Origin of the sequence: Agrobacterium vitis (assembly GCF_013337045.2) — a bacterium.
In the GTDB taxonomy this organism is placed as follows: Bacteria; Pseudomonadota; Alphaproteobacteria; order Rhizobiales; family Rhizobiaceae; genus Allorhizobium; species Allorhizobium vitis_B.
Genome location: NZ_CP118259.1, coordinates 2108994 through 2166664 on the forward strand (window position 1 = coordinate 2108994; position 57671 = coordinate 2166664).

Sequence of the window (57671 nt, forward strand, 5' to 3'; positions counted from 1 at the left end):
CCAAGGCGCAGTTTCCCGAACGTGAAGTGATCTGCTTTGCCGGAGACGGCTGCTTCATGATGCACGGACAGGAATTCATCACTGCCGTGCGCTACAATCTGCCGATCATCGTTTTGCTGATCAACAACAGCACCTATGGCACGATCCGCATGCATCAGGAGCGCGAATACCCGGGCCGCATCAGCGCCACCGATCTGGTGAACCCGGATTTCAAGGCCTTTGCGCAGGCCTATGGCGGACATGGAGAGCTGGTGGAAAAGACTGAGGATTTCGCGGCGGCGTTTAAGCGGGCCCGCGCTTCTGGCAAACCGTCGATCATCGAAATCAAGCTGGATGCAGAAGCAATTACGCCGACCCGGACCTTGACTCAAATTCGCGAGAAAAGCTGATAACGCTTTGAAATGACAGCCCTCACCCCAAAAGCAAAGCTTGGCAACGGTCTCTCCGCATCATGCTGGAGAGGCCATTGCGGCAAGCCGCACCAGCCAGCTGCGAACAACGGCTTCATCATTCTGCGAAAGACCGGATACTAATTCATTTTCAAGCGCATAGACACGTTTCTTTGCCTCATTCAGACGATGATGCCCGGTTTCGGTTAAATCGAGTTGCTGAATGCGGCCATGAATGGGATGCGGTCGCCGCTCCACAAGCCCTGCCTTCATAAGATTGGCGACGATCACGGTCATGGTCTGCGGTGTCAGCAGCGATAAGCGCGCCATATCCGCGCTGGAATGTCCGGGATAGGCAGCCAGCATGGTCAGGACGGAAAACTGCGGCTGGGTTAGATGGAGGTCATCCAACTCCTGCTCGACGCGGTTTCGATAAGCATTTGCTCCTTGGCGCAGCAGGTAGCCCAAATATCCATCCTCACCCCGTTTCCCTTGGCCTGCCTCAGGCAGGGCGGAATCGTTTTGCGTCTTGCACATTGTAAGAGCCCTGATATGTTATTCGTACACTGATAATAGCATCCAAACCGGGCAAACCCAATATGACAAATCCAAATGCGCCAGATCCGCAGAGCATAACCTATGAGCACTTTCGCCAGACGTCGGCCGCCGCCCATGCAGCGCTTTTAGCGATGGGAAAAGCTGTCGATGACAGCGGCCTCGAAAAAGAACTGACGGAACTGGTAAAATTGCGGGTGTCCCAGATCAATGGATGCGCGTTTTGCACGCAACTGCATCTCAATATGGCGCGCCGGATTGGCGTGGAGACACAAAAACTTGATCTACTGGTCGCATGGCGAGACGCAGGCGTTTATTCGGCCAGGGAAAGAGCAGCACTTTTGTGGGCCGAACAGATCACAACCATGGCAACACACCGCACAACAAACGATGATTACATAGCGTTTTTCAGAGATTTCAGCGAGGAAGAAGCCATCAATCTCACGGTTGCCATTGCCAATATCAATGCATGGAACAGGATTGCAGGCGGACTGCATTTTCCGCCGCCAGCAGCCTAAATATAACGAACAAGAAGGCCGGCTTCCACCGGCCTTCAAGGTAAAATGCAGTGTCTTAAATCGCAGCCGTCACGATGAACTCGACCTTGTAATCCGGGGTTGCCAAAGCAGCTTCGCTGGTGGCGCGGGCTGGCGGGTTGGCGGGGTCGATCCAGGCTTCCCAGACAGCGTTCATTTCAGCGAAAGTCGACATGTCGGAGAGGTAGATGATGGTTTGCAGGATCTTCGACTTGTCGGAACCGGCAGCGGCCAGCAGGCGATCCACTTCGGCCAGCGCCGACTTGGACTGTTCGGTGACACCAGTGCCTTCGCCGACCTGGCCAGCCAGATAGACGGTATTGCCGTGGACGACAGCACCGCTCATACGCTTGCCGGGCTCGATACGCTTGATGGACATGGAATATCTCCTTGAGGTTGTGAAACACGAAAACGCTGCGGAACTTGCCGCAGCGTGGGTAAGTTTTTTTGACCGCTTAACGCTGGCGCAAGCTGTGTTCGTAGGTTGCCGTGGAGCGGGCACCGGAACGACAATAGCCGAGCATCGGGCGCTCCAAATCATCAAGCGCGTCGACCATGGCGGCGACGGCATCCGGCGTGACGCCCATCGGGCCAACCGGAATATGGCGGATAGCAAGCCCCAGTTCTTCGGCCCGGGCAGCAATGGCGGCAAAATCCGGCTGGCCGGGCTCTTCTCCATCCGGGCGATGGCAAACGATGGATTTGAAACCCAGCGCCTTGATATCATCCAGATCATCGAGACTGATCTGACCGCTGACGGAATATTCCTCGTTGATCGGCCTGATATTCATCGTCGCATCCTTTTCAAAACCGGCTTAATTGAAACCGGCCAAACATTTACGATGTGGATACCGGGGCGTCAACGCCGCAAGCGGATTCCAGACGCGCCAGTTCTTATACGAAGAAGAAATCCAGCCCGAAGTCCCGGCTCTCACCCGGCGCCAGCATGTCGAGTTCGCCGCCCTTGGCGAGATCCTCGCGCCCAACCCAGCGATGGGAGACCGGCTCGATGCCCACCACATTGGCGGGTGCCTGCTGGTTGCGCCAGATTTGCAGGAAGGGCAGGCTTGCCGTGTCAAAACGCACCACCAGCGTCAGCCCGCCAACCGAGGCGATTGGGCCGAGCCGAAATTCCGCCCAGCCATTCGCTCCCGCCGAGTCGCCGCTGGCGGCAACGCAGAACACCCCGCCCGGCTCCGCGCCGAAGCGCCAGCCGAAACCGCCTTCGTCCAGCATTGCGCCTTCCATCCGCACCGCATCGTCGAACAGTTTTGCAGCTACATTCATGTGATACATCAGCATGGCGGGAAACGGCCCATCACCGCTATTGGTGATCCGGTCGCGGAGCGCGACAGCACCGGTTTGCGCATCGATGCGCCAATGACGCTCCAGAAGCGACTGGCCGCCATCGGCATGACTTACCGGAATTTCAGCCCGGCACTCACTGTCGCTCTGATGAAGGATCGTCGCTGGATGCGATGAAAACGAACCATGCAACGGATAGCGCCGATCGCTGCCATCGCCAATCGGTTCCGGGTGACGAATATGGTCCGGGCCACAGGTAAAGAGAAAACCTTCAAGCGAATGGTCGATGCGCGGATCGCCATCATCAGGGATGGCCCGATGCGGCGACAGATCGACACCATCGATGGTCAAGGTGCGAATATCCAGAACCGAGGTCGGGTCCAGTTCAACGATTGGACCCTTGGCTGCCCGTAGCTTCATGATTCGTCTCCTCCTGCAATCCGCACAGCATTACCGCGTCGATAGCGACCTATGCCATGTCCCAGACCGTGTAAAATGCGGCAGACACCGTTTTTCCGCTTTAAACCCCTATTGATCATGGGGGTTTAACAGTTTCTTCACTTCGTTTTCATTTTTCCATATTAGCGTCAAAATTACAGTGTCTCAGCAGATTATCTGGAATTGTCCATGCTTTGGCGCGAACGCCTCAAATTCCCTGAACCGGATAGGGTTGAACCGGATAGGGTTTGGGACGTTATGCAAGAAACCAACCGGAAAGATCACCCGTGCAGCCGCTTTGGAAAACTGGTCTCATCGTCGTCGCGCTTCTCTCAACCGTGTCGCAGCCTGCGCTGGCGCGCAGCCCCTATACGGGGCAGAACGCGAATACCGTGCTGATTACACCCTCAGGAGAGGTTCTGGATTTCGTACCAGAACAAGGCTCGGTGATGATTAGCCGCGACCGCATGGGCCGCACGGTATTGATCGACCGCTCCGGCAATCTTATCGCCACGGAAATGCCTGCGGACATGGTCTATGGCCGCGCCGACCGCAATCGTTATCCCAATGATTATTATCCGCCTGCCCCTTCTGGCGGCGGCTATGACGATGAGGACATGGCGACCGGCGGCATTCCAGAGGATCAACCCGTCGAGCGTCAGCCCCTCGGCCAGGGCTATCCGCAAAATGTCAACCACGATCCGTCGGTGAGCGACGATGCCCTGGCACGGCCTGCGTCCCCCTCGACCGCAACGCCTTCAACGCTTGGCAGCACCGGCAAGGCCAAGCCGGAAATCACCGCACTTCAGGTGTTTCTTGCCCGCGAAGGGTTTTCGCCGGGCGCTATCGACGGCCATATGGGCATGAATGTGCAAAAGGCGCTGGAAGCCTGGCAGCAGAAGACCGGCGAGACGCTGAACCCTAATGACACCGACGCCATCATGGAGCGGCTGCGGATGAATGGCGGCCTGCCCTTCACCAGCTACACGCTGACCGCCGCCGATGCCGCTGGTCCGTATGTGGCGGAAATTCCTGAGGATTACAGCCAGAAGGCTGCGATGCCGTCGCTTGGCTATACATCCACCACGGAAATGCTGGCGGAGAAATTCCACATGGATGAGGGCTACTTGAAAGCGCTCAATCCCGGTGTCGATTTCACTGTTCCCGGCAGCACGGTCAAAGTGGTCAGCATCGGCCAGCCCCATAGTGGCAGAGTTGCTCGCATCGTTGCCGACAAGGGACGCAAACAGGTTCTGGCATATGGCGAGGATGGCCAGTTGATCACCGCCTATCCGGCCAGCATCGGCTCCAATGACACGCCGTCGCCATCCGGCACCGTGCAGGTACAGCGCGTCGCGTTCGATCCCGGCTATACCTATAATCCGAAGGTGAATTTCCAGCAGGGTGCCAATGACAAGGTGCTGAATATTCCGCCAGGCCCGAATGGCCCGGTCGGCACCGTCTGGATTGCCCTGTCCAAGCCCACCTACGGCATCCACGGCACGCCGGAGCCCTCGAAAATCGGTCGCACCCAGAGCCACGGCTGTATCCGCCTGACCAATTGGGATGCAACGGAACTGGCCAAGATGGTGCAGCCGGGTGTTACCGTGGAATTCGTTGACTGAGTGCGGTCATCTTAAGCACATAAAAATGCCCCGCCGACGGTTGTCGTAGCGGGGCATTTTTTTGGCTTATACCATTATACAAGTCTCAGGCGGCATCGCCGATCAGCCGCAAAAGGCGCGGGCGCAGGCTGCGCACCACTTTGACCGGCAGCAGATGCACGACTTCCGCAGCAAAGGCGCGTGAATTGTCCTGCGCCTTATCCAGATTGCTGACCTTGGCCGGGTCCATCGAATAGACCGTGCCGCCGGTTTCAAAAATGTCGCGGAAGGCGTTGCGCTCGGCAATCGGCGTGTTGATGACATTCACCCCCCGCGCCGCCAGCAGGCCCTTGATGGCAAGAAGCGCCCGCGTGGTAACCATCGACGCAACCCGCGTCAGAACCACTGAATGCGGGATGACCAGATTACCAGCAATCCGCATCTGTTCGATCAGGTCGAGGATCTGGGCGGCACCCTTGGCGTCCATGGCACAGCCCTGAACCGGGATCATCACATGGTCGGAAAGCCCGATGGCCATGGTGACGATGGCGTCACGCGCACCGGCCAGGTCGATGATAACGTAATCGGCGGTTTTGCGGCCTTCCCGGATATGGCCTTGCAACGACCCAACGCTGACTTCGGAAATGACTTCGATATTGTGCTGCAACCCGGCGGCTTCCGACCATTGGGTAATCCAGCGTTGCGGATCGGCATCGAGAATACAGATCCGGTAGCCCTGATGGGCAAGTTCTGTGGCAAGCAGCAGTGCTGCTGTGGTTTTACCCGCACCGCCCTTGGCATTGGCAAATGAGATGACTGGCATTGGTGTCCTCGATGCTATGATTGAGCCACTCATCGCTCTAACAGGCACCCGGCTATTCATGGCGCCCGGTTAATACATCCTTGCTAAAAATGGTTAATAAATAGCAAATGACGTATATAAGTTCTTGTGAATAAAATTCTGGGTTACGGTTCTTACTCTACAGCGCCGTTCGTTTTATAAAACGCACAAAGGACGCTGTAACACTTTAAATCTGCCGCATAATTTTCTCCTTAAATCGATTCCGATTTAAGGAATTATGCAGTAGGCTGGAGATGGATTTCTTAAAAACATTCAGCCAGCAACGCCCTGGTATTCTCCAAGGTCATTTTGACGGGATTGCTCGCTGCACTTGCATCCCGGATCGCCATGGCGGCCAGGTCGTCCAGCCGGTCGCCGGGCACGCCAAGCTCGCTCAGATTGCCCGGAATGGCGAGATCCTCACGAAACACCATCAGAAAATCATGGAAGCCATCGAAGCCGCCCTGGATTTCCAGATAGCCCGCCAATTTCTCGATCTTGCGCTCTATGGCCTTGCGGTTGAAATGCACCACCATCGGCATCAGCACGGCATTGGTTGTGCCATGATGGGTGTTATAGACTGCCCCGATCGGGTGCGACAGCGCGTGAATGGCCCCCAGCCCCTTTTGCAGGGCAATCGATCCCATGACCGCCGCCGACATCATGTTAAGCCGGGCTTCCAGATCCACCGGATCACGATAGGCCTTGGGCAGAAACTCCTTGACCAAACGCATCCCCTCGATGGCGATACCCTGGCCGAGTGGATGATAGACCGGTGAACAATAGGCCTCCAGGCAATGGGCGAAAGCATCCATGCCGGTGCCAGCCGTGATGGATTTTGGCATGCCAACCGTCAATTCCGGGTCGCAAATGACGATTGCCGGCAGCATTTTCGGATGAAAGATCGCGGTCTTGACATGGGTGACGGTATTGGTGATCACGCAGGTGCGCCCCACTTCGGCACCGGTTCCCGCAGTGGTTGGCACGGTCACGACCGGCAAAATCGTCGCCTCATTGGCATCACGCCAGCCCTCGGTGCCAGCGGCGAAATCCCAAACCGGTCGGGCCTGGCCTGCCATGAAAGCCAAGCATTTACCCAGATCAATCCCCGACCCGCCGCCAAAGGCGACAACACCATCGTGACCACCCTGTCGAAGGGCCACCAGCCCGGCTTCCAGATTAAGTTCTGTCGGGTTTGGGTCGACATCGGCAAACAGGGCATTGTCCAACCCAGCGTCACTCAACGTTTCCTTTGCCACCCTGGTAATCGCCAGCGATGCCAATCCGCGGTCGGTCACCAGCAGCGGATTGCGCATACCAAGGGATTTGCACGCATCGCCGAGTTCTTCTATTCGCCCGCGCCCGACCCTGATGTCGGTCGGATAACTCCAATTCGCAAAGATTTTCATGATCGCATCACTCCTTCCACCGGAGGATCGAAGAGGGATCGGAAAAGGCAAAAAGGACACAGCTAGGATCATGCCGCTGCTTGCGTCTGACCACAGTGCAAACCTCAGAAAACTTGAACCTCCCGAATGCGGGCTTTCCTCCTTGCCCACACCAGCCATGGTAGGGCATCTAATATAAATAACTACTAATCAAAAAGGGAAAATCACTGGCTTCGCCACAGCAATTTAAAATTTCAAAAGAAACAAGCCTCACGCTTCCATTGAGTCAAACTGAGGTCGCCGACCCGGGCGACCTCTCTTCGTATCAGGTCAGGCTATTCAGGCTTGGCCGACAGCCTTTTCCGCAGCGGCAATTTCCGCCTGCCGCTTTGCCACTTCATCGCCAATCGGCGGCCCCTTGAAGCGACGCTGCTCGAACAGAACCCAGATCAGCGCCGTCAGCGCCAGGAAACCGACAGTGATATACAGCGCCCACTGGTTGGGCGGCTGCACGCCGATGATGAAAATAGCCACCATGGCCAGAATGACCAGCAGCCCGACAAACCTGAAAGCGCCAATTCCCATGTTCCACGGCCCCATTTTCGGCCATTTCGCCGTACCGATCACCTTCATGCCGAGCACGATCGGAATGGCGAAGGACAGGAACAGGAAAATCACCGTGCAGGACACGACAATCGTATAGGCCGAGGCCCCGGCAATGGTGACAAGCGAGGCACCCCAAACAAACAGCACCGACAGCACAGCCCCGACCCAGATGGCCGTCGCCGGAGTGCGAAACCTTGGGCTGACGCTGGAAAGCGCCTTGGAGGCAGGCAGCCCGCCATCGCGCGAAAAGGCATAGATCATCCGTGATACCGAGGTGACGGTCGCCAGACCGCAGATGAACTGCGCAACGAAAATCGCCAGATACAGGATATTGGCGACAACCGGGTGGGTGACGCTGTTCAGCGTCCAGAAGAACACGTTCCAACCCTGGGCTGCGGCTTCATTCATATCGGGAATGGCCAGGAGGAAGGCCAGCAACATGATGTAGCCGAACAGCGACGCCCAGAAGACCGAGGAAATAATCCCCTTCGGCACCGATTCCGAAGCCTTGATGGTTTCCTCAGAGGTGTGGGCAGAGGCATCGTAACCGGTGATCGTATAGATCGGCAAAAGCAGGCTGAGAGCAAAAATATACCAGACACTGCCGGTTTGCGGCCAGACCGGCGCATCGCCAGCCGGCGTGCCGGAATAATTGGTAAAGGTCCAGATACGCGAGAAATCCCAGGTTTTCACGCCGATCAGGCAGACGATCGTCAAGGCGATGGCGGTGATGAAGATCAGATAGCCCGAGAGATCCGTCAGCTTGGCGGTAAGCTTGATGCCGAGATGGTTGATCAGCGCCTGAACCGCGGTAATCGCTGCCACGAACAGGATCTGATTGGCAAAGCCGCCCGCCGTCGTCGTATCGACATTGATGCCGAACCAGCCGGCAATCGATCCGGCGAAAAAGCCCCAGGTGCCGACATTGATGGCACCAAGCACCGTAACCAGACCGATCAGGTTAAACCAGGCCGTCACCCAGCCGGTGAACCGGTTGCCGAGGATCGAGCCCCAGTGGTAAAGCCCGCCTGCCGTGGGATAGGCCGAGGCGATCTGCGCCATGCCGAGCGCGAAAACGCCGGAAATGACGCAGCCCAACGGCCAGCCGATGCCGATGGCCGCCCCACCGGCCCCGGATGTCGCCTGGGCCAGCGAATTGATGCCGCCGGACAGAATACAAATGATCGAGAAGGAAATCGCAAAGTTCGAGAACGAACTCATGCGCCGCTCCAGCTCCTGCGCATAGCCCATGGAATGGAGGATATGCAGGTCTTCCTGCTTATCGACGTCGCTATAACCGGTCATGATGACCCCCAGTTAAGCCAAGGTAAAACACCTCGGCAGCCTCTGCCTTTCGGTTTGCCGGTTATTACCGTTACAAACCGCACGCAGTCTTCGCTGCTCCCTATGGATCTTGTTATCTTGAGCCGGACCGGCATGGCCGGATGGCTTGAAGACCCGTCACGATCCTGTGATACAGGCTCCTGTTTTCAGTCTTGTCTAAAATCAATTTCGGTCGAGAAAAAAATCAACCTCCAGTTTTCCAAATGCCCATGCAATTCACATGCCTGTTCGCGCCATTCCCCAGCCTGCAACCGCCGTGACAACCGGTAATGCTGGAAAAATGCCTCGTGAATCCCCGCCATTTGCACGGCCACCCAGACACGGATGACAAAGCGTACCCCACGGTCCAGCCTGCACGGGCAAAGCCCCAGAACTGATTTTTTGAGACAAAAAGCTTATTTTCTTTTTGAAATCAGAGAACTAAGCGCCAATTTCCGGAGACTGCCCTAGTCTGAACCGGGAAAAGTCATTTTTTCCGGTTGGGGCAGATTGACTCAATGACCCTCTGTCGTCTTATCTTTGCGCAATAAACCGGCAAAGACCGGAGGGGAACAATCGACGCTTGCAGATACCTGTCATCTCAGCAGCAACGCGCGCAAAATCCAGGGTCATGGCTTTTACCTGCTCTGCCGGTTCATCCGCGCTATCAGCGACACCGCAGATTGTCCCCAAGAATACCGTTGCAGAAATACTTGCAGATATGCCCGTTATAGCAGTGCTCACCCACCCTATCCGTCACATAACTATCATCTGCGCCCCCTATGCAGTCGCTCGGCTTACCGCAGACAATTTTGCAGATCAAAGATTTGCAGATCCACAAGGAGGACACACGTGAACATCCGTTTGCACCGCATTCTTTCCCTCTCGACCGCCATGGTCGTCGCATCGGCCGCCTATGCGAGCGCCGAGCCAAGCGCCGAATTGATCGCAGCTGCCAAAAAAGAAGGCATGCTCACCACCATCGCCCTGCCCCATGACTGGTGCGGCTATGGCGACGTGATCGCCGGTTTCAAGAAAAAATACCCTGAAATCAAGGTCAACGAGCTGAACCCGAATGCGGGCTCTGGCGACGAAATCGAAGCGATCAAGGCCAATAAGGGCAATACCGGCCCACAGGCTCCCGATGTTATCGATGTCGGCCTGTCCTTCGGTCCTGCGGCCAAGAAAGACGGTCTCGTTCAGCCTTACAAGGTCTCCACCTGGGATTCGATCCCGGCTTCGGCCAAGGATGCCGACGGCTATTGGTATGGCGATTATTACGGCGTTCTGGCCATCGGCGTGAACAAGGATATCGTCAAGGACGTTCCGAAGAGCTTTGCCGATCTGACCGCTTCCAAATATGCCAATTCCGTTGCCATGCCTGGCGATCCGCGCACCGGCAACAGCTCGATGATGACGGTTTATGCCGCTGGCGCCGCGCAGTCCGGCAAGGCTGGCGCTGACGCCGCCAAGGCAGGCATCGAGTTCATGAAATCGCTCAAGGAAAAGGGCAATCTCGTGCCGGTCAACGGTTCGGCCCAGAACATGGCGCAGGGTACCACGCCGATCCTGTTCGATTGGGACTATAACGTGCTCGCCATGCGCGACAAGCTGGCTGGCAACCCACCGATGGACGTTGTCGTTCCCTCGGATTCGGTCATCGCCGGCGTTTACGTTCAGGCGATTTCGGCCTTCGCACCGCATCCGAATGCTGCCAAGCTGTGGATGGAATACCTCTATTCCGACGAAGGTCAGCTCGGCTGGCTGGCTGGCTATTGCCATCCGATCCGCTTCAACGATCTGGCTGAAAAGAAGAAGATTCCGCAGGCCCTGCTCGACAAGATGCCGGATGCCGCAGGCTATGCCAAGGCGCTCTTCCCGACGCTGGACGAACAGTCTGCTGCCAAGGCCGTCGTTGCCGCCGATTGGGCAAAGCAGATGGGCGCACAATAAGTTAGCGCCAGTGCTGAAATTTCACTCCACCTTTGCGCAGGCCGGTTTTTACCGGCCTGCGTGCCTAATTTGAAGGGAAAAAGTGGCATGACCGTTGCGGAGACCGAGCTTCATTCGCCAGCCAGTGCATCCGTGCCAAACTCATCCAGGCCCAGTGCACCGACGCTCAACGCCCCCCTGCCCAGCCTACCCATAGTCGAAGACTCCAGACAGCAACCAGCGCCTCGCCCCAAAAGCCGGGTAAACTGGGATTGGCTGGGTGTGCTGCCGTTTTTTCTGTTTGCCATTCTGTTTCTGATCGGCCCGATCCTGTATCTGGTCAAAGGCTCTTTCCAGAATCCTGCCGGTGATTTCACGCTGGAGAATTTCATCAGCCTGGCCACACCCAATATCATGGCCGCCTATTCCCTGTCGCTGCGCCTGAGCCTGGCCGCCGCTTGTCTTGGCGCCATCGCCGGTCTTCTGGTTGGCTATGCCATTATTCTCGGCGGCTTGCCGCGCTGGGTGCGCACGGCCTTCATGACATTTTCGGGTGTCGCCTCGAATTTTGCCGGTATCCCGCTGGCCTTCGCCTTCATCGCCACCCTGGGCAGGCTCGGCCTGGTCACGGTTCTGTTGCGTGACATGTTCGGCTTCAACCTCTATGGCACGGGCTTCAGCCTGTTCTCCTTTTGGGGCCTGGCGATAACCTACCTTTACTTCCAGCTGCCGCTGATGGTTCTGATCATCACCCCCGCTCTCGACGGCTTGAAGGGCGAATGGCGCGAAGCGGCGGAAATCCTCGGTGCCACCCGCCGCCAATATTGGCAAATGGTCGCCCTGCCGGTGCTGACCCCCTCCATTCTCGGCTGTTTCCTGCTGCTGTTTGCCAATGCCTTCGGCACGCTGGTCACTGTCTATGCCCTGACCGGCTCCAGCTTCGGCGTTGTGCCAATCGTGCTTTACCAGCAGATTCAAGGCAATGTGCTGTACAATCCCAATCTTGGCTATGCGCTGGCGGTTGGCATGGTGGCGATCATGGCCGTCACCAACACGCTCTATCTTATCCTGCGCAGCCGCGCCGAACGGTGGCAAAAATGAAAAAGCCCTTTCCGCTGGTCTCGACGGTCATCGTCCTTATCGCTGCCGCCTATTTCCTTGTTCCGCTCTATGCGACCTTCCAGTTTTCCCTGCAAATGCTGCGGGGCCAATGGAGCTTTGCCGCTTACCGTTCGGTGTTTTCCAGCGACGAGTTTCTGTCTACCCTTGGCTACTCGGCCTTCGCCTCACTGATGGCGATCGTGGTCGGTGCCGTCATCGTCGTGCCAACAGCCTATTGGGTAAGGCTGCGGCTGCCGAAACTGCGGCCAATCGTCGAGTTCGTCAGCCTCCTGCCGCTGATCATTCCGCCCGTCGTGCTGGTGTTCGGTTATATCCGGTTGTTTGGTTCCAGTTCCTATCTGCCGCTCACCATGTCGGAAAACGGCACCAATATCCTGCTGGTGATTGGCTACGTCACATTGTCCTTGCCCTATATGTTCCGGGCCGTGGATAATGGCATGGCCGCCATCGACATCACCACCCTGACGGAAGCCGCCGAAAGCCTCGGCGCATCACGCCTTCGCACCATTGCCGAGGTCATTTTCCCCAATGTGCGCGCGGCCATCGTCTCGGGCGCGTTTTTGACCTTTTCCATCTCGCTTGGCGAATTCGTCTTCGCTAGCCTGCTCAATCGCCCGGCCTTCGGCCCCTATATGGTCAAGATCGGCCAGGACCGCGCCTATGAACCGGCAGCGCTTGCCATTCTGTCCTTTGCGCTGACCTGGGGCTGCATGGTCCTCATGCAATTATTCGCCAATAAAAAACCCGGACAGCGCTGGTTGCCACGCCGCATCGCACGCCAGGCCCCGCTGTCCTCTTCCATGCCCCAAGGAGTGCAACCCGATGAGTTTCCTCAGGATCGAAGCGGTCAGCAAGAGTTTCGCTGCCAATACCGTCGTCAAGGAATTCGATCTCCCGGTGAATAAAGGCGAGTTCATCTCCTTCCTGGGGCCGTCCGGCTGCGGCAAGACAACCGTTCTGCGCATGGTGGCCGGGTTTGAAACGCCCTCCTCCGGCTCGATTGTCATCGATGGGCAGGACGTGACGAAACTGCCGCCCAATCGCCGCCGGATCGGTATGGTCTTCCAGGCCTATGCGCTGTTTCCAAACATGAATGTGTTCGACAACGTCGCCTTCGGCCTGAAGATCGCCAAGAAGCCCAAGGCGGAAATTCACAGCCGGGTGATGGAAATGCTGAAGCTGATCCATCTCGATCATCTGGCCGAGCGCTATCCCTACCAGATGTCCGGTGGCCAGCAGCAGCGCGTGGCGCTGGCCCGGGCGCTGGCCCCAAAGCCGCAGGTTTTGCTGCTGGATGAGCCGCTGTCGGCGCTGGATGCGAAGATCCGCGTGTCGCTGCGCGAGGAAATCCGCCAGATCCAGCGCCAGCTTGGCATCACCACCGTGTTCGTGACCCATGACCAGGAGGAGGCCCTGTCGATATCCGACCGGATCGTGGTGATGAACGGCGGGCGCGCCGACCAGATCGGCACGCCTTCAGAAATCTACAACCATCCCCAGACCCGTTTCGTCGCCTCCTTCGTCGGCACGCTCAACCTGATCGACGCCAAGGTGACGGATACATCCACCAATACGATCCTGATCGGCGACCAGCAGGTGAGCCTGAAAAAGCCACTGGGCAAAGCCAATGGCGAAACCGTTACTGTGGCGTTGCGCCCGGAAGCGGGATCGCCTGCCGAAGGTGCAAAGGGTGATGTGCGGATCAGCGGCAAAGTCACCTCAAGCCATTTTCTCGGCTCGGTCATCCGCACACGGCTGGATGTCGGCGGCGCCACGCTGTCCTTCGACATGTTCAACGATCCGGGCGTAAGCCCTGCGGCGATTGGTGAAACCGTCACCCTAAAATTTGCTGGGGATGATTTGTTAGTGGTCGCCGATTGATTTCCGATCAAGGCCGCACCAGGCAGCGGCAAAAGATATACAAATTCTAAGCTTTTGGAATTTTTGTATATTTTTAAATATTAACTTATTCTAAATAAAGATCAAATAGCGTATTTTCTTCAGCAAGAGGCAGCGCTATGGGATTGATGTCACTTAGCTTCGGAAACGATGCAAAAGCACTGTTAGAGGCTTTCAATCGTTCTCAAGCAATCATCGAATTTGACCTTAAAGGCAATATTCTCGATGCAAACGAGAATTTCTGCAAAGCGGTTGGCTACGCAAGGTCTGAAATTATCGGCAAACATCACCGGATCTTTGTCGATCCTGAAGAAGTGAAAACCCAAGCCTATGCCGCTTTCTGGGCAAAACTCGCCTCCGGCCAGTTCGATCAGCGCCAGTATAAGCGCTTCACCAAGACTGGTGACCCAATCTGGATCGAAGCCTCCTATAACCCGGTTTTTCGCGGCAAAACACCTTATAAGGTTGTGAAAATTGCCACGGACATCACATCCGCCAAGAACAAGGCAATAGATAGCGACGGCAAAATCGACGCTCTCTTACGTTCGCAGGCCGTCATCGAGTTTACGCCGACGGGCCAAATCGCGACCGCCAACGAGAATTTCTGCAAAACGCTTGGCTATGACTTGAGCGAAATCGTCGGCAAGCATCATTCGATGTTTTGCGATCAAACCTATGTATCGTCGCCCGCCTACAAGGAATTCTGGCGCAAGCTGGGTGCTGGCGAATTCCAGAGCGATGAATTCCTGCGCATCGGCAAGGGCGGCAAGAAGGTCTATATCCAGGCAACCTATAATCCCATTCTCGATGAAAAGGGAAAAGTCATCAAGGTTGTGAAATTCGCAACCGACGTGACCGGTCGCGTCAATGCCATTGCCGCCATTGGTGCCGGACTGGAGCGCCTGTCGAACTGCAATATCCGCATGACGATCGATGAGCCCTTCATGCCGGAATTCGAGCATTTGCGCAACGACTTCAATATGTCCATCGGCAAGTTCCAGGAGACCCTTGCCCAGGTTCTGTCTGAAACCGCCTCCGTCTCCAGCAATAGCAGCGAGATGCTGACAGCGTCCGGCAGTCTTGCCCAACGCTCTGAACAACAGGCAGCAGCGCTCGAGCAGACCTCCGCAGCGCTGGAAGAAATCACCGCGACGGTAAAGGAATCCAGCATTCGCACCAAGGATACCCGAAATCTCGTTCGCGACGCCCGCCAGGCCGCGACCGAATCCGTCAAGGTCGTCAATTTCACCGTGGACGCCATGAGCAGGATCGAGGGCGCCTCAAAGGAAATCAGCAATATCATCAGTGTCATCGATGAAATTGCCTTTCAGACCAACCTTCTTGCCCTGAATGCTGGCGTGGAAGCGGCGCGCGCCGGGGAAAGTGGCAAGGGTTTTGCTGTCGTTGCCCAGGAAGTGCGCGAACTGGCCCAGCGTTCTGCCAAGGCCGCCAAGGAAATTTCTGAACTGATTGCCAAATCCAGCAACGAGGTGAAAGACGGGGTCCGTCTGGTCGGGGAAACCGGCAGTGCGCTGACGCGGATCGAGTCTTTCGTGCACTCCATCGACGTGAATATCGAGGCCATCGCCACGGCATCATCCGAACAGTCCACCAGCCTTAGCGAAATCAGCACCGCGGTCAATGCGCTTGACCAGATGACGCAAAAGAACGCTGGCATGGTCGGCAGCATGAATGCCATCAGCGAAGCGCTTTCCAGCGGCGCTGCCAAGCTGACAGAACTGGCCAACCGGTTCCAACTGAACAGGCGATCCGCGATCCGCGAGCCGGGAAGCTCCGCATCGATGCGCGGTAGCGACAGACGGCAAAGCAACCGCACGGCAGCCTGACCGAATGACCATTGAGGCACCCCACCACCTTTAAGCAACACATTGGCGAAAACATCGGCGGTGTGTTTCCTTTTCAGCATTTTTATTTTGCGGTCCGTGAGGCGATAGGCCAATTTTCGCGCATCTTCCAAGCTGCGGCTGAACGAAAGAGTGCCTATGTCTGCCAAGCCAGCCTTGACCACCCCTGCCCTGGCCATCATCGACACAATCAGCGATCCGGGCAAAAGCGACCGTAGCAACGAGGACAGACTGGGATATAATGAGCACGCCGCTTTCGTGCTCGACGGCGCAACCGGGCTGGGCGACGTCCAGTTCATGGAGGGTTACGGTTCCGATGCCGCCTGGATTGCCCAGTTTGCGGCAAAACGACTGACCACGGAACTGACCTGTGACACCAATGTCACCGAGGTGATCCGCGCCATCGCTTTCGACGCCCATGAGCTTTTTACCGCAGCGGCAGGCAATCAGCCCCGCTATGCCTGGCCGCTGGCGGCCCTGGCCGCCCTGCGGGTCACGCCGGATGGCGCAGAGTTCATTGGCCTTGGCGATAGCGTGCTTTACCTTCTGCATGACAATGGCCGGGTGGAAACCCATATGGCCCTGCCGGATGCATTTGAGCGTGAACAGCAGGCCGCCCGCGCCCATGTGGAGCGCGCGGGCGGCATCGGTGCAAGCGGCATGGCCCACACAAGCGACACCGAAACATTGGAAAATTTACGCAGCAAACGCGAACAGCAAAACACACCCGGCGGCAGTGTCTGGTCTCTGGGACTCATACCCGATACCGCTGATCATCTGGTTCGCACAGCCCTGACCGTCGAGACGGGCGCCACGGCGCTGATCTGCTCGGATGGGCTGGCCGATCTCGTCAGCCTCTACCAGGCCTATGATCCTGCCGGCCTGGTCAAACGCGCTGCGACCGCCGGATTGAAAGCCCTGGTCGCCGAATTACGGCATCTGGAACGCGAGGTCGATCCCGACGGGCTACAATTTCCGCGCTTCAAGCAAAGCGACGACACGACGGCGATCCTCTGCCGGATCGACCGTTAACTCCTACCTCATATCTCGCTCAGAGCCCCCAGCAGCCGGTCGCATTCGGCATCGGTGCCAATGCTGATGCGCAAAAAGTCACCGATCCGAGGCTTTTGAAAATTGCGCACCAGGACAGATTTTTGCCGCAGCGCCAAGGCGAGATCGGCACCGGACCGGTCCGAATGTCGCGCAAAGACAAAATTGGCAGAGGATGGCAGGACCTCGAAACCCAACTCCTGAAGGCCAAGGGAAAGACGCTCCCGGCTGGCGACAACCAGATCACGGTGATGCTCGAACCACGCCCGGTCCTCCCAGGAGGCAACGGCACCAGCGAGCGCCAGCCGGTCGAGCGGGTAGGAATTGAAACTGTCCTTGACCCGCTCCAGGGCCTCGATCAATTCCCGTTGCCCGACAGCAAAACCAACCCGCAATCCGGCAAGGCCCCGCGATTTCGAAAAGGTCTGAACCACCAGCAGGTTCGGATAGGTTTTGACCAGCGGAATGGCACTGTCCGCACCGAAATCCACATAGGCCTCATCAATCACCACGACCTGATCGGGATGGTCGCGCACGAGAGTTTCAATCTCCGTCAAAGGCAAGGCAATACCCGTCGGTGCATTGGGATTGGGCAGGATGATCGCACCACACGGCTGCCGGTAATCCTCTATCCGCACCCGCATGGCATCATCCAAGGGAACCTCCTGGAAGGAGATGCCAAAGAGCCGGCAATAGGTTGGGTAAAAAATATAGCTGACATCCGGAAACAGCAGCGGCTTATCGTGATTCAGTAGAGCCTGAAACGTATGCGCCAAGACCTCATCGGAGCCATTGCCGACAAACACCTCGCCCGGGTCGAGATTGTGGCTCTTGGCAATCGCATGGCGCAGCGGCAGACCGGTCGGGTCTGGGTAAAGCCGAAGCGTGTCATCCACCGCGTCTCGCATCGCGGCAATCGCGTGCGGCGAAGGACCATAAGGGCTTTCATTGGTGTTCAGCTTGACCAGATCACTGATAGCGGGTTGTTCGCCCGCCACATAAGGCATCAGCGATCGAACGATCGGGCTCCAGAAGCGGCTCATGAAAACTCTCCACGGATGGGAGGAGGAATAGAGGGTGGCAGCAATCAATTTTCATTTTTGATATCTCACACGGAGATCGATGCCAAGGCACAGGAGATGCTCATGCATCACGCCCCTTTCGGCATTGCCGCCGGTTCGAATGCCGCAAGAGAGCCGAAAGGAGAACACTATTCACTATTTTTAATGACGATTGGAATCGTAAGCAAAAAATTCAAGTCACGATGATCCTCTCTCGCGTGATTTGAATTTTTTTGATAGTATGTCTTATATAATATTCATATCAAATAAGTAATAAAAAACCCATTAAAAAATAGGGGTGGCCATGACCGTAGACATGATATCGCCGAATCTTGATGAAACCCTATCATTTCTATCTAAAATAAAGCAAACAGATACACTCGAACATCTTATAGATTTAACAAAGCATGCGACATCTCGTTACGGTGTTAAAAATATCGTTCTAGGATTTCCACCTAAAATTGGAATGCTACCCAACCAGCAAATGCAGGGTATTTTACTTGCCGACTGGCCTGACGAATGGTCGCATCTCTATTTTCGCGACAACCTGGCATTTCAAGATCCGGCCATACGACACATTGTCAGATCGGAACCCTCCTTCGTCTGGTCGGATTTTTCCAAAACATTGCCCATAAGCCGCGACGAAAAATGGCTGATGGATCAGGCCAAGGAATTTTTCGTCAGCAATGGCTTCACCCTACCCATCGTATCCTTGGACGGACGCTGCGCTGGCGTCACATTCGCCGGCAGCGACATCGATGATTCTCCGCAGGCAAGAACCGGCATGGCGCTGATCGCAAGCCTGATCTTCGCACGTACGATGGAACTATATGGCGCAAACCAGAAACAGACCACTCGACTGACCCCAAGAGAAAGGGAAGTCATCGGCTGGATTGCCAACGGCAAAACGGATTGGGAAATCAGCGTGATTTTCGGGGTCTCCGAAAAAGCAGTTAGCAAGCATGTGGGTAATATCATGATGAAACTCGGCGCCGTCAGCAGATCACACGCCATTGCAGAAGCCTTCCGGCAAAAATTGATATGCTGAAATCTGTCAAGGTGGCTTTTCCTCTACTACGCGAATTTAAAGTTTTTTGTAACATTTAAAATTTTCAACAATTAAGCCAAAATCTACCGTTCAAATAACTAACGCAATGATTAAAAGGAGATTTACTTAAGCTATTAAAAAAATAAAGTCCCGATAACTGATTATAAAACTCCAAAAATAAACATAATTTACAGTATTATGTCTTAAGATCGAGCAGATAGATGACGATATTTTCTCATTTTTTGATCATTTATCATATTCTAAAACACAAAACGAAACATGAGCTAATTTCCGCTGTAGTGTATTGAGATAGCCAATGACATTACTCAAAAAAACTCCTGACGTGCATGATTATAACATCCTGGCGGGTGAACGCTTGAAAAGCGCCCGAAAGAATAAGGGGATGAGCCAATCCGACGTTGCAAGAGAACTGGGCGTGACATTCCAACAGCTGCATAAATATGAAAAAGGCATCAACGGCATGAGCGCCAGCAGACTTGCCGCTGCCGCCACTCTCTTGGGAATGGACCCCGATTTTTCCTACATCGCCGATAATGCCGTTGCAGCGCCCGTGGATACCTCAGGCGAGTTGACAGATCTGGTTAAAGCGACATCACGTTCAGACGCGCTTGAACTCAACACATGCTTCGCCAGCATCAAAAACCCCAATACGCGCAAAATCATTATTTCCATTATCGAGCAGATTGCATCTGCCCGTTAGAGCTCGTCCGGCACAGCATCAAAGCCCGCACACCTCCAAGCTCCTTAAGCCGGTAGAATACCGGGCCTCAGCTCTCCATAACCCCAATCACCTATGACCACGGGCCCGCATTGTGATGGCAGTGCCTTGGCCTGAGCATCGCCCATGTCCTGGTCCATTTCCTGGGTGAAGCAGGCCTCTCTCCGACAAAAGTGTAGTATCAAAAATTTCAACCAAAATATATCGATCTAAATTTGAACAGTATTTTCCTGAATAAGGAAATCAACTGAGCAAACTACGAATTAGTTCATATCAGTTTTATAATATAACTAATTCTAGTCTATTATAATCGAGGTATTTTAGATGAAGTCGATTGGTTCTGTCTTGAATGAACATCGAGGCATCGGTCCGGGATTTGATTTTCTCAGAATTTTCCTGGCAATCATGGTTTTACTCGACCATTCATTCCTGATTGCCGAAGGTGAAAAATACCAATTTTCGCAGCCCGGAATCACGGTCCTGCAGGCTGCTATCCTGCCGATGTTTTTTGCGCTCAGTGGTTTTCTAATTACCGGCAGCGCCATCCGCCTTCGCCTGAAGGACTTCCTGCTCAATCGAGGCATCAGGATCGTGCCGGCGCTTGCGGTCGACATTGTGTTTGCGGCCCTGATCCTCGGTCCGCTGTTTACCACGAGCAGCTTGCCGACCTATTTTCAGTCCTATGAATTCTGGGCCTATTTCGCCAATATATTTGGCGTTATCCATTATGTCCTACCGGGCGTGTTCGAGCACAATCCCTTTCCAGCTACCGTTAACGGCTCGCTCTGGACCGTTCCCTATGAGATCGGTTGCTATGCCATCATGTCAGCGCTGATCATTTTTGGATTTCTGAAGCGCCCGCGAGCAGCGCTGGTGGCGACGGCAGGTGTCGCCGTGATCATCATCGCCCTGAAGGTCGAAAACATCAGTCCGTCGAGCATGGGCGGGCTCTTTCCGCCTGAAAGCTCCGGCTACACCCTGCTTAACCACTTCATCGGCCTGCGCGGCCTGATGCTCTATGTCAACTTCATGCTGGGGTCGGTGCTCTTCCTGTTCCGCCGCTTCATTCCGAAACATTGGACGCTGGCGGTTATGTCCTGCATCGTTCCGATTGCCGCCTCTTTCGCGCTTCCTGACGTCAGCGGCAGCACGCTCTGCACGATTTTTGCGCCGATGCTGGTCTATCTCACCGTCTATGTCGGAATGCTGCACATTCCACCCATTCCGCTTTACCATCGGGGAGACTATTCCTACGGGATCTATCTCTATGGATATCCCTTTCAGCAGGCTCTCGTCAGCCTGTTTCCTAAACTGACCTTACCCTGGCTGCACTTTGCCATATCCCTTCCCATCGCAACCGTAATTGCCATGGGCTCCTGGCATTTCATCGAAAAGCCGATTCTGCGCCTGAGGAAGAAGTTTAGCTTCACAGCCCAGAAGGGTAACACCAGCGAAGCACTGCCACACGCCGAGGCGGTGATGAAATAAGTGTTCGTATCCCTTGTCGATTATAGGTCTGAGGGTATGCGGTGTCGTGCCGCCTTTCAAACTCAATCCCTTGATGGCGACACGCAATAATTGCACCTCTACATCATGCGGATTCTCGTTATCCAACAAGCCTTATACCAAGTCTCGAAGATGCTGACGCATCATCGACTTGAAGAAAATGAAAATATATCAAATACATCAGACGCTTGATATATTCCCAAAGAAATACCAAGGGCCATTTTCAAAGACCCTTGGTATCGGTGGAGCATGTCAAGTTTTACGCTGTGGTTGTTTGCATACCTTTATCAATGTAGCACAATCAGAACTCTTCCCAGGATGCATTGGCCGTTGCTGCCTGAGCAGCGCCCCCCTTGCTTGAAAAGGCGCTGGCAATTTTGCGGCCAAGTGCACGCACCGGCGAGGTCGCGGGCATGTCTGTCGAGCGAGCCGGACGGACCGCATTCGGCTGCGAGCCACCGGACAGCTGGAATTGCGACAGAAGCTGGTTCATAGAGGCCACTTCCCGAGCCAAACTGTGGCTGGCGGCGGTGGATTCTTCCACCATGGCTGCATTTTTCTGGGTGTCCTGATCCATCTGGTTTACGGCTGTATTGATTTGCTGCAAGCTAGTAGATTGTTCCTGAGCAGCCTCAACTATCGCGCTGACATGCCGGTTGATTTCCTGCACTTCCGAAACGATGGTCTCCAACGCCCTGCCCGTTTCTCCAACAAGCTCCACACCGGATTGGACCTGTGCGTTGGAGGTATTGATCAGCGCCTTGATGTCCTTGGCGGCATTGGCCGAGCGCTGGGCAAGTTCGCGCACTTCCTGTGCGACGACGGCAAAGCCCTTGCCGGCTTCGCCAGCCCTTGCAGCCTCAACGCCCGCGTTGAGCGCCAGCAGGTTGGTCTGGAAGGCGATTTCGTCAATCACGGTGATGATATTGGAAATCTCGGAGGACGACTTTTCGATCTGCTCCATGGCGACGACAGCGCGGCGGACCACTTGACCGGATTGCTCCGCTCCGCTCTTGGTTTTCGACACCAGTACACCGGCTTCCTGGGCGCGGCGCGTGCTGTCCTTGACCGTTGTGGTGATCTCTTCCAGTGCCGCAGCGGTTTCCTCCACAGAGGCTGCCTGTTGCTCCGTCCGCTTGGCAAGGTCGTTGGCAGCCGCTTTGATTTCGTTGGCACCCGCGTCAATGGCACGCGCATTCTGCGTTACGCCCGACAGCGCCTGTTCCAGCTTTTCCACCGCAGTGTTGAAATTTGAACGCACGGCATCAAGACTGTCGATGAACGGCTGAGCGATGCGGAAGGACACATTGCCCTCAGCCAGATGCGAAAGCCCGGTTGCCAGATTATCGACGGCAAACTGAATGTCTGCGGCATCCCTCGCCTTTTGAGCTTCGCGCTCCAGACGTTCGTTTTCGGCCAAATTCCGGTTGGCCTCCGTTTCCTGGGTCAGTCGATTGGCCTCGATGGCATTGTCACGGAAAACCGCTACGGCCCGCGCCATCTGCCCGACTTCATCCTGGCGACCGATGCCGCTGACAGCTTCCGTAACGTCTCCGTCCGCCAATGTTGTCATCCGAGCGCAAAGCTGACGGATCGGCCATGTGATGCCAGGAAGAGCAACATAGAGCGATGCAAAAATGCCGAGAAGAAACAATATTCCCAAACTGACGAGAGCCGTGATGATCGTGCTGTTTGTTTGATCCGAAAGGCCGTCGCTATCCTTGATAATCTTTAGAATATTGGCATCGTTCCAGGTGCGAAGTTCTACGCGCCAGGCGTCAATCATTGGATTGGCCGTGGTCATGATCGCCTTGCTTTGTTCATCATTTCCGACAAGGGCGGCTTCAAGTGCCTTGTCCATCACGGCAATAACATCATTGGCGCGAGACGTGAATTGATTGATGATCTGCGTGTTTTCAGGCGTCAGCGATTTCGCCTTCTCAAAGCGGGCCATGAGCGTCTGCTGGCTACCCTTGTAGGCCTTGGCAATTTTCTGAGATTCTGGAGAATTCGTCTCTTGGGCTGCGGCCTGATAGACGGCATAGGCCATCGACATCAGTGAAGTGGTCGAGCGCGACATCTCGTTAGCGGCGAGATTATCCTCGGAAATGAATTCGGAATATAAGTTGTCCGAATTTTTATACTGCAATGACATATGAGAAATACCGCTAATGCCAAGCAGACATATCGATATTATGATCGTCATAATTTTGGTTGAAATTCCTAGATTCGATAAAAACGCCATGGCAAAATGCTCCTCCGGACTTTTAATTGGTGAGAATATCCCGATCCCGGCAGGATCAAATAGAGAGGTTCAACCGGAAGATTTTGCCTGTCATAGGCACTAATGCAGGATTGCGTTATTTGTAATGTGCCATAACTAAAAAAATATTAAATATCGACGTTGTTTTCGGAAACCAATATATTGTGTTTTATCAATAATTTAGTTGCCTCACGATTTTATTTATTTATATGTTTGGAAGTACATTAGCAATTTCAAATTGTAAAAAGGATAAGCACAATTAAATTTACCCCTCTCGGCCACAGGGGCATTTGACCGAGGTTAGGTGATTACAAGTTTGCGCTTTGAAACGGTGCTTCGCTGCTTTTCTTAATTGCCGCCAAAACGCGGCGTCTGATAAGGGCGCTCGCGGGGTAGATCAAATACCAATATGGTGCAAATTTCAGCCAAGTCGCGCGATCAGGGCAGAAAATACGGGTTTCCGTGACAAGGCGAGTCGTACCATTCTCTTGCCGTTCAGCCGAGAAACCCAAAGCGAGCTTTGCTACGCCCGGCGCATCAAAACGAAGAAACGCACTTCCATCCACGATGGGAACGAGACCAAAATCAAACCGCCAGAACCGGCCAACCAAACCATAGGCCAGTTCGGAGCCATCGCGCCTCTCAAGCAACTCAAAATTGTGCATACCGAAGGATTGCGGCAATTGGGCCTGCGTCCCCTTCAGGAAACCGGCCAGCCGCATTGGGACTTCGCGAAGTCCGATCATCGTTCGAAATATCGGATCAGCCTCCGGTGTATAGTCAGCCGCAGCGCTAATCACGGTATCGGTCGATGCCGCAATGGTACAGGAATGTACTTCCCTGAAGCTGTAGTCTGGAAGATACGTGGCAAGCAGCGTCATCGCGGTTTCCGAGACAAAAAGTTGCAATCCGCGAACCCTCTGATCCTTCACCCAACGTGAAAGACCCTGTTTGCCAGATCACATCATAATGCTTTGACGCAACACAACAACCAATAACGGCACCTGATGCGCCTTGACGACGTTACGCCGCAGCATCCTCATCCACAGCAACCTTCGGCACGTAATTCAGCACTGGCCCCAGCCAACGCTCAATCTCGCGCACCTCCATGCCTTTACGGGCCGCATAATCTTCCACCTGATCACGCTCCACTTTGGCCACGCCAAAATAATAGCTATCCGGGTGGCCGATGTAGAGGCCGGAGACGGAGGAGCCGGGCCACATGGCGTAGCTTTCCGTCAATGTCACCCCAGTGGTGGCGGTGGCGTCCAGCAGGTTGAACAGCGTGACCTTTTCGGTGTGGTCGGGCTGGGCTGGATAGCCGGGAGCTGGGCGGATACCGGCGTAGGATTCCGAGATCAGCTCTTCTGGCGTATAGGTCTCATCCGCACCGTAGCCCCAGAATTCCCTGCGCACGCGCTCGTGCATGCGCTCGGCAAAGGCTTCGGCGAAGCGGTCAGCCAATGCCTTGACCATGATGGAGGAGTAATCGTCGTTGGCCCGCTCGAAACGCTCGGCAATCGCCACTTCTTCGATACCTGCCGTGACCACAAAGCCGCCGACGTAATCTTCCACACCGCTATCAACCGGGGCAACGAAATCGCTCAAGGCGACATTTGGGCGGCCGTCGCGCTTGGAGAGCTGCTGGCGCAGCGTGAAGAAGGTGGCCAGTTCCTGGCTACGCTCTTCATCGGCAAACAGCCTGATATCATCCCCAACGCTGTTGGCAGGCCAGAAGCCAATGACGGCACGCGGACGGAACCATGTCTCGTCGATGATTTTTTCCAGCATGGCTTGCGCGTCAGCATAGAGTGCGCGTGCGGCTTCGCCTTGCTTTTCATCCTCCAGAATGGCGGGATAACGGCCTTTCAACTCCCATGTCTGGAAGAAAGGTGTCCAGTCGATGTACTTGGCCAATTCCTTGAGGTCGTAATCGTCAAACACCTTGATGCCGGTGAAGCTTGGCTTTTTCGGCTTGTAGCTGGTCCAATCCACCTTGGCGGCATTGGCACGGGCACGGGCAATTGGCAGGCGTTGCTTTTCCAGCTCGGCGCGGGCGTGGGCATCGGCCACCTTGGCATACTCAGCCCGTAGGGTTTCAATGGTGGTGTCGCGGGTATCAGGCGACAGCAAGGACGAGACAACGCCCACGGCGCGGCTGGCGTCCAGCACATAAACCGCTTGGCCCTTCTGATATTGCGGATGGATTTTCACCGCCGTATGCACGCGGCTGGTGGTGGCTCCACCAATCAGCAGCGGCACGTTAAAGCCTTGGCGCTGCATTTCAGCGGCCACATGCACCATTTCATCCAGCGATGGAGTGATCAGGCCGGAAAGGCCGATGATATCGACATTTTCCTTGATCGCCACTTCCAGAATTTTGGCCGCAGGCACCATCACGCCAAGGTCGATGATCTCGTAATTGTTGCAGGCCAAGACCACGCCGACAATGTTTTTGCCAATGTCATGCACATCGCCCTTCACAGTGGCCATCAGGATTTTGCCTGCGGCTTCGCGCTCGCCTGTGCCGCCATTGGCGCGCTTTTCTTCTTCCATGTAAGGCAGCAGCACGGCCACTGCCTGCTTCATCACGCGGGCGGATTTTACCACCTGCGGCAGGAACATTTTACCCGCGCCAAACAGATCGCCCACCACATTCATGCCCGCCATCAGCGGGCCTTCAATGACGTGCAAAGGCCGCGCCGCATTCTGCCGGGCTTCTTCGGTATCGCCATCGATAAATTCGGTAATGCCGTTGACCAGCGCATGCTCCAGCCGCTTTTCCACCGGCAGTTCGCGCCAGGACATATCCTGCACACGCGCTTTCGCCTCGCCCGTGCCGCGATAGCGCTCGGCAATTTCCAGCAGGCGTTCGGTGCCATCGTCGCGGCGGTTCAGCACCACGTCTTCGCAGGCTTCGCGCAGCTCTGCATCAATGCTTTCATACACCGCCAGCTGACCGGCGTTGACAATGCCCATATCCATCCCCGCCTGAATGGCGTGGTAGAGGAACACGGCGTGCATGGCCTCGCGCACCGGCTCATTGCCACGGAACGAGAAGGACAGGTTGGAAACACCGCCGGAAATATGCACCAGTGGCATGCGCTGGCGGATGGTGCGGGTGGCCTCAATGAAATCAACGCCGTAATTGTTGTGCTCTTCAATGCCCGTGGCAACCGCGAACACATTGGGGTCGAAGATAATGTCTTCCGGTGAGAAGCCCGCTTCTTCGGTGAGGATTTTATAAGCGCGGGAACAGATTTCCACCTTGCGCTCATAGGTATCCGCTTGCCCCTGCTCGTCAAAGGCCATGACGACAACAGCGGCACCGTAATTGCGGACCAATTTAGCATGGGCGACAAAACTCTCCTCGCCTTCCTTCAGCGAGATGGAGTTGACGATGGCCTTGCCCTGCACGCATTTCAGGCCGGATTCGATGATCTGGAACTTGGACGAGTCAATCATGACAGGAACGCGGGCAATATCGGGTTCTGCGGCAATCAGGTTGAGGAATTCAACCATGGCCTTTTCCGAATCGATCAGGCCTTCATCCATATTGATGTCGATGATCTGCGCGCCGTTTTCCACCTGATCGCGGGCCACCACGAGGGCGGCATTGTAATCACCAGCGGTGATCAGCTTGCGGAACTTTGCAGAACCCGTAACGTTGGTGCGCTCACCCACGTTGACGAAGGGAATTTCCTTGGTCAGCTCAAAAGGCTCAAGGCCCGAGAGCGACATGAACGGGCGATGCTCTGCTGGCTGGCGTGGTGCCTTGCCCTTCACCGCATCGGCAATGGCCGCAATATGGGCTGGCGTGGAGCCGCAGCAGCCGCCAACCACGTTGACGATGCCTTCCTCGGCAAAGCCTTCCACCAATTTCGCCATGTATTCCGGGCTTTGGTCATACTGACCAAATTCATTGGGCAGACCAGCATTGGGGTAAGCCGAGACGAACGTATCGGCAATGCCCGAAAGCTCCTGCAAATGCGGGCGCATGGCATCGGCACCCAAGGCGCAGTTGAGACCCACGGTAAAGGGACGTGCATGGCGCACAGAGTTCCAGAAAGCCGATGGGGTCTGGCCAGACAGCGTGCGGCCGGAAAGGTCAGTGATCGTGCCGGAAATCATCACCGGCAGGCGAATGCCCTTGGCAATGAAGCGCTCCTCGCAGGCGAAAATCGCCGCCTTGGCGTTCAGCGTATCAAAGATGGTTTCGATCAGGATGAGATCGGCACCGCCATCAATCAAACCATCGATCTGCTCGCCATAGGCGCGGCGAAGATCATCAAAGGAGACGGCACGGTAACCGGGGTTGTTCACATCAGGCGAAATCGAGGCTGTGCGGTTGGTTGGGCCAATCGCGCCCGCCACAAAACGGCGCTTGCCGTCTTCACGCTCGGCCCGCAGAATGGCGCGGCGCACCACTTGCGCGCCATATTTGTTGAGATCGTAGACAGCACCTTCCATCTCATAATCGGCCTGGGCGATGCGGGTGGAGGAGAAGGTGTTGGTTTCAACAATATCCGCACCCGCCATGGCGTAGCGAAAATGGATGTCTTCAATGGCATCCGGCTGGGTCAGAATCAAAAGGTCGTTATTGCCCTTCTGGTGGCAGGCGCAACCAATGAAGCGCTCGCCGCGAAAATCATCTTCATCAAGGCCAAGGCCCTGAATTTCGGTGCCCATGGCCCCGTCGAGGATCAGAATACGCTCACGCGCTGCCTGTTGCAGGGCTTTGAGAATCTCTGCGCCGTCGCGGTTCGCCCCTTCACGTCCAAACAATTGATCGAGCATGAGCGACTTCCTTCCGTTCCCAGGGTTACGTACCCAATCACATAAAGATATGTTTATGTCAATATACGCGGCGTCATTAGATCGCGTCGTTCATCTGCCACCGCAGCTTCCAAACGCATTGCGGCACAGTCTATCATAAAGGGTGAACGGAGCGGTAACACTCTATGGCTGCTGGATAATTTTCTCCTTAAATCGATTTCGATTTCGTCGATTATGCAGTATAGACACGGGCGATTTTGTACCGCGTGGAGGATGATATGTCGAACGTCAATCAAGGAAAACCGCTGGCTGACCAATGGAGCGGACGGCCTTACCATCGCAAATGGCTGCTGGATCAGGCCGATGGCCTGTTTGATTTCTTCCAGACCGCAGCGATCAACCCCAAGGGCGGCTTCTACGATCTTGCCCGCGATGGCAAACCGTTGACGACAGACAATCCGGTGCGTGGCATCCATGCCAGCGCCCGCATGGTGCATTGCTATGCCATCGGCGATCTGCTGGGCCGTCCCGGCGCTGCCGATGTGGTAGACCACGGCATGCGTTATCTGTGGCGCAAACATCGTGACGAAAAGAACGGCGGCTATGTCTGGCAGTTGAACGACGATGGCGTCGCCGATGGCTCCAAGCAGGGCTATGGCCATGCTTTCGTGCTGCTGGCCGCCTCGTCGGCCAAAACCGTCGGCCATCCGCTGGCCGACCGGATGCTGGAAGACATTACTGAGGTGCTGGAGACCAAATTCTGGGAGGAGCGCCACGGCGCCATTGCCGAGGAATTTTCGCAGGACTGGCAACCCGTGCCCGGCTATCGCGGCCAGAATTCCAACATGCATCTCACCGAAGCGCTGATGGCAGCGTTCGAGGCGACCGGCGAGCAGCATTATCTCGACAAGGCCACCCGGATCGCCGATCTGATCATCAACCGCCGCGCCCGCGAAGAAGCCTTCCGCGTTGCCGAACATTTCGATGAGGAATGGGTGGTGGACCGCAATTACTATCACCCCAATGAAATGTTCCGCCCCGCCGGCACCACGCCCGGCCATTGGCTGGAATGGGCGCGTCTGGTGTTGCAACTCTGGGTACTGACCGGCAAGCAGCATGACTGGATGCCGGAAGCGGCAAGCGGCCTGTTCTATCAATCGATGCTGCTGGGCTGGGACCGTAAGAAGGGCGGCTTTTACTACACGCTGGATTGGGACAACGTGCCTGCCAAGACCTTCAAGCTGTGGTGGCCGCTTTGTGAGGCCGCAGGCGCTGCCCATTACCTCAACCAGCACCAGGGCCGCGACCTGAACGAGGAAAACTACCGCAAGATCTGGAATTTCATCGCCAACAACACCATCGACAAGCAATTCGGCGGCTGGCACGAAGAAATGACCGAAGACCTCGCGCCATCAAACAGCCTGTTCCCTGGCAAGGGTGACATCTATCACGCTCTTCAAGCCTGCCTCATCCCGCTGTTTCCAGCCGAAGGCAGCCTGACCAAGGTTATCCAGGACTATCCGCTGGACGTGTAATCCGAGAGCACAATCACCTATTGTAAGCCCGCCTTCTGTCCGAAGGCGGGTTAACGGGTGCATTTGCGCAGTTCCGGACGGAAAACCGCTTCACACTTTTCCTGGAAATGCTCAAAGTCTTTGCTCTCGCATTTCCGGACGGAAAACCGCTTCACACTTTTCCTGGAAATGCTCTATTTCAACGATTTGTCGATTTCGAAACTGGCCGAGAATTTCGTGCCTTTTTGCAGCGTGCCAGTGCAAGCCACCAGAAACCGGTCGTTATTGATCTGGCTGGTATTGCAGGCGCCATTGGCAGCGATCCGTTGCAAGCCGCTCTTGGTGTTTCCGTCATTGAGGATGACTTCGTCCAGCTTGAGCGTCTCAACCTGGCTCTTGTCGCGCGACTTTTCCTTGGAGGGGATGCCCGTAAAGGTAATGATATGCGTGGCACCCATGAAGAAATAAAGGCCGGAGCGGCCATCGCTATGCAGGCTACGGCCAATTTCAGAAGAACAGGCCTTGGTCAGATCCTGATCACCGATGGAAACCCTAAGGCATCGCCCCTTGACCGAAGCAAACTGCGGATCGGTCGCTTCCTTGGCACCTGCGGCATAGACAACTGTCGCAGAACCAATGGCAGCCACGGACAGCGCAAAAAACAACCGAGCCATCTTCATTGCCAACCCTTACGCTCGCTTAAACTTCAGACCGTGAGTCTTGGTAGAAAACGAAACTGCCGCGAACCTTGCGTGGTCATCGCGGCAGAATAAGAGCGGCCATTGGAAACGGCGCTGCTGGCACAGTTTAAAGTCAAACGTTACAGGCAGTCGGCAGGCGCCTGCACATGAGAAAGACTGTCGATCACATGGGCTGCGGGAACGCCTGCTTTGCGGCAACGCAAGGCCAGATTACGCTGGCGGGCCGCATCATCCAGCAGGACGGCAAAAGCGCTGAGAGATACTCCGTCTGCCCGCAAGAGCTGACGGATCATTGGGTCCTTGAGAACTTCGGACATGGTCAGGTCAGTCATATCGTAGGTCACTGGTCTTTTCTCCCTTTGTCCGTGTTATGCGTGCCGCGCAATCTTTGCCTTAGGCTTCTTTGAAGTCAGCAAACAATTAGGAACGCCGCAAACCGGATTTTGCTCCATGAGTTCCAAAAGTTTTTTATTCTCTGCTTATGGAGGAAAGCATAAAGCCAAGGTGTTACGATCTGATGTCGTGCAGATGGCGTAAAAGTGGCAAGACTGGCAAATTTTGGAGGCGTGCGTCACGAAACGGTACAACATAGACGTGTATCACTCAGAACAGCACAGAAAAAACAGTCAGACTGTGTCAGGTTCAGATTGAACCAAACAAACTCTGGCTTCTTTCGTTTTTCTTTTCGGGAAAACCGAGCTCCACTTTTCCTAGGGCAAACTCTCTCAGCACCAGGGCTGGCGATGGCCGGTCCAGGGCCTGACCAATCCCTCATCGACCATCATCGCGCCGAGTGAACGACCATTTCGGCTCACCACGCGCAATTTTCGTCCATATTGGTCTTCATCCCGCATTCCAAAGGGAGAAAGATCGAAACTGCCGGCGCTGAGCAGATCACGCAATCGTACCTTGGCGGCAAAGCCCCGGTCGCGCTCGGATTTGCATTTTGCCTGTTCGGTTTCGGGCGCATCGATATCGGCAACCCGGATCTTGGTCTTGTTGACCCAGAAGGTGTCGCCATCGACAACGCAATTGTCGAGCCCGCTCGTGCCGCAATAATAGAATTTGCCGGAAACCCGCTGCTTATCGACCCCGCGCGGCTGAAGGGAGGCAACGACCTGTCCCGGTACCAGCGTGGTGGCGGGCGGCAAGGGGCTGTCATCTCTCGAACGCGGCATCATCGATGCGGTCGGTATCATCGTCGTGGCCGGTGGCAGTGGCGTCGGATCGAGCCTGCGCGCCATCGGTGTTGGAACGCTTGCGGGCGGAACCGGGCCAGTCTCGCTGCGGCTACTGGTTTCGCGGGGCGCATGGCCCTGCAATTGCGCAGTATATTTGCCACCTGTTCCGAACGTCTTGTCGATCAGCCCAGGCAATTCCTTGCGGTGGTCATAGGCCGAAACGCCAGCCACCACCACGACAAGCGCCCCAAACCAAGGCCAAAGGCTGCCGCCAGACCCTGCCCGTTTTGCTCTTGACCCACCGGATGCCCGGCGTTTGTTTGCGCCCCCGCGCCTTGCCCCTCCCGCTGCTTTTCTAGCCGCCATGTTTTACTCCTTATCGAATGGCGGCATTATCGTCGTTAAGAGTTTCTAAAAGGTTGGCGCCTTCAGGAGAAAACAGTTATCCAAAATGAAACAGCATGTCTCTGCATCAGCCCGCGAGATAGGCATGAAAAAGCCCGCATCGCTGCGGGCTTATCATAAGAGGTAAAGAGATCACCGGCTGCCGATCAGGGCGTAACGGTCAATGTGCCCTGCATACCGGCCTCGTAGTGACCCTTGATATTGCAGAACACCAGATAGCTGCCCGGCTTCAGCGTCACCTTAAGCTTGCCATCGGCGCCGGGCTTCAGATCCGACACTTCGCCAAGGCTTTTCAGCTTCTTTTCGTCAACCCGATGCTTGGCTGTATCAAGCGGGATCTTGGCATCCGGCGTCGCCAGTTTTACCACGATCATCTCATGGTCTTCCGACATGGCATCGTTATGAACGTGGAACACCGCCGGACCGGCGGCAACCGTTGCAGGCTCCATCTTCAGCCCCATGGCGCCACCACCCTCACCCGTTTCAGTAACCTTGATCTGGGTTTCAGCCGCAAAAGCTACCGATGCGGTAAGGCTCGTGGCAATAAGGGCTGCGTAAAGACCGGTCTTGAACATCATGGTGTAAACTCCTGATTGGGTTTCTTCTGGCACCACCTATGATGATCATTGCTGACAGCGCTCTGAACGCGCCGCACCCTTCACCGCAATTGCTGCAAACCCGCCTTCAATGAGCTCAGCACTCTTGCATCCATGGTCTGTGCCACATTAAACCGCATGAACCGGCCCGCATTCTGCGACAGGCTGAAGACATTGCCGGGTGCCAGAATGACGCCATCGTCAAGGCAATGCCGCGCCAGAGCGCCCGATTCGATCCCATCAGGCATTTTACACCATAGAAAAAGTCCCGCCTTCGGCTGGAGCCAGGGCGTGAAGCCAAGCGACGACAACTCCGCCGCCACAGTGCTGCGCGCTGCGGCCAGCCGGGTTTTCAGCCCTTCAAGATGTTTACGATAGCCACCATCCGTCAGCACGGCCAACACCAGCTCGGCGGAAAGCCGCCCGCCACCAAAACTCGTGGCAATCTTCAAGTCGGTCAGACCCTCAATCCAATCACGCCGGGCGGCGATATAACCGCAGCGCACCGAGGCCGACAATGTCTTGGAAAAACTGCCGATCTGCACCACTCGGTTCAATCCATCGAAGGCCGACAGCCGCGCAGACGCGACATCTTCGAAATCGGCAAAAATATCATCTTCGACGATGGTCAGGTCGGCCCGGTCGGCAAGGGTCAGCAGCCGATGAGCATTCACCGCCGAAAGGCTTGCGCCGGTGGGATTATGCACGCCAGAATTGGTAATATAGAGCCGCGGCTTATGCGCCTCGACAATAGCTGCGAACGCCTCCAGATCCGGGCCATCCGCCAGATAAGGCACACTGACGATGGTGGCGCGGTGCGCCCGCAGCAGGGCGTGAAAGTTGAAATAGCAGGGGTCATCGACCAGAACGCAATCGCCCGGCTCCAGAAAAAACCGGCAGACCAGATCAATGGCATGGGTGCCGGATTCCGCCAGCATGATCGCGTCCGCTGCGACCGTCAGCCCATGATCGGCCATCCGCCGCGACAGCAATTGCCGAAGCCCCGGCAGACCCAACGGAGAACCATAATCCGTTAGCACAGCACCATCGGCGCGGCCAAGCATGCGCAGCGCGCGCCGAATTGCCGCCTCCGGCAACCAATCAGGCGGCAGCCAGCCGCATCCCGGTTTCAGCATATCGCCACGGGTTTCCAGCGATTGGCGAGAGACCCAGAAAGGATCGATCTCCCGCTCCAGCCGAGGCCCGAGATTGGTCAAGGACAGCGGTGCCAAGGGCGCCGCCACGAAAAACCCGGAGCCCGGCCGCGAGCGGATCAGCCCTTCCGCCGCTAACCGTTCGTAAGCCTCCACCACCGTGGAAACCGAAACCTGCATAGTCTTGGCAAAGCCGCGCACAGAAGGCAGACGCGCGCCCGTCGCCAGACTTCGGGAGGAAATACGCGTCCGAATAGCCGCCATTACCGTCTCTATCCGGCTTGCTCCCTGCGCGTCCAAATCGCTCACCATCGCCTCTGTATTGCTCAAACACCCATAACAGTTTGGCAAAATTGTATTGCACCGTCTCTGGCATAACCATCACCTCGGCGCAAGAACACCAAAAACAGGAGCATCACATGAACAAGACGACGAGCGGGCTGATCAATGGTTTTCTGGGCATGCTGATCTTCAGCGGTTCGCTTCCCGCCACAAGGGCTGCGATCGGCAGTTTCGATCCGGTTTTTCTGACCGTCGCCCGCGCCAGCATAGCCGGCTTGCTCGGCTGCGGCCTGCTGCTTGTCTTTCGTCCAGCAAAACCCAACCTCGCTGAGATCGCGGCGCTCGCCATGGTCTCGCTCTGCGTGGTGATTGGCTTTCCCTTACTGACGGCCTACGCCTTGCAACATATACCCTCGGCCCGTTCGCTGGTTTTCATCGCGTTATTACCACTTTCAACCGCACTGTTTGCCGTTCTGCGGGGCGGTGAGCGTCCGCGGCCGATCTTCTGGCTGTTTTCCGGCCTCGGTAGCGCGCTGGTGATCGGCTTTGCACTGTCTCAAGGGGCCGCCACCGCATCCTATGGCGATCTACTGATGGTCCTCGCCATCCTGATTTGCGGCCTTGGCTACGCCGAAGGCGCAAGACTGTCGCGCCGCTTGGGCGGTTGGCAGGTGATCTGCTGGGCGCTGACGTTGGCTTTGCCCATCAGTGTCGTGGCCGCCGCCCTCACCTTGCCACCAACGCTGAGTGGTGTCACCGCCGGTGCCTGGCTCGGACTCGGTTATGTCTCGCTGTTCAGCATGTTGATCGGCTTCATCTTCTGGTATCGCGGCCTTGCCCAGGGGGGCATAGCCGCCATCGGTCAATTGCAATTGCTGCAACCGTTTTTCGGCCTGGCGCTCGCCGCCGCCCTTCTCCACGAAACCGTCAGCGCCTCCATGCTGGTCACCACCCTTGCCGTTGTTGCCTGCGTGACTGGCGCCAGAAGGGCGACACTGTAGCCTTCACCAAAAACCCGCCAAAAGAACACCAAGGCGCTCAGCGCCCTGGGCATTCCCTCACCCCAATAACTAAAAATTCATCACAAAAACAGAATGCACAGGTTTTTCCCTGCCCTATCGGAGGGAAAGAAACAGCAAAAACCCGGGAAATCTGACAGAAAAACACTCGAATAAGGTGTGTATTGGCCTTCTTTGCGGAATTTAAAGCTCATAATTGCATATATTGTGATATTTTTGCTACATACACGCAAATGAATAGATTATATCCCACTCACCTATTAAACGAGTGGAGACGACTATGAATAGAATGACCCTCCTTGCAACTGCTGCAACCCTCTTTGTATCGACCGGCATTGCCATGGCCGCCGATGCGGTCGACCAGGTTCCGACAGCTCCTGCTGCTGTTGAAACTCCCGCAGCGTTTTCATGGGCAGGCGGCTATGTCGGTGTTTACGGCGGCTACGGCTGGCTGGATGCCACACTTTCGCAGGGCGGCGCATCGCTCTCGGATAATTTCGATGGCGGCCGCATTGGCGGGTTTGGTGGCTGGAACTTCGATGTCGGCCACAACGTGATTCTCGGCGTAGAAGCCGACGTGAACTACGACTGGAACGAAAACAACTATTCCGGCGTCAAGGTGGGCATGGATGTCTCCGGCTCTGCCCGCGCCCGCGCCGGTTACGCCATTGACCGCACCCTGCTATTTGTGGCTGGCGGCTGGACGGCAGACAGAACCTATATCAAGTCTTCATCCGGCGATTTCGACAAGACCCTGAACGGCTGGACCATCGGCGCTGGTGTCGATTATGCGATTACCAATCGCATCTTTACCCGCCTCGAATATCGCTACAACGATTTCGGCACCAAGAATATTAGCGGCATCGATTTCGACAGCAAGCAGAATGTCGTCAATCTCGGCATCGGTGTCAAATTCTGATAGACTCCCTTAGAAATCAGCCCCGGTTTAACGACCGGGGCTTTTTTATTTGGCCAAAAGCATAGCATCATGCCGGAAATTGAAATCGTCACGAGGCTGTCGTGGGCTATTGCTCCAATGCAAAGCTGACATTCACGGTCACACGATAGGTATTCTCGCCTGCTGCCATCGGCGTTGGCGCGGGCGCCATATCCCGGGCCATGCTGGCTTTCATCATCATGCCCTGCTCAAAGGGCCGCGCTGCGTTTTCATTGATGGAAATGATTCGGCCAAGCTTGACACCCGCCGCTTCCGTCAGCACTTTCGCCTTGGCCAAGGCATCCGCCATGGCGGATTTGCGGGCCGCATCGATGGCCGTTTCCGGCTTGTCATTGGTGAAGCGGATCTCTCCACCCTGGTTGGCGCCAAGCCCGACGGACGTATCGATTACCCCTCCCAGCTTGGACAGATCACGCACCCGGATCGTCAGCCCATTGCTGACGGAATAGCCCTCAATAACCGGCGGGCGGCTATCGGCCTTGTCTTCCGGCTCCTGCCGATAGCGCGGCGTAATCTGAAAGCCGGATGTTTGCAGATCGCGATCCGCCAATCCCTTGTCCTTAAGAGATTTCAAAACCTTGGCCAAAGCCTCGTTATTGTCCTTCAACGCCTGCGCAGCCTCGGCAGCCTCAGTCACGACACCCAATTGCATCAAAGCCATATCCGGCGCCAGACTGACCTCCCCTTCGCCCGATACATTAATGACCGCCTCCTGCCGTGAGGCCTCCTGCGCCATAGCCGGAGAAACAAAAGCCAGAGATGCCAACACAAAGCCAAGCCGCCCAAGGCCAAAAACCGCACCCAAATTCACCATCTCGTCTCCCAAGCTCCGCTTTCTGATTGCTCAACCTCACTCTAAACAACCTATTGCAAAACCATTGCGGCAAACACTTGTCGCACCCCACGTTTTCCGCTAGAGCGTCACCATGGACGTTGGAACCATTGCCAACCCCACCGCCGGCCACGCGCCAGGCCGGGCCTGTAGCTCAATGGTTAGAGCTGGCGGCTCATAACCGCTTGGTTGGGAGTTCGAGTCTCTCCAGGCCCACCACTATCCTTGCTGTTTGTAGCTGTAGCTCGCCGCGGACTTCCGGAATTTTGACACGCAGATCCGGAAAAATAAAAATCGCAATCCTACCGTCGAATTTTAGCGCCTAGCCGCACGAACGCTTTAGATTTGAGATCGGTGTAGCTCGCCGCGCACTTCCGGAATTTTGACACGAAGAACTGGAAAAATGAAATTTGCTAGAAGCGATGTAAATGCGTCGATTTTCATAAGCTCCGGTGCCACGAACATGGAATTTGCCATTTCGATTTAATCAGATGAGGTGCCCTTAGAATGGCTTTGACATCCGATCGGGGTCACATTCGGATGAACCAACATTGGGGACGTATAGCGATAAGCGAAAATGCTATCGACGGAAGCCCGAGGGGCGGAAGTGACCCAGAGTGGTTTCTCCCGTAGGACTCGGCATCAGAAAGCAGAAACGCCGCCGCGGTCACCATGTCACGCTGAGGTCATCATCGTAGCGGAGCCCCGGTATCAGAGCTATCACCTCATGGTTCGGGAGGATCTTTGTGACTCTCTTCTTGCGGAGTTCGTAGCCTGGAAAGGGGTCATTTATCACCTGCTCAAAGAACCACTTGTTTCTAGGCGAAAGGTGATCGACAAGAACCACGAGAAAGAGGTGCACCGCCTCATAGTCAGCGATGACTTCCTTTGGTGCATTTATCTGATCGAGATGCTCGAAGAACTTGACGAGATTGTCGCCGCTTTCATTGAAAAGAGGGCGCTTTCCCTCGAAAAAAACTGTCTCTATCTGCTCGCGCACGGGTTCCACATTGCCATGAATTGCGAAATTGCGCTTGTCCATCACCCGCTTAAATCCGCCATATTCGGCAGAGGTTTGGTCAATCGGCCTGGAGAAGCCATCGCAGTTTTCGCTGAGTAGAGCAAGACGTTCGGGAATTGTGGCTCGGATGAATGCAGCGTATCGCACTGGATCATTGCGCACCCCATCCTTGCAGAACACCAGAATGACCATATTGATAAACGCCTCTGCCATAACTGGTGTCAGCATACGCAACTTGAGGCAATCGCCGTACAGATCGGTCGCACGCTTAGACATTTGTTTGAGTGCGTTAGAGTAACGTTGTACCCCACGTTTTGTGTCGGTTCGGGGAAGCGAAAGCGGAATAGAACGCGCGTCACTTATAGCCTCATGCATTTCTGCGCAGAGTTCCGCAAGAGTTAGGAATTTGTTCTGGAAAACGACGAACTTCTCAAATGACTTCGTCATCTCGGACTTGGCCTTGGCTGTCCGCGCGAACTCAGCCTTCAATCCGACAATAAGTGCTTTCCATTCGTCGTCGCTCAGCGGTTCAGAGATCAAAAAATGAACTTCCCGCGAGGTCCCTGTGATGGAAACGCGAACTTCATCAGCCCTAAGGTCGAAATCCCAATGTATCCAGTTGTCGCTATCGTCGCGGCGATTAAAATTCTGTAACCCATTGGGTTCACCGAACCGAGCGCGAAGATAGGCGTAGATGTCGACTGGCTTTATTCGCGTTCTAACGACAAGCGCGGCAGATGACTTGCGCCGCCGTTTCGGCGACGTAGGGCGATCATTCAAAAACTCAGACATTTCCGCAGGCGTGGCTAGACGCCACGCTTCGAAGTTGAGCGACTTTGCCACCAGCAGATCCCCCTTATGTAACTTTGAGTTTAATTTCTTCTAACGGAAACTTTAGTTATCGCAAGCAACACAAAACACTCAGCATGTTATGGAAAGAGAAGTTCTCAAGGAGGCATTAGCCTCTAAAACATTGTCCTCACGATATAAAATTTATGTTTCTCGGAACCCGCACCCATCACCCCAATAAATCAACTCCCGCGCTTCCGTCCCTTTGCCGCCGGACACCGAATAGGACAACTGCGCCCCCTCAACCGAAAACCCCGCGAAGATCTCACGAACCTCCGGCCGGTCATTTATGGACAGTATGAAGCCCCCTTGAAGGCTCTTCAAACGGTCTGCAAGAACCTCGAACTGATCCCGGCCAAACAGCGCTTTTCCGTAATCATCCTCGCAACCGAAGTACGGCGGATCGAGATAGAAGAGCACACCCGGCCGGTCATAGCGGTTGATGAAGGCCAACCAGTCCAGGTTCTCGATGACAACGCCAGATAGGCGCTCGTGGACATCTTCCAGGAGTGGAGCGAGGCGGGTCAAGTTGAACCGGGCGCTGCCATTGTGCTGGACGCCGAAGGTCTGACCTGCGACCTTACCACCAAAGGCGAGCTTCTGGAGATAGATGAACCGGGCGGCCCGCTCCAGATCGGTGAGCGTTGCCGGATCACAGGCCTTCAGCCGCTCGAACTCGCGGCGACTGGTGATCTGGAATTTGAGCGTATCCATGAACTGCGGATAGTGGCGCTGGAGGATGCGGAACAGGTTCACGACATCGCCGCTGCGGTCGTTGATCACCTCAGTCCTGGGCGCTTGCCGACGCCGGAAGAACACACCGCCCATCCCGACAAACGGCTCCGCATAGGTCTGGTGCTGCATCGCCTCGATCATCTTGACCAAACGCGGTGCCAGGCTACGCTTGCCACCGATCCAAGCGGCTGGCGGCTGAGTATTGGGGACCGGCCGGAAGGCTTCACGATTCACCATTTCAAATATCTCACGACTCAGTCACACAGATCCGGCCCTGCAGGGTACGGGTGCGACGGTTATCGTTTTTCACTGTCGGACGGGTTTGGACGCCAATCTTTGGCCCGTCGTTGGGGTGCTTCAACACCCCGGCCACCCGGTCAATATTCCGGTACGCCGCTAATTAATTCATCGTATTTCGAAGGTGCTCGTTGGACACGCCGCCGAAAAAATCACCTCCCGCGCCTCTGTGTCATTTCCGCCTAACGCACCCATCTAATTCCAGCGGTGGAATCTTGACCTTGCGCTTTATGATTGACGGAAAAAAGCGATCACATTAGCGTCCGCTACCTATGGAACGTATTATCTACTCCTCATCAACCTATGTGGCGCGGCAGTGCATCAACAGTGATGCCGCCTTGACCGTGATAACATTTGATCCTCGCCGCGATCCGGCCCCATGGGGAGAAGGTCTCTTTTTCGGGCAACGCTTTTTCCAACAACTGAGTATGAATGTCATCGGGGTGACACCGGCAGGAAACGATTGGTATCAATCCGATGACATGCCTTCTGTGGTCGAAGCTATATGCAACGCGACTAAAGGGCATAATCTGGTCGGATATGGCGGCAGCATGGGGGCTTATGGGCTGCTTAATTTCTATCACGATTTGGGTCTTTCTACCGTCGTTGCAGTCTCTCCACAGTACTCGCCAGACGTCGCTAAAACTGATTTTGACGACAGGTGGCTGCTTGATCGGCAGGTGATAAAGCCTCGACATGATAAGATTGGCTCCATTTCACCCATTAGAAACGGGTATATAATTTATGACAGGGCATACAGTTTGGACCGCCAACATGTTGAGATGATCCAAGCTAGGCACGAGTTGAAGGAAGTTATCGTTCCTATGTCTGGGCACCTTCCGATCTATTTTATGAACGAGGCGGAGCTAACGGATAAGGTAATTCCTTCAATGCTTACGGGAGGGTTCAGTCAGCGCTGGTTCCGTGATCTTCACCGTCAGCAACGCCGAATGAGCGCGCCCTACCTATCCGCTATTGGTGAGTACGCCACACTTCGCCTCCAGCGCCTCAATGCGCGTGAGGGCTGCTTGCAGAGCCCGCCAGAGGATCGGGGTGAATTGAGCATCGCGTAGACCGTAAATACCGGTTTCCTCATCGATGATGAGGCCTGCAAACTCCTGGCTGGTCAAGCCAACTGCCCCTATGGCAGCCTCTACCTGTTGTGCGGAATGTTGATTTCCAGTGAGAACTGACCCGGTAGCACAGGATATTTCCATCGAGAATTGACCCATGTTTGAACCTTGCCCTGCGTGTTTTCAGCGGGGGCTACGGAGTGATCGACATGGCGTTACTGAGCGTGATCCGACGCTGGCATTTTCGAGACCACATATCGATCCGGGAGATTTGCCGCCGGACCGGCCTATCCCGGAACACCATCCGCAAGTATCTCCGTCTTGATGGCGTGGAACCAGTGTTCAAGGTGCCGGAGCGGCCGAGCAAGCTTGATCCTTTTGCCGACCGGCTGTCAGCGTGGCTGCGGACGGAAGCCAAGAAGAACCGGAAGCAGCGGCGCAACCTGAAGCAATTACATGCCGATCTGATGAGCCTTGGCTACGATGGATCGTATGGTCGGGTTGCTGCTTTTGCTCGGGAATGGAAAGCTGATCTGCAAAGAGAGCTGCAGACCACGGGGCGTGGGACGTTCGTTCCGCTGGCCTTTGATCCGGGTGAGGCCTTCCAGTTCGACTGGTCGGAAGACTGGGCAATCATCGGCAATGAGCGCACCAAACTGCAGGTGGCCCATACAAAGCTTAGCTATTCCAGGGCGTTCATCGTCCGGGCGTATCTTTTGCAGACGCACGAGATGCTGTTCGATGCCCATAACCACGCGTTCCGTGTCTTCGGCGGGGTGCCACGGCGCGGCATCTACGACAACATGCGCACGGCAATCGATAAGATTGGACGCGGCAAGGAGCGCGACGTCAACATCCGCTTCATGGCAATGGCCAGCCACTACCTCTATGAGCCGGAGTTCTGCAATCCGGCGTCTGGTTGGGGTGAGGAGGAAAAGAAAACAGTCCAGTGAACTGTTTTCCCGACGAACGCCCGGAGCCCAAGCGCAGGGCCGGGTGGCCAGGTCGAGAAGAATGTTCAGGATTCGCGCCATCGGTTCTTTCAACCGACACCACGCTTTCCATCGTTGGAAGCCCTGAACGACTGGCTGGAGCTTCGATGCAAGGAGGTTTGGCAGCAGACCCCGCACGGAAAGATGCGTGGCACGATCGCTGACCTCCTGGCCGAGGAAACAAAAGCTCTGATGCCAACGACGCGTGTCTTCGATGGTTTTGTCGAGCATACCAAACGGGTGTCCCCGACTTGCCTGGTTCACTTCGATCGCAATCGCTACAGCGTTCCGGCATCCTTCGCCAATCGACCCGTCAGCATTCGAGTTTATCCAGACCGTATCGTTGTTGCAGCGGAGGGTCTGATCATATGCGAGCACCCTCGCATCATCAGCCGTTCGTATGACGGGCCTGGGCAGACGGTTTACGATTGGCGGCACTATCTTTCGGTCGTGCAGCGCAAACCCGGCGCTCTTCGCAATGGTGCGCCGTTCGTCGATCTTCCCGAAGCCTTCAGAACGCTGCAGCAGCACCTGCTCAAAAAGCCGGGCGGCGATCGAGAGATGGTCGATATCCTGGCGCTCGTTCTTCAGCACGACGAACAGGCAGTGCTATCGGCAGTCGATATGGCTTTGACGTCCGGTGTTCCGACCAAAACCCATGTGCTGAACCTGTTGCATCGCCTCGTCGATGGCAAATCCTCGACACCACCGACGATCGACGCGCCGCAAGCTCTTACACTTGCCAACGAGCCCAAGGCCAATGTCGAACGCTACGATACCCTGAGGAAGACTGCGGAGGTCCGCCATGCGTCATAACCCAGCCAGCGGCGCGATCGTTATCATGCTGCGCCAACTCAAGATGCACGGCATGGCTCAGGCAATCGGTGAGCTCACCGAACAGGGATCACCAGCTTTTGAGGCTACCATTCCTATTCTGTCGCAACTGCTCAAAGCGGAAACGGCAGAGCGGGAGGTCAGATCAACCGCCTATCAGCTCAAGATTGCCCGCTTCCCGGCCTATCGCGATCTCAACGGCTTCGACTTCTCGAGCAGCGAGATCAACGAGGCGCTCGTGCGCCAGCTCCATCGCTGCGACTTCCTCGATGATGCCAATAACATTGTCCTGGTCGGCGGCCCTGGCACAGGCAAAACCCACATTGCGACCGCCTTGGGTATCCAGGCGATCGAGCATCATCATAAGCGCGTCCGGTTCTTCTCGACAGTCGAATTGGTCAACGCGCTTGAACAGGAGAAGACGCAAGGTCGCTCAGGGCAGATCGCCAATCGGCTTGTCCATTCCGATCTCGTCATCCTCGACGAGCTGGGCTACCTGCCGTTCAGTGCGTCAGGTGGCGCGTTGCTATTCCATCTCCTGAGCAGGCTCTACGAACGTACCAGTGTCGTCATCACCACCAACCTGAGCTTCAGCGAATGGGCCTGTGTCTTTGGCGATGCCAAGATGACCACGGCGCTGCTCGACCGCCTGACCCACCACTGCCACATCCTCGAAACCGGAAACGACAGCTTCCGCTTCAAGAATAGCTCAGCTCATGAACCGAAAAACACGAAGGAGAAAAACAGGAGCTTGACCACTACACCAGACCCGAAACATATCTAAAAGGAGGGTCAAATCTCGGTGGAAATAACGGGTCAGTTCTCAGTGGAAATCAACAACGTGGTGCATCGGGGACAAAACCCTACAGAACTATACAGAGGAATCCGATCAATCCAACCAACGCGACAAGCAAAAGAAGAAGCCGCATTTTCATCCAGAATGCCGTTTTACGAGAAATCGGCTTCTGGAGGTTTTCATACGCTTGGGAGTAATCGAGCTTGCTGAACCCAGACCCCAATCGACGAGGCGGCATCGTCGCACCGACGACACCGCAAGCCAAGACAAGAACGACAACGAATACGATCGTCACCTCGTGACCCTCCGACATCAGCAGTTTATCCGACTACTCAGGCCGAGAATAATTTGCTTGCTTGGCCTCAAGGTCAAGCGTCGAGAAAGGAAACACGTCTTCTTCTGGCGCGAACCGCGCCATGGCGGCTTTTGGTCCGAAGCGGACTATTCTAACCACTGCACAGTGCGTAAAGTTAAGCAACGCAAGTATTCGGAGATGTCGATGACTGCTACGCCTGAAAAATTGCATTTGGCTTTGGCCTACTGCACCGATTTCGCCAAAACGATGCTGGAGAAGTACGGCGAATTTCACCCGTTCGGCGCTATCGTCAATTTAGAGGGGGATGTCGAAGCCAGAGGCGCGTGGACAGAGGAGGAGCATCCAAACGGACAGGATGTATATGCGCTCCTGATTGAAGCCCTGCGCAAAGAATTGATGGAAGGCAGCGCCATTGCAATCGCCGTGACGGCCAACGTGGACATTCCGGAAAAATATGCAGCGGCCCACAGGGATGGTTTGCGCATTACTTTGGAGGCACATAACTACTATCGATGTATATACGTGCCATATCGATTTGAGCGCGGAAGCTTTTTTCGTCGGAAGAAAACCGTCGCACTATCCGAGCCCTTTGCTGTTGAATTGAAGGACTCAGAATAGCGCAGACATGTCTCGTTTTGGCGTAAAGCGGTCATTTCAAAAGCTTTGCCATAAGAGGATTAGGCAGGTGTGCATCGACAAGTTCCCAGCCAATCTTGTGATAGAAACCCACTGCGTCAGGCGCTGCGTGGGCTTCTAGCCTGAATGCCTCTTGAGCCATTGCTAGTCTCTCGACGTCGGTCATCATGGCTCGGCCGATACCTTGCCGCTGGCGCTCTGCAACAATTGCAACCGTGCGAACGACCCCGTTCCCATTCCCAGTGAGATCAAGACGGACGGCACCGACAAACTCATCGCCATCGACAAAAATTAGCGGAAGATGCTCCGGCTTTCTATCGTCCGGATGGTGCTCGTCGTATCCAGACAATCCGCGCAGATCGAACAGCACATGCCGTCGAATCTGATGATACGCTTCCCATTCAGGTTGGCTTGATACCCTTACCAGCTTCAAATCAGTAGCCTCTCGCAGGAGAACTAATATAAGGCCAGTCCATCGGCGCACATGCCCTTAAGCATTTGCGCTCAATATTACCCATCCCTACCATAATAAATCAACTCCCGCGCTTCCGTCCCTTTGCCGCCGGACACCGAATAGGACAACTCCGCCACTTCAACCGGAAACCCAGCAAAGATTTCTCGGATCTCAGGACGGTCGTTTATCGACAAGATAAACCGCCCTTGAAGGCCCTTCAAACACCCTGCAAGAACCTCGAACTGATCTCGCCCGAACAGCGCTTTTCCGTAATCGTCCTCACAGCCGAAGTACGGCGGATCGAGGTAGAACAGCACGCCCGGTCGTTCATAGCGGTTGATGAAGGCAAGCTTCTGGAGAAAGATGAACTGAGCTGGCGCTCCAGATAAAACCGGATTTTGGCGCGTGCCAACTGATATCAAATGAAAACCCGGAACATTAATCACCTCAAACGGCCCAGACTCGTTCCTGAATAGGTCGAAGTGTTGGATTTGGCGGATGTGAGCAGGCAGACCATGCTGGCTGGATGTTTAATACGAAGAGTCATTGAAAATGACTCTTCGTATGCCACTTTCGATTCTCTCAAGCCCTTGATGCATTTGAGATATTTTAAATTTTTTAAGTCCAGGATGCATGAGCATCTTCCAGACTTGGTATAACCTGGTCATCAGCCGGAATATTGGAAGATACTAGGCGCGCAACGGCGATTGCCTTTCTGCGGACAGATTGCATTTGTAGTGGATATAAATGTTTGGAAATAAGGCCGTGTACTTCAAACAGCTAGGACAGCACAAAGCAGCCTATGCTCGCATTCACTCAATGATCGGACCGAAAAGCGATTATCACTTTTCGGTCCGATGCTTTAGTAACAGGACGAGATAGAAACGGCGATCAGACTATCTTCTCGCCTTCTACTCGACCATGTCGACACATTCGCGTTCAAACCACGCAATACGTTTGTGCGCATCGCTGTGCACTGAACGCGCAAACCGTCAATTACAGAACGCTGACGTTTTCAGCCTTCGACTTCCCGGTCTTACGGTCCTGCCCGATTTCGAAGCTGACCTTGTCACCTTCTCTGAGCGAGTCACCGCGCTGCAGGGAAGACACGTGAACGAATACATCCGTTCCACCATTCTCGGGCGTGATAAAACCAAAACCCTTGTCGTCGTTAAAAAATTTCACAGTACCAGTAGGCATGACATTTCCTCTTGAATTCCCGTAGCCGTTTGACTCCGCGCCAGACTTTTATAGCGTGATCCCCTGTCGATCAACCACCAACACAGAGATAGAAAGCTAATTGGCAGAATTGATTGCTTCTTCCGGTTTCAAAATAGGTCTTCAACACCGCTTCGACCTGGGTGACGTTGCAAAAATTATCGCGGCATTCGTCATGGCCGACAGAACCGGCCTTCAAAATGACCTTATCCAAAGACAGCTCGGTGACGATCTCGTCCAGCTTTGCATTGTCCTTCTCCCACCGCAGCCATAGTGGCCTGAAAGACCCCAGTGAACTCAAGAATTCTGCGTCACCTCTGAGTTTACCCTTTCTCAACCAGACACAAATTTCTTTGCGCAATCAAGCGCTTCGGCGATGGAGACATCCATGTCGAGATATCGGAAAGTGCCGAGCCGGCCGACGAAGGTTACATTTTTCTCGACGGTAGCCAGTTCCTGGTAGCGGGTGAGGTTGTCCGACAGACCTGTCAGGTGTACCGGGTAATAGGGAATGTCCTTCTCCGTGCAGGAGCGGCTATATTCTTTATAGCAGATGGTTTTCTCATGCGTTTCCCAGGGCGAGAAATGCTTATGTTCAGTGATCCGGGTATAAGGCACGTCAGACCCACAATAATTAACCACGGCATTTCCCTGAAAATCGCCCTCACCCCGCAGGATTTCGAAGTCCAGCGTACGATAAGGAAGCCTGCCTTCGCGATAGTCGAACCAGGCATCGAGTGGACCACTATAGAAAACATGGTCGAAATCATCCTTTTCTACCGGAGAAAAGGGCCTGTTCAGATGAACTTCAACGCCATCGATATCCAGTATGCGCTCGACGATCTGTGTATAACCGTGCTTGGGCATGCCCTGGAAACGATGATTGAAGTAGTTATCGTCGTAATTGAACCGAACCGGCAGCCTTTTCAAAATACTGGCCGGCAACTGGTCCGGTTGCACACCCCACTGCTTGATCGTGTACCCCTTGAAGAAGGCTTCATAGAGTTCCTTGCCGATAAATTTCAGCGCCTGTTCTTCAAAGGATTGCGGCTCCTGATCCATTTTCAGGCCCTTCGATTCGATAAAGGCGCGGGCCTCCGTCGGGCTGAAAGTCTTGCCGAAATACTGGTTGATCGTGTGAAGGTTGATTGGCAGCGAAAAAACCCGCCCTTCCGTTATGGCCTTCACCCGGTTGGTATAGGGTTGAAATGTGTCGAACCCAGTAATGTAGTTCCATACGGTTTCATTATCTGTGTGAAAGATATGCGGCCCATAGACATGCACCATGACGCCCGTTTCAGGGTCGCGTGCCGTGTGGCAATTGCCGGCGATATGATCACGCGCCTCGAACACCGAGACCTTGTGCCCCGCTGCGGCGAGCTCGCGAGCGATGACCGCTCCTGAAAGTCCTGCGCCGACAATTGCAATTTCTTTCATCAACCCCGATTCCCCATTGCTGTTCAACACAAATGGTAAATCATTGTGTTTGCGATAAGAAGGCCAAGATCAACAAGAGATCTACATCTCCACCAGATAACGCCGATCTCTGGAATTTGCTATTGTCAATAATCTATTTCCATAGCAACACATTCAGCAAATGCAATGTTTTTTGAGAATTGCGCCAAGAGAGACATCAAGGATCAAATAACGTTTCTAAAAACAGAAGTTGCACCATCGCTCTACCGTCGCCCATTAAATGAAAATTAGTAATTCCTCGGGTACATATGATCGCATAAGTCGATCTCCCATGCAGAACGGAGGTGGACTGTGTTAAAGGCAAATTTTGGCGAAACGACATGCACCTTTGCAACACGTTATCGCCAATTGACGTAGGATCAGAGCTTCTGTGAGCTCTTATGCATGATGCGCTCCTAACGTGCCGGCTCATCCGAGCCATGTCCTGAGTAGCATTTTCTCTTCTGATGCGATTTGATTCGACGGTGCGACGTGTCGTGACCCGATAGAATCCATGGTGGGAGGGTGATGTTGGCATTCCGTTAACCCAAGGGGCACATCTCAATGACTTCTATTGTTTCGTCGTTATCCATCACGCAAATCAAGGCGCTGTCCACCACAGCGATCGCATCACTGAATACGGACGATGCAGCTGCACTATCGACCACTCAGGTTGCGGCATTGTCTTCCAAGCAGATCGCAGCGATCGAAACGGTAGACCTGGCCGTGCTGGACTCAAGCCAGATGGGCGCCATTTCCGCTACTGGCGTTGTCGGCCTGACGCTCAGCCAGCTGACGGCATTGAGCTCGGGTCAGGAAGCCGCCTTGAGCACCAAGGCTGTGGCAGCACTGACGGCGTCCCAGATCGGCAATTTCGGCACGACGCAGACAGCCAATCTGTTGTCATCGCAAGTCTCGGTTCTGTCTGCGACACAAATCGCTGCACTCGGCACCGATGACATCGCCGTGATGACGTCCGACCAGATCCAGGCAATCAGCACCAAGGCGGTCTCCGGCCTGACCTCGACGCAGCTTGGCGCCTTGTCCACAGACCAGGTCACTCAGCTCTCAACCGGTCAGATCTCCGCTCTCAGCGCCAAGCAGCTCGCTGGCCTGTCCACGGATTCAGTCGCCGCCCTTACCAGCGCCCAGGTTGGTGCAATCAGCGCCAAGTCCATCAGCGGCCTGAGCACAAGCCAGATGGCTGCGCTGGAAACCGCTGACGAAGCCGCCCTGACATCGACACAGATCGCCGCATTGTCCACTGCACAGGTCAAGGCGCTGTCTTCCGACCAGGTCTCGGCCTTGTCGTCCACGCAGATTTCCGGCTTCTCTTCTGCCCAGCTCGGCAGCCTCGACACCGCTGATATTGCAACGCTCGACAGCACCGATCTCGCTGCCATCAGCACCAAGACCATTGTCGGCCTCACGACCACGCAGATCGCGTCCTTGTCCACCGATCAGGTCAGTGCACTGTCGTCCGGCCAGATCTCTGCCCTCGGCGCAAAGCAAATCGCTGCCCTGAGCACCGACGCCATTGCTGCACTTTCCAGCACCCAGGTTGGCGCAATCAGTGCCAAGTCCATCACCGGCCTGACCACCAGCCAGGTCGCCGCGCTGGAAACCGCAGATGAAGCTGCCCTGACAACGGCACAGATCGCCGCATTGTCCACCGCACAGGTCAAGGCCCTGTCTTCCGATCAGGTCGTTGCCTTGTCAACAACCCAGGTAGCGACCCTGTCTTCAGCCCAGATTGGCGTCCTCACCACAGATGCCGTGGCTGGCTTGTCAACCGACCAGGTCGCGTCGATCTCCACCAAGTCAATTGGCGGCCTGTCCACCGGCCAGATTGCGGCATTGACAACCGCTCAGGCCGAAGCTTTGACAACCAGCCAGGTTGCCAACCTGAGCTCCAAGCAGATCTCTGCGATCGAAACTTCCGATATCGTTACTTTCTCCACCGGCGATATTGCTGCGATCAGCGTCAAGTCGATCACCGGCTTGACCACCCAGGATATCGGCGTCCTGACCAGCGACCAGTTGCAGTCTCTCACCACCTCGCAGGTTCAGGCTTTCAATTCATCGCAGGTTGAAGCCATCATCCTGGCATATCAAAGCATCTAACTTCTGATGACAGGCGCGGCTCAGGCCGCGCTTGTAGAAGCCTCGATAGCAAGACCAAATGCGGCGCCTCATCCAGGCGCCGCATTTGCTTTTGCAGACCCCATTCTACCCTTATGCGATGTTCTGTGGCCATGGTTTCTGCCGGGAATCCGTCGTCAAGCCCGATGCAAGCTAATGCCGCTACCAAGGCTAGGCATGACATCGCGGTCCAGTTTGCCGTGGAAAAATGTCATGCGTCAGCCTCATGCTTGTCGGCATAGGCCTGTTGTCGTTACCTGGCCTTGCGGCCGACTGTTCCTGGGGTGGATATGGACACTGGCATTGTAACATCGACTATCGCGACACCTGCTGCCGATTTCGTGGAGCAAGCACGCACTCAACAGCTCTCGCTGACAAAGTTGTTCGAGACCGCCGAGCAATTCGCCAGAGCAGGTCGAGTCGATCAGGCCGTGGAACTTTACAAGGCCTGGATTGCCTATAACAGCGCCCATCCGCTGGTGCATATGGTCTACTTCAACTATTCCGTCACCTTAAGGCAGATTGGCGATATGGCAGGGGCGATCAATGCTCTGCGCGCCTGCCTGAAGATTGATCCGCAATTTGGCGCCGCCCATGTCAATCTGGGCAGATCTCTGGAAGATAGCGGGCTGCTCAACGATGCCCTGCAACAATGGCGCAGCTTTGCCGAAATGACCACGGATGTTTCGCCCGACAGGCTTGCCAATCGCATCATGGTGCTGGAGCATATCGGTCGTGTGCTGGAAAATGCCGGCCTGATGGAAGAGGCTGAAGCCTCCCTGTGGAAAGCAATCGAACTGCGTCCGGATAAAACTGAAGCCGGTCAGCATTGGTCCGCAATACGGTTGCGTCAATGCAAATGGCCGGTCCTTCAAGAATCTCCCCATGTCACCATGCGCCAATTGCTGGATGCAGTGTCGCCCTTGACGATCTCTTGCTACTCAGACGATCCGCTGTTTCATCTGGCTAAGGCCTATCGCTGCAATAAAACGATGATCGGCCGTCCGGATCTCAGCGCCGTACCACACCAGTCGCCACGCCAGAAGACAGGAACCGGCCAGCGGTTACGCGTCGGTTACCTGTCATCCGACCTGCGCGACCATGCGGTCGGCTTTGCGCTGCGCGAAGTTCTGGAGTTACATGACAAGACCAGTATCGAAGTGTTCGCCTATTATTGCGGTGAACCGATAGCACTCGACGAGACCCAGCAACGTATCAAACAGGCGGTCGATGGCTGGCGCGATATTTTTGCGCTGAGTGATGTCGATGCCGCCCGGCTGATCGCAGCCGATGAAATCGACGTGCTGATCGATGTTAACGGCTATACGAAACATGCGCGCACCCGGATTTTCGCCTATCGGCCCGCACCGGTTATCGTCAATTTCTGCGGCTATCCCGGCTCGATGGCGAGCCCCTTCCATCAATATATGATCGCGGACAATCATATTGTTCCGCCTGAATACGAGATCTATTACTCGGAAAAAGTATTGCGGATCGCATGCAATCAGCCGGTCGATCGCAAGCGGAAGGTGGCGCCGCGCCCAACACGCGCCGAAGTGGGCCTGCCAGAAGACGCCTTCGTCTTTGCCTGCTTCAATGGCATGCAGAAGATTACGCAAAGCGGCTTTGCCCGCTGGATGACCATCCTGCAGGCGACACCCGGTAGCGTGCTCTGGTTGCTGTCCGGCAACGAAGAGGTCAATCAGCGTCTGCGCGATACGGCAACCCGATGCGGAGTCGATTCGGCTCGGCTGCTGTTTGCGGCCAAGGCTGGCAATGCGCAGCATCTTGCCCGAATCGCAGTTGCCGATCTCTTTCTCGACACCTTCCCTTACGGTGCGCATTCCACCGCCGCCGACGCCATCAACATGGGCCTGCCGGTCCTGACCTTTCCCGGCAAGAGCTTCGCATCGCGTTTCTGCGCCAGCGTCGTTGCCTCAGCGGGTGCGCCGGAGCTGATCTGCCAATCTCCAGATGATTATGTGCGGCGCGCCATCGCCTTCGCCCAGGATCGCCAGAGCCTTATAGCCGTCAAGGAAAGCTTGAGTCGGCAATTCGAAACCAGCGCCCTGCGTGATATGCCCGGCCTTGCCCGCCGGCTCGAAGAATTGTTCTGGCAGATGCAAGGCGAGTGCGAGCGGGGTGAAACACCCAAGCCCGAACTGCTCAATATGGAAGCCTATTACGAGATCGGTGTCGAATTCGCCATGGAGAATATCGATTTCGAGGATGATCGCACTTATCGACAGCGCTACCGGGAAAAGCTCGCCAAGTGGAACAGGCACGCGCCTCTCCTCCCCGACAAACGGCTGTGGACCGGCGTCGAAGACTGACACTAAGGCTCGAAGACACTGCATAATTTCTTAAACCGGCATCGATTGAACGAGAAAATTATGCAGCACATATAAAGCGCTACAGCGCCGCGCGCCAAATCTGGCGGGCGGCGCTGCTCTACTTTATGCCGAAGACAAGATTGAAGGCCTAGGGCCGGACCTGCTCCCAGACACGCAGGAAATTGCCGCTATAGACATCGATGATTCGCTGCGCCGGCCAACCGGCGGCGACCATGGCTTCAGTCAATTTCGGAAGATCGGCGCCGCTCTGCATGCCGGTCGGAAGGCTGGAAATGCCACCATCGAAATCGCTGCCAAAGGAGAGATGCTTCCAGGGGTCTTCTACGATGTCCATGCTGGCGATGAGCTGCGCGAACGCTTCATAATAGGCGATCACGAAGGCAATGTCGGCATCCATGTCCGGCTTGCCATCGGCAAGATAACGATTCTGAAGGAAATACGGCGCCAGGATAACGCTGATACAGCCGCCGGTCCGGACAATGGCGCGGATGGCCTCATCGCTCAACGCCCTGTCCAGATGACGCGACGGTCTCTCTTCCCTACCCCGCGTCACAGTGCGCGATGCGCCATGCGAGGCAAAGGCTGGTACATGGCGGCGAACACAGATCTCGCAGGAATCGAGAATGCCCTGCGTCGATGTATGGGTGACATCCACCAACAGACCGACATCGATGCAGCGCTCCACCACCTGCCTGCCAAAGGAAGACAGACCGCCGCCCTCAATCTTGCGCCACGGATTGACCGGCGCATAGCCGGATTCGGAGATATCGGTATGGCTGAAATGGTTGAGGGTCAGATAAGCGGCACCGGCCCGGGCAATTTCGCCCAACCTGTCCAGCCGCAGGACCTGGCTTTTCATCCCGCCTGGCCCCAACATATGCGCGCCTTCCATGGACAGGATCGCGCATCGCGAACCCTCAGCCTTTGCGGCACGGACCTCTCTTGCATTGCGTGCCAACCGCATCCGGCCCTGGCTCTGCCTGACAACCTCTTCCACATAACGGTGATGATCCACCCAGTTTTTCCAGGGGTCGAGAAAGGGCGCCGGGATGAGGTTTTCCCACAAGGCGTGGGCGCTGAAACACGCCCCGCCATAACCGCCTTCCAGAAAATCCGGGCCGCTGACATGTTCGGACAATGGCCTGTTGCGTCCTCTGGGTGAGGTTTTGCGGATCAGCCAGACCACGAGGGAGCGCCGATGCGCCTTCCAGTCTCCCTTCCAGAAATCATATCCAGCCAGTCGCGATAGAAAGAGCGAATCCAGATGGGTATCGATGGGATAGGCACGCGCGTGAAGCACGCTGACAGTCATATCGGTTATTTCGGAAACGGAATCTGTTGGGTTTTCAGAAGAAAGCCTGTCCATTGAGACATATCTCCAGCAAAGAATTTTAAAAATGACTAAATATAAATATTGACGTGAATGTTACGCGCATCCTGTGCCCGGTTTATAGAAACACAAATAATGCAGTAGGCTCTGAAATGCTTCGGCCAGACCAAGCGACACACTCTATTTCGTCGCCATTGCCTCTCGTATCGATACGACAGCGCCTTTTGATCTGATCCGTCCCCATAGTCAGACGAATAGAACAATAAGTCCAGAGCGATTACAAATGCGCGTTCAGCGGAGAAACGTAAAACGGCGCGCGTCCTGTCGGGACGCGCGCCGCCAATCATTTAACATCACTCTTCAATTCTAACCGGCTTCAATCCGCGAAGGGGCAGCCGGGGCGGTTTGCGAGAACGACGCGATCATATTCGCCGTAACGGATACCACCGACAATCACACGGCGCGGCGTGACACGTTCGATATTGGGCCGGCGCAAACCGTCGCGGCGGGCCTGACGGATCGCATCGCCGGGTGAGCAAACGCCACCGTAACGCGGATCGGGACCATCCCAACGCCGTGGGGGCGGAGGCGGCGGGCCGCCCCATGGCGGAGGCGGAGGTGGCGGACCACCCCATGGCGGCGGTGGCGGTGGTGGACGACGATAGCCGTCATCACCCCAGGCCTGTACCAGTTGCGGCGCATCGCCACCGATATAGACGCCCAGGCGAACATCAGGCTGGGCCGCGGCCGGGCCAACCGTGGCAACCACCGCGCCGATCAAGGCCAGTCCAGCCAGCGCTGTTTTCGCAAAAATGCTTCGCATCGTTTTTCTCCTCGAAGGACGGCATGGGTTTCTCTTTGAAAAACCGGTTTACCGCCCCGAAAACCTTGTCTAATCATGGGTTTGACTAATCAGCAAAAAACTCAGATGCAGAAAAGCCAACCAAGATCTCGCGTCGGACAGCCCGTTTCCGTAAGCGATTGACTGAGAGATTAACGCCGCAATACTGAACGCCATCAGAAGCGTCCATTCAGTCTCGGTTCATTAGTTTCAGCTTGTGGTTCAAGAGCTTAGATGCATTACTACCTGGCGCATATGGGGTTGGTCGCGATGTTCGAACAGGTAAATACCCTGCCAGGTTCCAAGTAAAAGCTGCCCATTCGCAACCGGAATGCCAATCGATACCTGCGTTAGCGCCGATTTTATATGGGCCGGCATGTCATCGGGCCCTTCCTGGCGATGGGTAATCCATGCCATGGACGGATCGTTGCATGGCGGGACCAAGCGCTGAAAAAACACTTTGAGATCGCGCTTCACATCCGGATCGGCATTTTCCTGGATGATCAGCGAGCAGGACGTATGGCGCACGAAAACAGTCAATAGTCCTTCCTGGGCGCCCGCATGCCTGACAAAATCATCGACCTGATCGGTAAATTCGTACAGACCCTGGCCACGCGTGGAAATCGACAGACTGGTTTGCGGCATGGCATGTTCCTCGAATTGCGCTCCGTCAAGGAAATGGCCCATAGAACGCCTGCGTCAAGGGCTCTTTCCAACTGCAAGGCTTAGACGTTCCGGTTGCGAGAAACACAGCAAGTCTTCGAGAGGTGCCGGGCGGCCATAGAGAAAACCTTGATGTTTGCGGCATCCGGCATCCACAAGCCAGCGTGCCTGCACCTCCGTTTCGATGCCTTCCGCCACCACATCGATGCCGAGCGCCTGGGCCATTTGCAGCACGGCCTGAACGATAACCTGCCCAACCCGATCGTCCCCAACCCGGCTGATCAGGCTGCGATCCAGCTTCAACCACTGGATCGGCAGGCTGCTGAGTGAAGAAATATTCGAATAGCCAGTGCCGAAATCATCGAGCGCGACCCGAACACCGAGCCGCGAAAGTTCGGAAAGCTCGCGCCCGGCCCTCAGCAGGTCCGACATGATCAGGTCCTCGGTAATCTCCACCACCAATGCCGTGGCGGGAAAACCGGTCTGTTCCAGGATAGACGCGATGACCATCGCCAGATTACCGGACTTGAACTGGCTTGGAGAAATATTGACCGACACGTAGTTGAGCTTTCCCGCCTTGACCAGCGGCGCTGTTTGCGCACAGGCCGCGCGGGCGACCTGCGCAAACAACCGATCCAGAAGATTGCGCTCTTCGGCCAGCGGCAGGAAAACACCCGGCAGCACCAGACCGCGATAGGGATGATGCCAGCGTGCCAGCACTTCCACCCCTAGTATCCGCTTACTGGCTCCATCAACGATCGGCTGATACCAGGGCATGATTTCATGGCGGTCCATGGCCAGCACAAATTCCAGTTCCAGCAAGCGTCGCTCGTTGGCCTCGGCCCAAAGGTCGTCGTCAAAACCGGTCGCCAGCGACAGCCCGGCTTTCTTGGAAACGTAGAGCGCCATATCGGCATGCCGCAGCAATTCGGTGGACGATGCGGCGTGATCCGGCAGGCTCGCATATCCAATAGACGCCGAGACCTCCAGGCGTTTGCCGTTGAAGAGAACCGGCTCCTGCAAGCTGGCGCGAAAGCTAGAGACAAAGGCATGATCGGCCGTCACATCCGGCAGGTGGTCGAGAATCAATGCAAATTCGTCACCACCCAGCCGTGCCACCGTTCCAGGTCCAGCCGCAACCATCAGCCGGCGGGCAAATTCCCGCAGCACCGCATCTCCCGCCTCATGACCATAAGCGTCGTTGATCAACTTGAACCTGTCCATATCAACGATAACGACGGTGATACGGTCGCCTCGAAGGCGGCTCTTCTGGCAAGCGTCGGTCAAAACTGCGGTAAAGCTGCGGCGATTGGCAAGCCCGGTCAATTGATCCTGCTGGGCCAGCGCCATGGCGCGTTCGCGCTCCTGCACCAGTTCCGCAGTGCGCTGCATGACGCGCTGTTCGAGATCTTCCGCCTGCCTGGCCAGCTGGCAATTGGCCATATAAAGTTCACGCGCACGCTCTTCCAGCAATGTCTCTGCTTGGCGGCGGGCCTCGCGCTCGCGCTCCAGGCGGCGAGTCAGCCGGTCGATCCTATCAGAATCGGAAACCTCAAGTGGCTGGTTTACCATCACGATACGCTCTCGGCGATCACAAACAGAGTTGACCCATCGTCGCGCGCGCTGCGTTCGACCGTAACAGTACTGCCGAAATGCTGGGCGGCTCCCTGGATCAAGCCTTCCGCCAGGGCCTCCATTTTTCTCCCGGACCGATAGAGCATGGACAGGGACGTAGCGTCCTGGCTGAGAATTTCAAAGGAAGGCAATTCCGCATCGGGATAGAGCTTTTTCACCTCGACATGAATATGGGCGTCAATGCTGGCGAGAAAGCCAAAGAGACCGCCGCTGCGCTCGAAAAAGCCTGGAAACAACACGGCGAAACGCCTCGCAAGGTGCAGTCCGAACGCTTGCATCAATGCATCGACGTCAAGACCGGAGCGCTGCGACAGCGCGCCCAGCAGCGCGCCCATTTCACGATGGTCATAAGTGCCAACGCTGGTATAGGCGCCACCGCTGGCAAGCCCATTGGTGAGCAGAGAGGCTTCGATAATGTCGTCAGCCATGTCTTCATTCCAGGTCGCGGCGACGAATTCGAGCATTTCCGTAAAAACCATCCCCTTCATCGTCTATCCCAAGGCCTCCCAGCTATCGACGCGAGGCAACAATATGAGAGAAAGCTTAACAACAAAGCGTTGTACCATCCGTCTCTACGACCCCAATATACTTTGTGGTGAATGCAGTCTTACCGCATGGATAAAGGCTTCTGCGCCATGGGCTGCAAGCATTGACGGGCTGCGGCAAGGACGCTTGCCGTTAGCGGATCGAGCGCCTGGCCCAGCGCCCTGCTCCAGTGCCAATAAAGCGGCACGGCAAGCGGTTGATCCGGCATCAGATCCACCAGCACGCCCTCGGCAATCAAAGGTGCCACCGTGACTTCCGGGTTCATGCCCCAGCCCAGCCCCAGACGCGAAGCGTCGATAAAAGCCTGGCTGGAGGGCAGCCAATGGCAAGGCGGCGACAGGCGGCATCCGGCCACCTGCTCCATCCAAGCGGTTTGCAGTCCATCCTTGGCATTGAAGGTAAGACAGGGGGCACCCCCCAGAGCCTCAGCGGTCACCCCTTGCGCAAACCATCGCGCCGCGAAATCAGGGCTGGCCGTGGCGCGGTAGGTCAGCAAACCAAGCGGTCGGCAATCGCAGCCCTGAACGGGCGCAGCAAGCGAAGTCACCGCCGCCCGCACCTCACCGCGCCGCAGCCAATCGGCGCTGTGGTCCTGA

50 protein-coding genes, 1 tRNA gene and 1 pseudogene (2 of these 52 cut by a window edge) are annotated in these 57671 nt (G+C 55.5%); 22 read left to right on the forward strand and 30 right to left on the reverse strand.

The features are described 5' to 3' along the window. A protein-coding gene (locus tag G6L01_RS10250; RefSeq protein ID WP_070164539.1) for a thiamine pyrophosphate-binding protein crosses the window boundary here: on the forward strand, positions 1-389 show its 3' portion. It extends 1264 nt beyond the left edge of the window; the window shows 389 of its 1653 coding nt (coding positions 1265-1653); its start codon lies off the left edge, out of view; its stop codon occupies positions 387-389. 60 nt (positions 390-449) lie between these two features. Here the strand turns inward: G6L01_RS10250 and G6L01_RS10255 are convergent, their stop codons facing one another. Further along, positions 450-926 carry a MarR family winged helix-turn-helix transcriptional regulator gene (locus tag G6L01_RS10255; protein ID WP_070164540.1) on the reverse strand — a complete coding sequence of 159 codons (477 nt, stop codon included), beginning with the start codon at positions 924-926 and terminating at the stop codon, positions 450-452. Between the two features lie 62 nt (positions 927-988). Between G6L01_RS10255 and G6L01_RS10260 the strand changes: the two genes are divergently transcribed. Then, entirely contained in the window at positions 989-1462 is a 474-nt protein-coding gene (locus G6L01_RS10260; protein ID WP_156584818.1) for a carboxymuconolactone decarboxylase family protein, read from the forward strand. A gap of 55 nt (positions 1463-1517) precedes the next feature. On the opposite strand, the gene G6L01_RS10265 is transcribed toward G6L01_RS10260, so the two are convergent. The 3 genes from G6L01_RS10265 to G6L01_RS10275 form a co-directional block, all read right to left on the reverse strand. Continuing rightward, positions 1518-1859 (reverse strand): RidA family protein, encoded by a 342-nt coding sequence (locus G6L01_RS10265; RefSeq protein ID WP_015916540.1) that lies wholly within the window; start codon positions 1857-1859, stop codon positions 1518-1520. A 76-nt stretch (positions 1860-1935) separates the two neighbouring features. After that, entirely contained in the window at positions 1936-2271 is a 336-nt protein-coding gene (locus G6L01_RS10270) for a protein tyrosine phosphatase family protein (protein ID WP_015916541.1), read from the reverse strand. Between the two features lie 103 nt (positions 2272-2374). Beyond that, a complete protein-coding gene (locus G6L01_RS10275) occupies positions 2375-3208 on the reverse strand; it encodes an aldose 1-epimerase family protein (RefSeq protein WP_070164541.1) in 834 nt (277 codons plus the stop codon). Between the two features lie 302 nt (positions 3209-3510). Here G6L01_RS10275 and G6L01_RS10280 point away from each other — a divergent pair, with 302 nt between their 5' ends. After that, entirely contained in the window at positions 3511-4848 is a 1338-nt protein-coding gene (locus G6L01_RS10280) for a L,D-transpeptidase family protein (RefSeq protein ID WP_070164542.1), read from the forward strand. Between the two features lie 85 nt (positions 4849-4933). On the opposite strand, the gene G6L01_RS10285 is transcribed toward G6L01_RS10280, so the two are convergent. The 3 genes from G6L01_RS10285 to G6L01_RS10295 form a co-directional block, all read right to left on the reverse strand. Next, positions 4934-5650 carry a ParA family protein gene (locus tag G6L01_RS10285; RefSeq protein WP_015916544.1) on the reverse strand — a complete coding sequence of 239 codons (717 nt, stop codon included), beginning with the start codon at positions 5648-5650 and terminating at the stop codon, positions 4934-4936. A gap of 281 nt (positions 5651-5931) precedes the next feature. Beyond that, on the reverse strand, positions 5932-7077 hold the full coding sequence (locus G6L01_RS10290) for an iron-containing alcohol dehydrogenase (RefSeq protein ID WP_070164543.1): 1146 nt from the start codon (positions 7075-7077) through the stop codon (positions 5932-5934). Positions 7078-7395: 318 nt separating this feature from the next. Beyond that, positions 7396-8967, reverse strand: coding sequence for an amino acid permease (locus G6L01_RS10295; protein WP_070164544.1), 1572 nt, complete (start codon positions 8965-8967; stop codon positions 7396-7398). A 912-nt stretch (positions 8968-9879) separates the two neighbouring features. On the opposite strand from G6L01_RS10295, the gene G6L01_RS10300 reads away from it, so the two are divergent. The 6 genes from G6L01_RS10300 to G6L01_RS10325 all read left to right on the forward strand — a co-directional run bounded on the left by G6L01_RS10300 (position 9880) and on the right by G6L01_RS10325 (position 16835). Then, on the forward strand, positions 9880-10938 hold the full coding sequence (locus G6L01_RS10300; protein WP_070164567.1) for an ABC transporter substrate-binding protein: 1059 nt from the start codon (positions 9880-9882) through the stop codon (positions 10936-10938). 87 nt (positions 10939-11025) lie between these two features. Further along, complete coding sequence (locus tag G6L01_RS10305) at positions 11026-12018, forward strand: ABC transporter permease (RefSeq protein ID WP_139190207.1); 993 nt, start codon at positions 11026-11028, stop codon at positions 12016-12018. Further along, positions 12015-12944: an ABC transporter permease subunit gene (locus G6L01_RS10310; protein WP_174089238.1), complete on the forward strand. Its 930-nt coding sequence runs from the start codon at positions 12015-12017 to the stop codon at positions 12942-12944. Before G6L01_RS10305 ends, G6L01_RS10310 begins: the two co-directional genes overlap by 4 nt. Then, the gene (locus G6L01_RS10315) at positions 12862-13920 is read left to right on the forward strand and encodes an ABC transporter ATP-binding protein (protein WP_070164546.1); all 1059 of its coding nucleotides are present in this window, start codon (positions 12862-12864) and stop codon (positions 13918-13920) included. The genes G6L01_RS10310 and G6L01_RS10315 overlap by 83 nt, the downstream gene beginning before the upstream one ends. 137 nt (positions 13921-14057) lie before the next feature. After that, positions 14058-15785 carry a methyl-accepting chemotaxis protein gene (locus G6L01_RS10320; RefSeq protein WP_081344033.1) on the forward strand — a complete coding sequence of 576 codons (1728 nt, stop codon included), beginning with the start codon at positions 14058-14060 and terminating at the stop codon, positions 15783-15785. Positions 15786-15941: 156 nt separating this feature from the next. Beyond that, positions 15942-16835: a protein phosphatase 2C domain-containing protein gene (locus tag G6L01_RS10325; RefSeq protein ID WP_070164547.1), complete on the forward strand. Its 894-nt coding sequence runs from the start codon at positions 15942-15944 to the stop codon at positions 16833-16835. 8 nt (positions 16836-16843) lie between these two features. Here G6L01_RS10325 and hisC read toward each other — a convergent pair whose 3' ends face one another. After that, positions 16844-17896: a histidinol-phosphate transaminase gene (gene hisC / locus G6L01_RS10330; protein WP_070164548.1), complete on the reverse strand. Its 1053-nt coding sequence runs from the start codon at positions 17894-17896 to the stop codon at positions 16844-16846. A gap of 322 nt (positions 17897-18218) precedes the next feature. On the opposite strand from hisC, the gene G6L01_RS10335 reads away from it, so the two are divergent. The 3 genes from G6L01_RS10335 to G6L01_RS10345 all read left to right on the forward strand — a co-directional run bounded on the left by G6L01_RS10335 (position 18219) and on the right by G6L01_RS10345 (position 21189). Further along, entirely contained in the window at positions 18219-18962 is a 744-nt protein-coding gene (locus G6L01_RS10335; protein WP_081344034.1) for a helix-turn-helix transcriptional regulator, read from the forward strand. Between the two features lie 316 nt (positions 18963-19278). Then, positions 19279-19683 (forward strand): helix-turn-helix domain-containing protein, encoded by a 405-nt coding sequence (locus G6L01_RS10340; RefSeq protein WP_081344035.1) that lies wholly within the window; start codon positions 19279-19281, stop codon positions 19681-19683. A 342-nt stretch (positions 19684-20025) separates the two neighbouring features. Further along, positions 20026-21189 (forward strand): acyltransferase family protein, encoded by a 1164-nt coding sequence (locus G6L01_RS10345; protein ID WP_070164552.1) that lies wholly within the window; start codon positions 20026-20028, stop codon positions 21187-21189. A 319-nt stretch (positions 21190-21508) separates the two neighbouring features. On the opposite strand, the gene G6L01_RS10350 is transcribed toward G6L01_RS10345, so the two are convergent. The 3 genes from G6L01_RS10350 to metH form a co-directional block, all read right to left on the reverse strand. Next, positions 21509-23452 (reverse strand): HAMP domain-containing methyl-accepting chemotaxis protein, encoded by a 1944-nt coding sequence (locus G6L01_RS10350; RefSeq protein WP_174089239.1) that lies wholly within the window; start codon positions 23450-23452, stop codon positions 21509-21511. 326 nt (positions 23453-23778) lie between these two features. Beyond that, positions 23779-24351 carry a hypothetical protein gene (locus tag G6L01_RS10355; RefSeq protein WP_070164554.1) on the reverse strand — a complete coding sequence of 191 codons (573 nt, stop codon included), beginning with the start codon at positions 24349-24351 and terminating at the stop codon, positions 23779-23781. Positions 24352-24493: 142 nt separating this feature from the next. After that, a complete protein-coding gene (gene metH / locus G6L01_RS10360; RefSeq protein ID WP_070164555.1) occupies positions 24494-28267 on the reverse strand; it encodes a methionine synthase in 3774 nt (1257 codons plus the stop codon). Between the two features lie 257 nt (positions 28268-28524). On the opposite strand from metH, the gene G6L01_RS10365 reads away from it, so the two are divergent. Next, the gene (locus G6L01_RS10365; protein ID WP_070164556.1) at positions 28525-29781 is read left to right on the forward strand and encodes an AGE family epimerase/isomerase; all 1257 of its coding nucleotides are present in this window, start codon (positions 28525-28527) and stop codon (positions 29779-29781) included. A gap of 173 nt (positions 29782-29954) precedes the next feature. Here G6L01_RS10365 and G6L01_RS10370 read toward each other — a convergent pair whose 3' ends face one another. The 5 genes from G6L01_RS10370 to G6L01_RS10390 all read right to left on the reverse strand — a co-directional run bounded on the left by G6L01_RS10370 (position 29955) and on the right by G6L01_RS10390 (position 34109). Next, on the reverse strand, positions 29955-30434 hold the full coding sequence (locus G6L01_RS10370; RefSeq protein WP_139190208.1) for a hypothetical protein: 480 nt from the start codon (positions 30432-30434) through the stop codon (positions 29955-29957). A 146-nt stretch (positions 30435-30580) separates the two neighbouring features. Beyond that, a complete protein-coding gene (locus G6L01_RS10375; protein ID WP_041696822.1) occupies positions 30581-30805 on the reverse strand; it encodes a hypothetical protein in 225 nt (74 codons plus the stop codon). A gap of 381 nt (positions 30806-31186) precedes the next feature. Continuing rightward, complete coding sequence (locus tag G6L01_RS10380; protein ID WP_081344036.1) at positions 31187-32008, reverse strand: thermonuclease family protein; 822 nt, start codon at positions 32006-32008, stop codon at positions 31187-31189. A 185-nt stretch (positions 32009-32193) separates the two neighbouring features. Beyond that, a complete protein-coding gene (locus G6L01_RS10385; RefSeq protein ID WP_015916566.1) occupies positions 32194-32625 on the reverse strand; it encodes a plastocyanin/azurin family copper-binding protein in 432 nt (143 codons plus the stop codon). An 80-nt stretch (positions 32626-32705) separates the two neighbouring features. After that, entirely contained in the window at positions 32706-34109 is a 1404-nt protein-coding gene (locus G6L01_RS10390) for an aminotransferase-like domain-containing protein (RefSeq protein ID WP_070164559.1), read from the reverse strand. Between the two features lie 107 nt (positions 34110-34216). On the opposite strand from G6L01_RS10390, the gene G6L01_RS10395 reads away from it, so the two are divergent. Beyond that, on the forward strand, positions 34217-35080 hold the full coding sequence (locus G6L01_RS10395; RefSeq protein ID WP_070164560.1) for a DMT family transporter: 864 nt from the start codon (positions 34217-34219) through the stop codon (positions 35078-35080). A gap of 298 nt (positions 35081-35378) precedes the next feature. Next, the gene (locus tag G6L01_RS10400; protein WP_081356533.1) at positions 35379-36017 is read left to right on the forward strand and encodes an outer membrane protein; all 639 of its coding nucleotides are present in this window, start codon (positions 35379-35381) and stop codon (positions 36015-36017) included. A 106-nt stretch (positions 36018-36123) separates the two neighbouring features. Here G6L01_RS10400 and G6L01_RS10405 read toward each other — a convergent pair whose 3' ends face one another. After that, positions 36124-36870 (reverse strand): SIMPL domain-containing protein, encoded by a 747-nt coding sequence (locus G6L01_RS10405; protein ID WP_070164562.1) that lies wholly within the window; start codon positions 36868-36870, stop codon positions 36124-36126. Positions 36871-37031: 161 nt separating this feature from the next. Between G6L01_RS10405 and G6L01_RS10410 the strand changes: the two genes are divergently transcribed. After that, positions 37032-37107 (forward strand) — tRNA-Ile (locus G6L01_RS10410). Positions 37108-37555: 448 nt separating this feature from the next. Here G6L01_RS10410 and G6L01_RS10415 read toward each other — a convergent pair. Together G6L01_RS10415 and G6L01_RS10420 are read right to left on the reverse strand one after the other, a co-directional pair. Next, positions 37556-38752 (reverse strand): hypothetical protein, encoded by a 1197-nt coding sequence (locus G6L01_RS10415; protein ID WP_070164563.1) that lies wholly within the window; start codon positions 38750-38752, stop codon positions 37556-37558. A gap of 150 nt (positions 38753-38902) precedes the next feature. Then, on the reverse strand, positions 38903-39730 hold the full coding sequence (locus tag G6L01_RS10420; protein ID WP_070164564.1) for a DNA adenine methylase: 828 nt from the start codon (positions 39728-39730) through the stop codon (positions 38903-38905). A 332-nt stretch (positions 39731-40062) separates the two neighbouring features. On the opposite strand from G6L01_RS10420, the gene G6L01_RS10425 reads away from it, so the two are divergent. The 4 genes and pseudogenes from G6L01_RS10425 (at position 40063) to G6L01_RS10440 (ending at position 44419) form a co-directional block, all read left to right on the forward strand. Next, positions 40063-40863 carry a hypothetical protein gene (locus G6L01_RS10425; protein ID WP_070164565.1) on the forward strand — a complete coding sequence of 267 codons (801 nt, stop codon included), beginning with the start codon at positions 40063-40065 and terminating at the stop codon, positions 40861-40863. A 209-nt stretch (positions 40864-41072) separates the two neighbouring features. Further along, positions 41073-42671: pseudogene (gene istA, locus G6L01_RS10430) on the forward strand (IS21 family transposase). After that, entirely contained in the window at positions 42661-43473 is an 813-nt protein-coding gene (gene istB, locus G6L01_RS10435; protein WP_070167559.1) for an IS21-like element helper ATPase IstB, read from the forward strand. The pseudogene istA and the gene istB overlap by 11 nt, the downstream one beginning before the upstream one ends. Positions 43474-43837: 364 nt before the next feature. Beyond that, a complete protein-coding gene (locus tag G6L01_RS10440; protein WP_070164261.1) occupies positions 43838-44419 on the forward strand; it encodes a hypothetical protein in 582 nt (193 codons plus the stop codon). A 31-nt stretch (positions 44420-44450) separates the two neighbouring features. Here the strand turns inward: G6L01_RS10440 and G6L01_RS10445 are convergent, their stop codons facing one another. The 5 genes from G6L01_RS10445 to glf form a co-directional block, all read right to left on the reverse strand. Then, positions 44451-44870, reverse strand: a complete 420-nt coding sequence (locus G6L01_RS10445; protein WP_081344008.1) for a GNAT family N-acetyltransferase — start codon at positions 44868-44870, stop codon at positions 44451-44453. 77 nt (positions 44871-44947) lie between these two features. Then, entirely contained in the window at positions 44948-45337 is a 390-nt protein-coding gene (locus tag G6L01_RS10450; protein WP_070164260.1) for a DNA adenine methylase, read from the reverse strand. A 550-nt stretch (positions 45338-45887) separates the two neighbouring features. After that, on the reverse strand, positions 45888-46091 hold the full coding sequence (locus G6L01_RS10455) for a cold-shock protein (RefSeq protein ID WP_015916634.1): 204 nt from the start codon (positions 46089-46091) through the stop codon (positions 45888-45890). A 70-nt stretch (positions 46092-46161) separates the two neighbouring features. Next, positions 46162-46470: a hypothetical protein gene (locus G6L01_RS10460; protein WP_139190095.1), complete on the reverse strand. Its 309-nt coding sequence runs from the start codon at positions 46468-46470 to the stop codon at positions 46162-46164. Beyond that, entirely contained in the window at positions 46443-47546 is a 1104-nt protein-coding gene (glf, locus tag G6L01_RS10465) for a UDP-galactopyranose mutase (RefSeq protein ID WP_070164258.1), read from the reverse strand. Before glf ends, G6L01_RS10460 begins: the two co-directional genes overlap by 28 nt. Before the next feature lie 582 nt (positions 47547-48128). On the opposite strand from glf, the gene G6L01_RS10470 reads away from it, so the two are divergent. Continuing rightward, positions 48129-49688, forward strand: a complete 1560-nt coding sequence (locus tag G6L01_RS10470; RefSeq protein ID WP_070164257.1) for a hypothetical protein — start codon at positions 48129-48131, stop codon at positions 49686-49688. Between the two features lie 308 nt (positions 49689-49996). Beyond that, positions 49997-52039: an O-linked N-acetylglucosamine transferase, SPINDLY family protein gene (locus G6L01_RS10475; protein WP_081344007.1), complete on the forward strand. Its 2043-nt coding sequence runs from the start codon at positions 49997-49999 to the stop codon at positions 52037-52039. Positions 52040-52187: 148 nt separating this feature from the next. Here the strand turns inward: G6L01_RS10475 and G6L01_RS10480 are convergent, their stop codons facing one another. From G6L01_RS10480 to G6L01_RS10505, 6 genes are all read right to left on the reverse strand, one after another. Continuing rightward, positions 52188-53426, reverse strand: a complete 1239-nt coding sequence (locus G6L01_RS10480) for a membrane dipeptidase (protein ID WP_070164255.1) — start codon at positions 53424-53426, stop codon at positions 52188-52190. Between the two features lie 340 nt (positions 53427-53766). Further along, positions 53767-54213, reverse strand: a complete 447-nt coding sequence (locus G6L01_RS10485) for a hypothetical protein (RefSeq protein WP_070164254.1) — start codon at positions 54211-54213, stop codon at positions 53767-53769. Between the two features lie 240 nt (positions 54214-54453). Beyond that, positions 54454-54876, reverse strand: coding sequence for a secondary thiamine-phosphate synthase enzyme YjbQ (locus G6L01_RS10490; RefSeq protein WP_070164274.1), 423 nt, complete (start codon positions 54874-54876; stop codon positions 54454-54456). 54 nt (positions 54877-54930) lie between these two features. Beyond that, positions 54931-56466 carry a putative bifunctional diguanylate cyclase/phosphodiesterase gene (locus G6L01_RS10495; protein WP_070164253.1) on the reverse strand — a complete coding sequence of 512 codons (1536 nt, stop codon included), beginning with the start codon at positions 56464-56466 and terminating at the stop codon, positions 54931-54933. Further along, positions 56466-57017, reverse strand: coding sequence for a heme NO-binding domain-containing protein (locus G6L01_RS10500; RefSeq protein WP_070164252.1), 552 nt, complete (start codon positions 57015-57017; stop codon positions 56466-56468). The genes G6L01_RS10495 and G6L01_RS10500 overlap by 1 nt, the downstream gene beginning before the upstream one ends. 119 nt (positions 57018-57136) lie before the next feature. Continuing rightward, positions 57137-57671, reverse strand: the 3' portion of a protein-coding gene (locus G6L01_RS10505; protein ID WP_070164251.1) for a LysR family transcriptional regulator ArgP. The gene runs 371 nt beyond the window's last position; 535 of the gene's 906 nt are visible here — the last part of the coding sequence; its start codon lies off the right edge, out of view; it ends in the stop codon at positions 57137-57139.

What these genes read in the sequence shown, in the direction of transcription:
- G6L01_RS10310 (WP_174089238.1), top strand. Translation starts at nt 12,015, where the DNA reads ATGAAAAAGCCCTTTCCGCTGGTCTCGACGGTCATCGTCCTTATCGCT.
- G6L01_RS10385 (WP_015916566.1), bottom strand. Translation starts at nt 32,625, where the DNA reads ATGATGTTCAAGACCGGTCTTTACGCAGCCCTTATTGCCACGAGCCTT.
- G6L01_RS10340 (WP_081344035.1), top strand. Translation starts at nt 19,279, where the DNA reads ATGACATTACTCAAAAAAACTCCTGACGTGCATGATTATAACATCCTG.
- G6L01_RS10390 (WP_070164559.1), bottom strand. Translation starts at nt 34,109, where the DNA reads ATGGTGAGCGATTTGGACGCGCAGGGAGCAAGCCGGATAGAGACGGTA.
- G6L01_RS10370 (WP_139190208.1), bottom strand. Translation starts at nt 30,434, where the DNA reads ATGGCTCGGTTGTTTTTTGCGCTGTCCGTGGCTGCCATTGGTTCTGCG.
- G6L01_RS10420 (WP_070164564.1), bottom strand. Translation starts at nt 39,730, where the DNA reads ATGGTGAATCGTGAAGCCTTCCGGCCGGTCCCCAATACTCAGCCGCCA.
- G6L01_RS10320 (WP_081344033.1), top strand. Translation starts at nt 14,058, where the DNA reads ATGGGATTGATGTCACTTAGCTTCGGAAACGATGCAAAAGCACTGTTA.
- G6L01_RS10345 (WP_070164552.1), top strand. Translation starts at nt 20,026, where the DNA reads ATGAAGTCGATTGGTTCTGTCTTGAATGAACATCGAGGCATCGGTCCG.
- G6L01_RS10285 (WP_015916544.1), bottom strand. Translation starts at nt 5,650, where the DNA reads ATGCCAGTCATCTCATTTGCCAATGCCAAGGGCGGTGCGGGTAAAACC.
- G6L01_RS10455 (WP_015916634.1), bottom strand. Translation starts at nt 46,091, where the DNA reads ATGCCTACTGGTACTGTGAAATTTTTTAACGACGACAAGGGTTTTGGT.
- G6L01_RS10295 (WP_070164544.1), bottom strand. Translation starts at nt 8,967, where the DNA reads ATGACCGGTTATAGCGACGTCGATAAGCAGGAAGACCTGCATATCCTC.
- G6L01_RS10400 (WP_081356533.1), top strand. Translation starts at nt 35,379, where the DNA reads ATGAATAGAATGACCCTCCTTGCAACTGCTGCAACCCTCTTTGTATCG.
- G6L01_RS10355 (WP_070164554.1), bottom strand. Translation starts at nt 24,351, where the DNA reads ATGACGCTGCTTGCCACGTATCTTCCAGACTACAGCTTCAGGGAAGTA.
- G6L01_RS10405 (WP_070164562.1), bottom strand. Translation starts at nt 36,870, where the DNA reads ATGGTGAATTTGGGTGCGGTTTTTGGCCTTGGGCGGCTTGGCTTTGTG.
- G6L01_RS10380 (WP_081344036.1), bottom strand. Translation starts at nt 32,008, where the DNA reads ATGGCGGCTAGAAAAGCAGCGGGAGGGGCAAGGCGCGGGGGCGCAAAC.
- G6L01_RS10475 (WP_081344007.1), top strand. Translation starts at nt 49,997, where the DNA reads ATGGACACTGGCATTGTAACATCGACTATCGCGACACCTGCTGCCGAT.
- G6L01_RS10350 (WP_174089239.1), bottom strand. Translation starts at nt 23,452, where the DNA reads ATGGCGTTTTTATCGAATCTAGGAATTTCAACCAAAATTATGACGATC.
- G6L01_RS10470 (WP_070164257.1), top strand. Translation starts at nt 48,129, where the DNA reads ATGACTTCTATTGTTTCGTCGTTATCCATCACGCAAATCAAGGCGCTG.
- glf (WP_070164258.1), bottom strand. Translation starts at nt 47,546, where the DNA reads ATGAAAGAAATTGCAATTGTCGGCGCAGGACTTTCAGGAGCGGTCATC.
- G6L01_RS10305 (WP_139190207.1), top strand. Translation starts at nt 11,026, where the DNA reads ATGACCGTTGCGGAGACCGAGCTTCATTCGCCAGCCAGTGCATCCGTG.
- G6L01_RS10290 (WP_070164543.1), bottom strand. Translation starts at nt 7,077, where the DNA reads ATGAAAATCTTTGCGAATTGGAGTTATCCGACCGACATCAGGGTCGGG.
- G6L01_RS10260 (WP_156584818.1), top strand. Translation starts at nt 989, where the DNA reads ATGACAAATCCAAATGCGCCAGATCCGCAGAGCATAACCTATGAGCAC.
- G6L01_RS10335 (WP_081344034.1), top strand. Translation starts at nt 18,219, where the DNA reads ATGACCGTAGACATGATATCGCCGAATCTTGATGAAACCCTATCATTT.
- G6L01_RS10425 (WP_070164565.1), top strand. Translation starts at nt 40,063, where the DNA reads ATGGAACGTATTATCTACTCCTCATCAACCTATGTGGCGCGGCAGTGC.
- hisC (WP_070164548.1), bottom strand. Translation starts at nt 17,896, where the DNA reads ATGAGCCGCTTCTGGAGCCCGATCGTTCGATCGCTGATGCCTTATGTG.
- G6L01_RS10325 (WP_070164547.1), top strand. Translation starts at nt 15,942, where the DNA reads ATGTCTGCCAAGCCAGCCTTGACCACCCCTGCCCTGGCCATCATCGAC.
- G6L01_RS10495 (WP_070164253.1), bottom strand. Translation starts at nt 56,466, where the DNA reads ATGGTAAACCAGCCACTTGAGGTTTCCGATTCTGATAGGATCGACCGG.
- G6L01_RS10480 (WP_070164255.1), bottom strand. Translation starts at nt 53,426, where the DNA reads ATGGACAGGCTTTCTTCTGAAAACCCAACAGATTCCGTTTCCGAAATA.
- G6L01_RS10500 (WP_070164252.1), bottom strand. Translation starts at nt 57,017, where the DNA reads ATGAAGGGGATGGTTTTTACGGAAATGCTCGAATTCGTCGCCGCGACC.
- G6L01_RS10315 (WP_070164546.1), top strand. Translation starts at nt 12,862, where the DNA reads ATGAGTTTCCTCAGGATCGAAGCGGTCAGCAAGAGTTTCGCTGCCAAT.
- G6L01_RS10265 (WP_015916540.1), bottom strand. Translation starts at nt 1,859, where the DNA reads ATGTCCATCAAGCGTATCGAGCCCGGCAAGCGTATGAGCGGTGCTGTC.
- G6L01_RS10365 (WP_070164556.1), top strand. Translation starts at nt 28,525, where the DNA reads ATGTCGAACGTCAATCAAGGAAAACCGCTGGCTGACCAATGGAGCGGA.
- G6L01_RS10490 (WP_070164274.1), bottom strand. Translation starts at nt 54,876, where the DNA reads ATGCCGCAAACCAGTCTGTCGATTTCCACGCGTGGCCAGGGTCTGTAC.
- G6L01_RS10255 (WP_070164540.1), bottom strand. Translation starts at nt 926, where the DNA reads ATGTGCAAGACGCAAAACGATTCCGCCCTGCCTGAGGCAGGCCAAGGG.
- G6L01_RS10270 (WP_015916541.1), bottom strand. Translation starts at nt 2,271, where the DNA reads ATGAATATCAGGCCGATCAACGAGGAATATTCCGTCAGCGGTCAGATC.
- G6L01_RS10485 (WP_070164254.1), bottom strand. Translation starts at nt 54,213, where the DNA reads ATGCGAAGCATTTTTGCGAAAACAGCGCTGGCTGGACTGGCCTTGATC.
- G6L01_RS10300 (WP_070164567.1), top strand. Translation starts at nt 9,880, where the DNA reads ATGGTCGTCGCATCGGCCGCCTATGCGAGCGCCGAGCCAAGCGCCGAA.
- G6L01_RS10395 (WP_070164560.1), top strand. Translation starts at nt 34,217, where the DNA reads ATGAACAAGACGACGAGCGGGCTGATCAATGGTTTTCTGGGCATGCTG.
- istB (WP_070167559.1), top strand. Translation starts at nt 42,661, where the DNA reads ATGCGTCATAACCCAGCCAGCGGCGCGATCGTTATCATGCTGCGCCAA.
- metH (WP_070164555.1), bottom strand. Translation starts at nt 28,267, where the DNA reads ATGCTCGATCAATTGTTTGGACGTGAAGGGGCGAACCGCGACGGCGCA.